This window comes from Ferruginibacter paludis, from assembly GCF_030409685.1.
GTDB classification, from domain to species: domain Bacteria; phylum Bacteroidota; class Bacteroidia; order Chitinophagales; family Chitinophagaceae; genus Ferruginibacter; species Ferruginibacter paludis.
Genome location: NZ_JAUFQJ010000014.1, coordinates 1 through 57,671, shown reverse-complemented (window position 1 = coordinate 57,671; position 57,671 = coordinate 1). Strand labels below are relative to the sequence as shown.

The 57,671-nt window shown below is 42.5% G+C and carries 55 protein-coding genes (1 of these 55 running past the window's edge); 35 read left to right on the top strand and 20 right to left on the bottom strand.

Going from position 1 to position 57,671, the window contains the following annotated elements; all coding sequences use genetic code 11:
- The 4 genes in view from QWZ08_RS19860 to kaiC are tightly spaced (at most 23 nt apart) and all read right to left on the bottom strand, a layout consistent with a single transcriptional unit that may run on beyond the window.
- Positions 1–140: the 5' end (the start) of a PAS domain-containing sensor histidine kinase gene (locus tag QWZ08_RS19860; protein ID WP_290339283.1), read on the bottom strand. 1,546 nt of this gene lie to the left of the window's left edge; only the first 140 of its 1,686 coding nucleotides appear in the window; it begins with the start codon at positions 138–140; the stop codon falls past the left edge of the window.
- Positions 106–432, bottom strand: a complete 327-nt coding sequence (locus tag QWZ08_RS19855) for a circadian clock KaiB family protein (RefSeq protein WP_290339282.1) — start codon at positions 430–432, stop codon at positions 106–108. The genes QWZ08_RS19860 and QWZ08_RS19855 overlap by 35 nt, the downstream gene beginning before the upstream one ends.
- On the bottom strand, positions 432–719 hold the full coding sequence (locus QWZ08_RS19850) for a circadian clock KaiB family protein (protein WP_290339281.1): 288 nt from the start codon (positions 717–719) through the stop codon (positions 432–434). The genes QWZ08_RS19855 and QWZ08_RS19850 overlap by 1 nt, the downstream gene beginning before the upstream one ends.
- A 23-nt stretch (positions 720–742) precedes the next feature.
- Positions 743–2,470, bottom strand: a complete 1,728-nt coding sequence (gene kaiC, locus QWZ08_RS19845; protein ID WP_290339280.1) for a circadian clock protein KaiC — start codon at positions 2,468–2,470, stop codon at positions 743–745.
- Positions 2,471–3,051: 581 nt separating this feature from the next.
- On the opposite strand from kaiC, the gene QWZ08_RS19840 reads away from it, so the two are divergent.
- On the top strand, positions 3,052–3,249 hold the full coding sequence (locus QWZ08_RS19840) for a hypothetical protein (RefSeq protein ID WP_290339279.1): 198 nt from the start codon (positions 3,052–3,054) through the stop codon (positions 3,247–3,249).
- Positions 3,250–3,260: 11 nt separating this feature from the next.
- Here QWZ08_RS19840 and QWZ08_RS19835 read toward each other — a convergent pair whose 3' ends face one another.
- Both QWZ08_RS19835 and xth read right to left on the bottom strand, forming a co-directional pair.
- A complete protein-coding gene (locus QWZ08_RS19835; RefSeq protein WP_290339278.1) occupies positions 3,261–3,746 on the bottom strand; it encodes a DinB family protein in 486 nt (161 codons plus the stop codon).
- 87 nt (positions 3,747–3,833) lie between these two features.
- Positions 3,834–4,601 carry an exodeoxyribonuclease III gene (gene xth / locus QWZ08_RS19830; RefSeq protein WP_290339277.1) on the bottom strand — a complete coding sequence of 256 codons (768 nt, stop codon included), beginning with the start codon at positions 4,599–4,601 and terminating at the stop codon, positions 3,834–3,836.
- A gap of 362 nt (positions 4,602–4,963) precedes the next feature.
- On the opposite strand from xth, the gene pnuC reads away from it, so the two are divergent.
- The 3 genes from pnuC (at position 4,964) to QWZ08_RS19815 (ending at position 8,324) form a co-directional block, all read left to right on the top strand.
- Entirely contained in the window at positions 4,964–5,596 is a 633-nt protein-coding gene (gene pnuC / locus QWZ08_RS19825) for a nicotinamide riboside transporter PnuC (RefSeq protein WP_290339276.1), read from the top strand.
- Between the two features lie 2 nt (positions 5,597–5,598).
- On the top strand, positions 5,599–6,684 hold the full coding sequence (locus QWZ08_RS19820; RefSeq protein WP_290339275.1) for an acyl-CoA dehydrogenase family protein: 1,086 nt from the start codon (positions 5,599–5,601) through the stop codon (positions 6,682–6,684).
- Positions 6,685–6,839: 155 nt separating this feature from the next.
- Positions 6,840–8,324 (top strand): alpha-amylase, encoded by a 1,485-nt coding sequence (locus QWZ08_RS19815; RefSeq protein ID WP_290339274.1) that lies wholly within the window; start codon positions 6,840–6,842, stop codon positions 8,322–8,324.
- A 13-nt stretch (positions 8,325–8,337) separates the two neighbouring features.
- On the opposite strand, the gene QWZ08_RS19810 is transcribed toward QWZ08_RS19815, so the two are convergent.
- The gene (locus tag QWZ08_RS19810; RefSeq protein WP_290339273.1) at positions 8,338–9,120 is read right to left on the bottom strand and encodes a DUF72 domain-containing protein; all 783 of its coding nucleotides are present in this window, start codon (positions 9,118–9,120) and stop codon (positions 8,338–8,340) included.
- A 207-nt stretch (positions 9,121–9,327) separates the two neighbouring features.
- On the opposite strand from QWZ08_RS19810, the gene QWZ08_RS19805 reads away from it, so the two are divergent.
- The gene (locus QWZ08_RS19805; RefSeq protein WP_290339272.1) at positions 9,328–10,257 is read left to right on the top strand and encodes a Nif3-like dinuclear metal center hexameric protein; all 930 of its coding nucleotides are present in this window, start codon (positions 9,328–9,330) and stop codon (positions 10,255–10,257) included.
- Positions 10,258–10,634: 377 nt separating this feature from the next.
- On the opposite strand, the gene QWZ08_RS19800 is transcribed toward QWZ08_RS19805, so the two are convergent.
- The 3 genes from QWZ08_RS19800 to QWZ08_RS19790 all read right to left on the bottom strand — a co-directional run bounded on the left by QWZ08_RS19800 (position 10,635) and on the right by QWZ08_RS19790 (position 14,402).
- A complete protein-coding gene (locus QWZ08_RS19800) occupies positions 10,635–11,534 on the bottom strand; it encodes a helix-turn-helix domain-containing protein (protein WP_290339271.1) in 900 nt (299 codons plus the stop codon).
- Between the two features lie 15 nt (positions 11,535–11,549).
- Positions 11,550–12,566, bottom strand: coding sequence for an aldo/keto reductase (locus QWZ08_RS19795; protein ID WP_290339270.1), 1,017 nt, complete (start codon positions 12,564–12,566; stop codon positions 11,550–11,552).
- A 342-nt stretch (positions 12,567–12,908) separates the two neighbouring features.
- Entirely contained in the window at positions 12,909–14,402 is a 1,494-nt protein-coding gene (locus tag QWZ08_RS19790; protein ID WP_290339269.1) for a T9SS type A sorting domain-containing protein, read from the bottom strand.
- A 691-nt stretch (positions 14,403–15,093) separates the two neighbouring features.
- Between QWZ08_RS19790 and QWZ08_RS19785 the strand changes: the two genes are divergently transcribed.
- The 3 genes from QWZ08_RS19785 to QWZ08_RS19775 are packed head-to-tail and all read left to right on the top strand — an operon-like array spanning position 15,094 to position 16,964.
- Positions 15,094–15,531 (top strand): c-type cytochrome, encoded by a 438-nt coding sequence (locus QWZ08_RS19785; RefSeq protein ID WP_290339268.1) that lies wholly within the window; start codon positions 15,094–15,096, stop codon positions 15,529–15,531.
- An 18-nt stretch (positions 15,532–15,549) separates the two neighbouring features.
- Positions 15,550–16,674 carry a hypothetical protein gene (locus QWZ08_RS19780; protein ID WP_290339267.1) on the top strand — a complete coding sequence of 375 codons (1,125 nt, stop codon included), beginning with the start codon at positions 15,550–15,552 and terminating at the stop codon, positions 16,672–16,674.
- 17 nt (positions 16,675–16,691) lie between these two features.
- Positions 16,692–16,964, top strand: coding sequence for a c-type cytochrome (locus tag QWZ08_RS19775; protein ID WP_290339266.1), 273 nt, complete (start codon positions 16,692–16,694; stop codon positions 16,962–16,964).
- 147 nt (positions 16,965–17,111) lie between these two features.
- Here the strand turns inward: QWZ08_RS19775 and QWZ08_RS19770 are convergent, their stop codons facing one another.
- A complete protein-coding gene (locus QWZ08_RS19770; RefSeq protein ID WP_290339265.1) occupies positions 17,112–17,618 on the bottom strand; it encodes a hypothetical protein in 507 nt (168 codons plus the stop codon).
- Positions 17,619–18,121: 503 nt separating this feature from the next.
- Between QWZ08_RS19770 and QWZ08_RS19765 the strand changes: the two genes are divergently transcribed.
- From QWZ08_RS19765 to QWZ08_RS19725, 9 genes are all read left to right on the top strand, one after another.
- The gene (locus tag QWZ08_RS19765; protein ID WP_290339264.1) at positions 18,122–18,907 is read left to right on the top strand and encodes a nucleotidyltransferase domain-containing protein; all 786 of its coding nucleotides are present in this window, start codon (positions 18,122–18,124) and stop codon (positions 18,905–18,907) included.
- A 225-nt stretch (positions 18,908–19,132) separates the two neighbouring features.
- On the top strand, positions 19,133–19,483 hold the full coding sequence (locus tag QWZ08_RS19760) for a DUF2200 domain-containing protein (protein ID WP_290339263.1): 351 nt from the start codon (positions 19,133–19,135) through the stop codon (positions 19,481–19,483).
- Positions 19,484–19,622: 139 nt separating this feature from the next.
- Positions 19,623–20,243, top strand: a complete 621-nt coding sequence (locus QWZ08_RS19755) for an HAD family hydrolase (protein ID WP_290339262.1) — start codon at positions 19,623–19,625, stop codon at positions 20,241–20,243.
- A gap of 73 nt (positions 20,244–20,316) precedes the next feature.
- On the top strand, positions 20,317–20,919 hold the full coding sequence (locus tag QWZ08_RS19750) for a DUF4240 domain-containing protein (protein ID WP_290339261.1): 603 nt from the start codon (positions 20,317–20,319) through the stop codon (positions 20,917–20,919).
- A gap of 78 nt (positions 20,920–20,997) precedes the next feature.
- On the top strand, positions 20,998–21,558 hold the full coding sequence (locus tag QWZ08_RS19745) for a helix-turn-helix domain-containing protein (protein WP_290339260.1): 561 nt from the start codon (positions 20,998–21,000) through the stop codon (positions 21,556–21,558).
- 77 nt (positions 21,559–21,635) lie between these two features.
- Positions 21,636–22,349 carry a heavy-metal-associated domain-containing protein gene (locus QWZ08_RS19740; protein ID WP_290339259.1) on the top strand — a complete coding sequence of 238 codons (714 nt, stop codon included), beginning with the start codon at positions 21,636–21,638 and terminating at the stop codon, positions 22,347–22,349.
- 27 nt (positions 22,350–22,376) lie between these two features.
- Positions 22,377–23,762: a hypothetical protein gene (locus QWZ08_RS19735; protein ID WP_290339258.1), complete on the top strand. Its 1,386-nt coding sequence runs from the start codon at positions 22,377–22,379 to the stop codon at positions 23,760–23,762.
- A gap of 196 nt (positions 23,763–23,958) precedes the next feature.
- Positions 23,959–24,783: an NAD-dependent epimerase/dehydratase family protein gene (locus QWZ08_RS19730; RefSeq protein WP_290339257.1), complete on the top strand. Its 825-nt coding sequence runs from the start codon at positions 23,959–23,961 to the stop codon at positions 24,781–24,783.
- 299 nt (positions 24,784–25,082) lie between these two features.
- Entirely contained in the window at positions 25,083–25,700 is a 618-nt protein-coding gene (locus QWZ08_RS19725; protein WP_290339256.1) for a class I SAM-dependent methyltransferase, read from the top strand.
- A gap of 163 nt (positions 25,701–25,863) precedes the next feature.
- Here QWZ08_RS19725 and QWZ08_RS19720 read toward each other — a convergent pair whose 3' ends face one another.
- On the bottom strand, positions 25,864–27,261 hold the full coding sequence (locus QWZ08_RS19720; RefSeq protein WP_290339255.1) for a SusD/RagB family nutrient-binding outer membrane lipoprotein: 1,398 nt from the start codon (positions 27,259–27,261) through the stop codon (positions 25,864–25,866).
- Between the two features lie 12 nt (positions 27,262–27,273).
- The gene (locus QWZ08_RS19715; protein ID WP_290339254.1) at positions 27,274–30,312 is read right to left on the bottom strand and encodes a SusC/RagA family TonB-linked outer membrane protein; all 3,039 of its coding nucleotides are present in this window, start codon (positions 30,310–30,312) and stop codon (positions 27,274–27,276) included.
- A gap of 681 nt (positions 30,313–30,993) precedes the next feature.
- Between QWZ08_RS19715 and QWZ08_RS19710 the strand changes: the two genes are divergently transcribed.
- Positions 30,994–32,094 carry a T9SS type A sorting domain-containing protein gene (locus tag QWZ08_RS19710; RefSeq protein WP_290339253.1) on the top strand — a complete coding sequence of 367 codons (1,101 nt, stop codon included), beginning with the start codon at positions 30,994–30,996 and terminating at the stop codon, positions 32,092–32,094.
- A 126-nt stretch (positions 32,095–32,220) separates the two neighbouring features.
- On the opposite strand, the gene QWZ08_RS19705 is transcribed toward QWZ08_RS19710, so the two are convergent.
- Together QWZ08_RS19705 and QWZ08_RS19700 are read right to left on the bottom strand one after the other, a co-directional pair.
- Positions 32,221–32,610, bottom strand: coding sequence for a hypothetical protein (locus tag QWZ08_RS19705; protein WP_290339252.1), 390 nt, complete (start codon positions 32,608–32,610; stop codon positions 32,221–32,223).
- 47 nt (positions 32,611–32,657) lie between these two features.
- Complete coding sequence (locus QWZ08_RS19700; RefSeq protein ID WP_290339251.1) at positions 32,658–33,071, bottom strand: hypothetical protein; 414 nt, start codon at positions 33,069–33,071, stop codon at positions 32,658–32,660.
- Positions 33,072–33,266: 195 nt separating this feature from the next.
- Between QWZ08_RS19700 and QWZ08_RS19695 the strand changes: the two genes are divergently transcribed.
- Positions 33,267–35,084: a DUF885 domain-containing protein gene (locus QWZ08_RS19695; RefSeq protein WP_290339250.1), complete on the top strand. Its 1,818-nt coding sequence runs from the start codon at positions 33,267–33,269 to the stop codon at positions 35,082–35,084.
- Between the two features lie 202 nt (positions 35,085–35,286).
- Here the strand turns inward: QWZ08_RS19695 and katG are convergent, their stop codons facing one another.
- On the bottom strand, positions 35,287–37,530 hold the full coding sequence (katG, locus tag QWZ08_RS19690) for a catalase/peroxidase HPI (protein WP_290339249.1): 2,244 nt from the start codon (positions 37,528–37,530) through the stop codon (positions 35,287–35,289).
- A gap of 229 nt (positions 37,531–37,759) precedes the next feature.
- Here katG and QWZ08_RS19685 point away from each other — a divergent pair, with 229 nt between their 5' ends.
- The 4 genes from QWZ08_RS19685 to QWZ08_RS19670 all read left to right on the top strand — a co-directional run bounded on the left by QWZ08_RS19685 (position 37,760) and on the right by QWZ08_RS19670 (position 41,526).
- Positions 37,760–38,353: a Crp/Fnr family transcriptional regulator gene (locus QWZ08_RS19685; protein ID WP_290339248.1), complete on the top strand. Its 594-nt coding sequence runs from the start codon at positions 37,760–37,762 to the stop codon at positions 38,351–38,353.
- 71 nt (positions 38,354–38,424) lie between these two features.
- The gene (locus QWZ08_RS19680) at positions 38,425–40,344 is read left to right on the top strand and encodes a chloride channel protein (protein WP_290339247.1); all 1,920 of its coding nucleotides are present in this window, start codon (positions 38,425–38,427) and stop codon (positions 40,342–40,344) included.
- Positions 40,345–40,401: 57 nt separating this feature from the next.
- Complete coding sequence (locus tag QWZ08_RS19675) at positions 40,402–40,950, top strand: HPP family protein (protein ID WP_290339246.1); 549 nt, start codon at positions 40,402–40,404, stop codon at positions 40,948–40,950.
- 156 nt (positions 40,951–41,106) lie between these two features.
- On the top strand, positions 41,107–41,526 hold the full coding sequence (locus tag QWZ08_RS19670; protein ID WP_290339245.1) for a hypothetical protein: 420 nt from the start codon (positions 41,107–41,109) through the stop codon (positions 41,524–41,526).
- 156 nt (positions 41,527–41,682) lie between these two features.
- Here QWZ08_RS19670 and QWZ08_RS19665 read toward each other — a convergent pair whose 3' ends face one another.
- Positions 41,683–43,083 (bottom strand): Gfo/Idh/MocA family protein, encoded by a 1,401-nt coding sequence (locus QWZ08_RS19665; RefSeq protein WP_290339244.1) that lies wholly within the window; start codon positions 43,081–43,083, stop codon positions 41,683–41,685.
- Positions 43,084–43,247: 164 nt separating this feature from the next.
- Between QWZ08_RS19665 and QWZ08_RS19660 the strand changes: the two genes are divergently transcribed.
- On the top strand, positions 43,248–43,616 hold the full coding sequence (locus tag QWZ08_RS19660) for a VOC family protein (RefSeq protein ID WP_290339243.1): 369 nt from the start codon (positions 43,248–43,250) through the stop codon (positions 43,614–43,616).
- 84 nt (positions 43,617–43,700) lie between these two features.
- A complete protein-coding gene (locus tag QWZ08_RS19655) occupies positions 43,701–44,414 on the top strand; it encodes an exonuclease/endonuclease/phosphatase family protein (protein ID WP_290339242.1) in 714 nt (237 codons plus the stop codon).
- A gap of 32 nt (positions 44,415–44,446) precedes the next feature.
- Here QWZ08_RS19655 and QWZ08_RS19650 read toward each other — a convergent pair whose 3' ends face one another.
- A complete protein-coding gene (locus QWZ08_RS19650) occupies positions 44,447–47,059 on the bottom strand; it encodes an MGH1-like glycoside hydrolase domain-containing protein (RefSeq protein ID WP_290339241.1) in 2,613 nt (870 codons plus the stop codon).
- Between the two features lie 638 nt (positions 47,060–47,697).
- Here QWZ08_RS19650 and rpiA point away from each other — a divergent pair.
- From rpiA to QWZ08_RS19635, 3 genes are all read left to right on the top strand, one after another.
- The gene (rpiA, locus tag QWZ08_RS19645; RefSeq protein WP_290339240.1) at positions 47,698–48,378 is read left to right on the top strand and encodes a ribose-5-phosphate isomerase RpiA; all 681 of its coding nucleotides are present in this window, start codon (positions 47,698–47,700) and stop codon (positions 48,376–48,378) included.
- A gap of 19 nt (positions 48,379–48,397) precedes the next feature.
- Complete coding sequence (locus tag QWZ08_RS19640; protein ID WP_290339239.1) at positions 48,398–49,444, top strand: NAD(P)-dependent alcohol dehydrogenase; 1,047 nt, start codon at positions 48,398–48,400, stop codon at positions 49,442–49,444.
- Positions 49,445–49,652: 208 nt separating this feature from the next.
- The gene (locus tag QWZ08_RS19635; RefSeq protein WP_290339238.1) at positions 49,653–50,417 is read left to right on the top strand and encodes a L,D-transpeptidase family protein; all 765 of its coding nucleotides are present in this window, start codon (positions 49,653–49,655) and stop codon (positions 50,415–50,417) included.
- A 106-nt stretch (positions 50,418–50,523) separates the two neighbouring features.
- Here QWZ08_RS19635 and QWZ08_RS19630 read toward each other — a convergent pair whose 3' ends face one another.
- Complete coding sequence (locus tag QWZ08_RS19630; RefSeq protein WP_290339237.1) at positions 50,524–51,780, bottom strand: aspartate kinase; 1,257 nt, start codon at positions 51,778–51,780, stop codon at positions 50,524–50,526.
- Positions 51,781–51,983: 203 nt separating this feature from the next.
- Here QWZ08_RS19630 and QWZ08_RS19625 point away from each other — a divergent pair, with 203 nt between their 5' ends.
- The 4 genes from QWZ08_RS19625 (at position 51,984) to QWZ08_RS19610 (ending at position 54,762) form a co-directional block, all read left to right on the top strand.
- Entirely contained in the window at positions 51,984–52,745 is a 762-nt protein-coding gene (locus tag QWZ08_RS19625) for an ABC transporter ATP-binding protein (protein ID WP_290339236.1), read from the top strand.
- A 60-nt stretch (positions 52,746–52,805) separates the two neighbouring features.
- Positions 52,806–53,603, top strand: a complete 798-nt coding sequence (bamJ, locus tag QWZ08_RS19620; RefSeq protein WP_290339235.1) for a BamJ family beta-barrel-assembly machinery protein — start codon at positions 52,806–52,808, stop codon at positions 53,601–53,603.
- A gap of 1 nt (position 53,604) precedes the next feature.
- Complete coding sequence (locus QWZ08_RS19615) at positions 53,605–54,129, top strand: YfiT family bacillithiol transferase (RefSeq protein WP_290339234.1); 525 nt, start codon at positions 53,605–53,607, stop codon at positions 54,127–54,129.
- Between the two features lie 87 nt (positions 54,130–54,216).
- Positions 54,217–54,762 carry an NUDIX hydrolase gene (locus QWZ08_RS19610; RefSeq protein WP_290339233.1) on the top strand — a complete coding sequence of 182 codons (546 nt, stop codon included), beginning with the start codon at positions 54,217–54,219 and terminating at the stop codon, positions 54,760–54,762.
- Positions 54,763–54,933: 171 nt separating this feature from the next.
- Here QWZ08_RS19610 and QWZ08_RS19605 read toward each other — a convergent pair whose 3' ends face one another.
- Positions 54,934–55,485, bottom strand: coding sequence for a YceI family protein (locus QWZ08_RS19605; RefSeq protein WP_290339232.1), 552 nt, complete (start codon positions 55,483–55,485; stop codon positions 54,934–54,936).
- 151 nt (positions 55,486–55,636) lie between these two features.
- Here QWZ08_RS19605 and QWZ08_RS19600 point away from each other — a divergent pair, with 151 nt between their 5' ends.
- The 3 genes from QWZ08_RS19600 (at position 55,637) to QWZ08_RS19590 (ending at position 57,495) form a co-directional block, all read left to right on the top strand.
- Positions 55,637–56,389, top strand: coding sequence for an XRE family transcriptional regulator (locus QWZ08_RS19600; protein WP_290339231.1), 753 nt, complete (start codon positions 55,637–55,639; stop codon positions 56,387–56,389).
- A gap of 54 nt (positions 56,390–56,443) precedes the next feature.
- Complete coding sequence (locus tag QWZ08_RS19595) at positions 56,444–56,899, top strand: SRPBCC domain-containing protein (protein ID WP_290339230.1); 456 nt, start codon at positions 56,444–56,446, stop codon at positions 56,897–56,899.
- Positions 56,900–57,024: 125 nt separating this feature from the next.
- Entirely contained in the window at positions 57,025–57,495 is a 471-nt protein-coding gene (locus tag QWZ08_RS19590; protein WP_290339229.1) for a single-stranded DNA-binding protein, read from the top strand.
- Positions 57,496–57,671: the final 176 nt, after the last annotated feature.

The window sequence follows — 57,671 nt, the reverse complement described above, 5'->3', positions numbered from 1 at the left end:
CCCTTCACTATCAGCGCATCTATTTGCCCGCTGCGGATGGCTTCAATGCTGTCCGTAGCTTCCTCAAGTTGTAAAGAAATTTTCGCTAGTTCCTCTTCAAGTTCTTTATAAGTTTTCTTCAATTCCATCTGTTGTTTCATTGTTCTTGCCAAGGCCTTTCAGCACTTTTTGTGTGTCGCTCATGTCTCCGATTAAACGCATTTGTGGCAGCGGAGACGATTTTAACAGCATCGGTAACGCAATTAATTGTTGCTCCTCTGCCAGTAATGGTTGCTGGTATACATCTATAATTTCCAAATTGTAATTACCAGCCAGGTATAGCTCGCAAATGCGTTTGATGTTAGCAATAGCCCTAACGGAATTGGGTGATGCACCGGTAACAAATAGTCTTAACTCATACTCATCCGCTGCAACTGATTCCTGCTTTTTCATTATGATTTGTTTACAGGAATAATGTTTAGTCCCACTAAAACTTTTTCCTTGTTTGAAAGATCGCCAATGATCTTCCTGATTGGTTCAGGTACTTTTTTTACCAGTGTAGGCACCGCAAATATCTGATCACCTTCAGCCAGTTGTGGTTTTACCAAAAGGTCTATTACTTCAATTTTGTATTTGCCCTTTAAATATTCTTCACAGTACTTTTTAAGATTGCTTAAAGCTGCAGCTGATTTTATTGTTTTGCCTGCTACATATAATTTTAATTGCCAGGTCTCTTCCATGGTATTTTCTATTAGTGATAAAACTATTTTTTTGTGCTTTGCTGCACTTTTTCTTTTCGCAGGTTGATCATGGCTTCCCTGTTTTGATTCAACACTTCCTGCTTCAGTTCCTCCTCCTGGTATATACGGTTCAGCTCGTCTTTTACCGATTCAAATTCGTTGCGCAGGCCACTTATTTTTGCTTCCAGCATACTGCTTTTTCTTTCAATCTCCCGGTCCTTCCTGTTCAGCGAAAATGCTTTCAACGCATCTTCTGTTTTTTCCATCAGTTGATGCGCTACTCTTGCACTGCCTGTAAGTACGCCTTCCGGACCAAGAAACACATCTACCAGTTCCAGTCCATGGTCATTGATCACAAATTCACGTACCTGGTTGCTGTGTTTCATTCCACGACTTTTCATGATATACATCCCTCGGTTTCTTTCCCCGTTAAATTCTATATCCCTTACCAATAACCAGGCATCTACCAGCGACGATACACCTTCATCCGTATTTTCATTGATAATGGTATTTAAAGTAAGCGCCGTAAACAAAACGGTGATTTGCTCTTTTTGTAAATAATCTATCAGCCTCATCAGCATACTCTTTATTTCGCTTACCGTACCAACAGTAACCAGGTTCGTAATGGGGTCAAGTATCACTGTGGTTGGCTTAAACTCCTGTATCGTTTTGTAAATCACCAGCAGGTGCATTTCAAGACCATACAAGGTGGGCCTGCTGGCATGAAATTTCAGCAAGCCTGATTTTACATGTTTTTCCAGATTTACATTAATAGATTTCATATTCCGGATGATCTGTTCCGGGGATTCTTCAAATGCAAAATAAATGCAGCGCTCACTGCGCATACATGCAGCGTTGGCAAAATGTGCAGCGATACTAGTTTTACCCGTACCTGCTGTTCCTGATACCAGTATGCTGCTGCCTTTAAAGAATCCTTGTCCGCCCAGCATGTTATCCAGTGACGGGATGCCTGTAGAAACACGTTGGGAGGACACTTTATTTTCCAGGGTAAGTGATGTTACGGGTAAAACTGAAATACCATTGCTATCGATTAAAAACGGATATTCATTGGTACCATGCATACTGCCCCGGTATTTTATAACCCTTAACCGGCGGGTAGAAATTTGATTTTGTACCCTGTGATCCAGCAGGATTACACAGTCGGAAACATATTCTTCCAGCCCCTGTCTTGTCAATTGGTTGTTGCCTTTTTCACCTGTAACAATAGCAGTAACACCTTTTGTTTTCAGCCACTCAAACAGTCTGCGTAATTCAGCTCTTAAAATAGCTTCATTGCTCAGGCTGCTGAATAAATTTTCCAGTGTGTCCAGTACAACCCTCTTTGCTTTTATCGCATCGATCGCATAACCAAGGCGAATAAAAAGTCCATCCAGATCGTACTCGCCCGTTTCTTCAATTTCACTTCTTTCTATGTGTACATAATCCAGCCGCACCTTTTTTTCCTGCACCAGTTTTTTTAAGTCAAAGCCCAGCGAGGCTACGTTGGCCGCAAGTTCATCCGACTTTTCTTCAAAGGCAACAAAAACACCAGGTTCATTAAACTGCGTGGCGCCTTTCACTATAAATTCAATACCAAAAAGCGTCTTTCCTGCGCCTGCTTCCCCACAAATTAATGTAGGTCTGCCTTTGGGTAAACCTCCTTCAGTTATTTCATCCAAACCTGCAATGCCCGTGGGGCTTTTTTGCAGGCGAATGTTTGTATCTTTTTTGGTTGACAATGCTGTAGCCATAATCAAAATAATTTAAAGTGCCGTATTCAAAAAACCTGCCCGTTCATTCAATACCTCCACCAGGTTAAATGCAGCAGTATTAACGCAGCAAGAAATTTGTTTAAGTGCTGTCCGGAAACATTACGTGATTACATAAACCTTTAATTAAGGCAGAAGAATCTCATGTAAAAAAATAATGAAGTAGTAAACTGCGATAGGATTTTTTCAAAATAAATGCCAATTATTTATTGTTGCTTGCGATGTAATAACGATAACACATCAGTGTTTAAGTACAGTGATTTTGTGGCAAAAATTACACACATTACATCATTAATTCAAGAAAATGACTTTATAATCGTCTTAATTTACAGGGAATAAAGTTTTGCTAAAATTCATATTTGTACAGAACAGTTGCAGCCTGAAATCTAGATAAGTACCGGTCATCTTTATTTCGAAAGACCCTTCGCAGAACGCTTCCTATCACTTTTATACTCAATTCATCAGGTGCTTTCAGCAATTCATTTCACTTGTTATTTGAACCCAAAAAAAACAATAGAAAATTTGTGCTGCAAATTAAAAATTAACGCAAAATAATAATCATTATGAAAAAGCTACTACCCGGTTTATTTGTGCCGGTAAACAAAAAAGACATGAATGTACTTACGGAAGAAGTGCATGAAGCCATTGCAAACACTGATAGTGGAGCAAAGGGAAGAACCTTTACTACAGTGGACTTGTGGAGCATTCAGCGAAGAAAGAAAAGAATTGCCGTTAGAAGATTTGCAGAGGCAGGCATTTAAAACGCACCCTGTTATTTTTTTAGAAAAGCGAGTTGCCCGTAATGGTACGACAAATGATTTGTTCTGTTCAGAATCACATTCAGCCGGTTCCTGTGCGGCTCTTTTGCAAACGCTTCTTCAGAAACGGCATTGTGTTTTAACAGCCAGCCTTCAGGCCGCATACTTTCAAAATGTATGGCGAGTGCTGCATGCACTGTTTTCCATTGAGCCCGTAATGTTGCAACGGTCGGAATCGTGGCCACTGCCCTGTCTGGTTTGTCGAGAAAGGGGCCATTTAATTCCGGGTACAATTGTTCTGATAAATTTAGCAATGGCAGCATCCGGTCGTGCACAGCTATCAAATGCCCGAAGAGGTAAATACCACGGTTGCGGCCAGGGGCAACTCCCTGCATCAGCTGCTCATCTGTAAGACTATTTATTAGGTTGGCGGTTTTGCTGATTTGCTGGTTCCAGCTGTCGAGTATCATTTGGATGATAAGTACTTGTTGATCGGACATCAGGATGTTTATTTACTATTTTATGATAGAAGAAATTTCTTAGCACTCAGCATTGCCGAAACAACAGGAAGTTCTGCTAAACAGCTTTTATAATTCAATCCACACCGGTGCATGGTCACTTGATTTTTCCCAGCCACGTACGTCGCGGTCCACACCAGCAGCGGTAAGGCGTTTGGCAATTTTCGGACTCAGCAAAAAATGATCTATGCGCAGCCCTGCATTGCGGCCGTAGGCATTGCGGAAATAATCCCAGAAAGTATAGATGGTTTCGTCCGGATATAATTTTCGGATGGCGTCTGTCCAGCCCTGTGCTACCAGCTTTTTAAAAGCAGCACGTGTTTCTGGTCTGAACAGGGCATCATCCACCCATCGTTCCGGCTTGTATACATCCTGTTCGGTTGGCATCACATTGTAATCGCCGGTGAGTACTACCGGCTTATCCGAAGCCAGTAGTTCAGCTGCATGTTTGGTGAATCGTTCAAACCAACGTAATTTATAATCAAACTTAGGACCCGGAGCCGGGTTGCCATTGGGCAGGTATAGACAGCCAATGATCACATCATTTACAATCGCTTCAAGGTAACGGCTATGGGTGTCATCCGGATCGCCGGGCAGTCCCCGGCGAATTTCTTTAATTTTCCCCATGCGGGAGAGTATGGCTACGCCGTTCCAGCTTTTTTGCCCATGCCAGATGGCTTCATAGCCGGCATCATTAATAGCCTGCAGCGGAAATTTTTCATCCGGAGCTTTCAGTTCCTGCAGGCAGGCTACGTCCGGAGAAGTCTCCTTCAGCCAGCGTAGTAAAACGGGTAGCCGGCCGTTAACACCATTTACATTATAGGTTGCTATTTTCATAATTTATTCTTCGGATGAAAGTATGTTTACTCATTGATTAAGGTAGTAAAAATTATATCAGCAATCAAAAATGAAACCGTTTTAAAAAGCGGGAACTCCGCAAAGGAACAAACCAGGGCTATTACTTTTCAGCCTATCTTTGCATCCACACTCAAGGGGTGCCTTACAATTGTTGACAGCAGTATAATAATTGATGAAATAAAGGCTGAGATTATACCCATTGAAAGAAACTGTTTTTAAACAAACCAGTTTCTTTTCATGCACCTGATCCGGATAATGCCGGCGTAGGAAAGAGGTTAATACTTTGTATTTATTGCCGTTGTTTTTGTTTCACCCTGCAAAGTGTTTTTAATTAATTACTGATGGATTTACAACACTGGTGGCAATTGCTGCTGCTTCAAATGAAAGAAACAACCTTGATGGAATGGCTGGCAGTAGCCTTTGGCGTAGCAGAAGTTTTGTATGCCAAAGCCAATAAAATATGGTTGTATCCCACAGGTATTGCCAGTACTGTTATTTCAATTTATGTATTGGTTGCGGCAGGATTATATGCTGAAGGATTGTTAAACGGGTATTACCTGGCGATGAGCATCTACGGCTGGTGGTACTGGATAAAAAAGAAAGATGCGCCGGCCGTAGAAGTGAGCCGGTGCAGCCGTAGCGAATGGAGAACAGTTGTGTTGATTGTGGTAGCGGCATTTACAACTCTATATTCCAGCTTAAAAAACTTCACCCCGTCAGCTGTGCCGGCGTGGGATGCCTGGGTAAGTGCCACCGCCTGGGCAGGCATGTGGCTGCTGGCCAAACGTAAAATTGAAAACTGGATATTGCTCAACATCTCCAATCTGTTCGCCATTCCATTATTGCTGTATAAACATTTACTGTTGTACAGCGGTCTCACCATTTTTCTTTTTATAGTTGCCATACAGGGATTTATTGAATGGAGAAAAATTGCCAGAAAAGAAAATCAGTTTACAAGTACCGTTACAGTATGACGATGATACAAACACTGCCCATACCTCATCCTGCATCTTTTATTGATGCTGCCGTTGCAGGCACTATCATTGAATATGCTGCGGCGGCGGAACAATTACAATACCTGCATCCGGAGCAGGTATCCGTTATTCACCAACAAAAATGGCTGAAGCTTTTTGTACCGGTAACATTTGGTGGCCTGCAGTTATCATTGCCTGAAGCACTGCAAAAAGAAGAAGGTCTGGCATGGGCAGACGGCAGCACAGCCTGGACAGTTACACTCTGCAGCGGTGCCAATTGGTTTGTAGGATTCCTTGATCCCACGCTGGCGAAAGAACTTTTTTCAAATCCGCAAGTTTGCCTAGCCGGTAGTGGAAGAGCTACGGGCAAGGCAACAGATTTGGGAGATGCCTATGAAGTAACCGGTCATTGGAACTACGCCACGGGCGCTTTTATGGCCACTGCCTTTACCGCTAACTGCGTGATAGAAAAAGATGACCAGCTGTTGCAAAATAATGATGGTAGCCCGGTGATAAAAAGCTTTGTGTTTTTAAGAAAGGAGGTAAGTCTGCATCCCACCTGGAAGACGATAGGTATGATTGCTACGGCCAGCAATAGTTTTGGGGTACAGCGACTGCGGGTTCCGAAAAACCGGAGCTTTATTATTGCAGGTGCATCGGCCACATTGCAGCTGCCCGTTTACATGTATCCGTTTCAGCAACTGGCAGAAGCAACGCTGGCAGTTAACAGTTCGGGTATGGCCATGCGTTTTTTTGATCTATGCCAGCCGGCTAACCATGGAACAAATGCAATAACACTTTCTTTGGACAGATGGATGACGGGCCACACAGTACTACAAACAGCAAGAAATGATTTTTATACAGCCATTGATCAATCATGGCGGGCGCATTTGTTGAAACAGCGGGACCAGGAACAACTATTAAATGCTGTAGCCAATGCAAGCAGGAACCTCGCTGCCATTGCCCGGCAATCAGTAGATAAAATATATCCTTATTGTGGTCTGCAGGCTGCCAACCCTGCAACAGAAATTAACCGTGTATGGCGCAACCTGCATACCGCAAGTCAGCATAGCCTGTTGCTGATGTAAAACTTTAATTCAGCAAATATTGTGGAAAAAATGCTACGGTTATTGCTTGCTTGTTCAGGTATTACTATTGATGAAAGGCTTACACCTGAAACAAATTGACTGTTTTACCGCATGGCTTATTCTTTGCTTTAAGGCATAGCAAAACCCCGGCAACAATGCAAAACAGCACCATGATCCAGTATTTTCACTGGTATACTTCCGATAATAGTTTATGGAAAGAGATAAAAGAAAAAGCCCCGGAAATGGCAAAGCTTGGCATAACCAGTGCATGGCTGCCACCCGCTTATAAAGCCGCTGGTGGAGGTTACAGTACAGGTTATGATGTGTATGATTTATACGACCTCGGGGAGTTTGATCAAAAGAGTACTGTGCGTACCAAATACGGGAACAAGGAAGAATACCTGGCTGCAGTGAATGCGTTACAAAGTGCCGGCATACAAGTGATAGCAGACGTTGTGCTCAATCATAAGGCAGGTGGTGATGAAACTGAAAAAGTGATGGCGGTAAAAGTGAATGAAGAAGACCGGAATCAGCCGCTTGCAGAGCCGGAAGAAATTGAAGCTTATACCAAATTTTTATTTCCCGGCCGCAAAGAACAATATTCTTCTTTTAAATGGGACTACCGCTGTTTTACCGGGGTAGATTACAATCATGCGACGGGCGAAACCGCTATTTACTCGTTGCTGAATGAACATGGCAGTGATTGGGAAGCCATGGTGGATGATGAAAAAGGAAATTATGATTACCTGATGTATTGCGACATTGAATTCAGGAATGCTGCGGTAAGGGAGGAACTGGCAAGTTGGGGAAAATGGTACCATGATATGGTGGCATTTGACGGTGTAAGGCTGGATGCTGTAAAACACATTTCGCCCAAATTTTTTAACGAATGGCTGGTAAGGCTAAGGAAAGAAACAGGCAAGGAAATATTCGCCGTAGGCGAATACTGGGCACCAGGCAAATTGCCTCTGTTGCTGAAGTATATTGAAATGACAGAAGGCAATATGAGTTTGTTTGATGCAGCCCTGCACCATAACTTACACAATGCATCCAACAGTGGCAGCGACTTTGATATGCGGACTATTTTTGATGACAGCCTGGTAAAGGCCAACCCGTTGCTGGCCGTAACAGTGGTGGATAATCATGATACACAACCGCTGCAGGCACTGGAAGCCCCGGTAGAACCCTGGTTTAAACCGATCGCATATGCACTTATTTTATTAAGGGTGGATGGGTATCCCTGTATATTTTATCCCGACCTGGTTGGATGCAGTTACACCGATAAAGGAAAAGATGGACAGGACTATGAAATATTTCTGGATAAGGTAGAGGGAATCGAGTTACTGATGCAGGCAAGGGTAAACAATGCCTATGGTATGCAGCGTGATTATTTTGATCATGCTAATTGTATCGGCTGGACGAGAGAGGGTGACGATGAACACCATGGTTGCGCCGTGGTATGCAGCAATGGCGAAGAAGGAACTAAAATGATGGAAATAGGCCAGCGCTATGCAGGTAAAATATTTAAAGATATTTTGGGAAAACATGCGGCGGAAATAACAATCAATGAAACAGGCTGGGCCGAGTTTTATTGCCCGGCGGGATCTGTATCAGTTTGGACCTTAACAGGTGATAAGTAGCGGCATGGTTTAACTATGCTTCAACCATGCGATGTAAGGTAAGGGCATTTGTAAAGGCGTTGCCCATGGTATTATTAAAGTAGGCAAACACATCCTTTCCTTCTTTAAGCCAGCCCTTTATTTTGATGGATTGTTCGAGTAAAAACGCATCGCTGTAACTTCCCCGGTAATCGCCTGTTGGTCCATGAAACCGGCAGTAAATATAACCGGGTGAGGCCACTGGGTTGCTGTTTTTTCCTTTTGATATGTCGTGCAATACGAGTGCCATTCCATATTCATTCAGCAGTTCATAAGTTTCTGCAATATACCAGCCGGCGCTCCTGAATTCAACCGCTTTGCGCCATTGATTTAGTTGATCTGCTGCTGCAAGCTGTTCAAAAATATTTTCTACTTTGGCAAAATAATCCAGCGTAATCTTACCAGGAAATTGAATCAGCAGGCAACCGGCTTTGTTGCCCATGCCTGCCGCGGCGGTCATAAATTCAGTAATCTTTTCAGGGTCAAACCGCAGCTCCTTTCCATGTGTTATTTCTTTGGAAAGTTTAATGGTAAAACTAAAATTGCCATTTACTTCCTGTGCCCATTTTTCAAACGTACTCAAACGTGGAAGTTTATAAAAAGTACTGTTTAGTTCTACGGTGTTAAATAGGGAACCGTAATATTGCAGCCTGCTACTGTGCTGAAAGCCGGTTGGAAAAGATTGCTTGTTGCCGGGCAAAACAACATTGCTTGTTCCCACACGAAAAATGCCGGGACGCTTTGTTTTAACCTTTAAAGTGATTACCTTTTTTACCATGGCTGTTCTATTTTTCTTCTCCTTCGACTCGTCACCTGGTGTATTTTAACAGCACAGGTAAATTATATCGTTACTAAGCTGGATGAAATACCACCTCCAGGTTTATAACTTTTTAGTAGGTTTACGTCATTCTTTTAAACAAATCATATGCCTTTAATGCCAGGTATTTATTAAATCAATTTCCATTTTGTAAACAATAGCGCAAATATGAAACAGCTTTCCGACCAGTACAAAAAAACTAATTACAGCAGAAAATCTTTTTTATCCGATACAGTTAAACTTGCCGGCGGTATCTCATTGTTGTCAGTCAACAACTTTGCGATGGCAGCAACAGCTGGTGCTTCGCTGAAAGAATATACTGTGCAGGAAATAATGGACCTGATTTTAAAAGAAGTACCGGGTGCACCTTTTAAGGAAACCGTGGACACACTTAAAAGCGGTAGTGGTGATCAAAAAGTAGCCGGCATTATTACCACCATGTTTGCCACCATTGATGTGATCCATGCGGCAGTGAAAAGAAATGCCAATTTTATCATCGCCCACGAGCCCACTTTTTATAATCACACCGATAATAAAACGCAGGTAAAAGACAATACGATAGTGGAGCAAAAGGCGACCCTGCTGACAAAGCATAATATTACGGTTTGGCGCTTTCACGATTATTGCCATGCATTACAACCGGATGCCATCAGTTATGGCGTGGCAAAAAATTCGGGATGGCTGCCCTATTATAAACAAGGTGAAAAGCTGCTGGAGCTTCCGGCAATAAAATTTGCCGCACTCATTCAGCACCTCAAAAAATCATTGGGCATTGCGCATGTACGGGTAATAGGCGATCCGCAGCAAAACTGCCAGCGCATCGCCTTGCTGCCGGGGGCCTGGGGTGGCGACAGGCAAATGGCAGCGGTATTGCAAGACAAGCCTGATGTACTGATTATCGGCGAAGCATCTGAATGGGAAACAGTTGAATTTATCCGCGATGGCAGACTGCTGGGGTCAAAGACTGCACTTGTTGTACTGGGCCACAGCGTAAGCGAGGAGCCAGGCATGGAGTGGGTAGCGCAATGGTTGCAACCCATGTTACCTGGGATACCCATTACGCACATTGCATCCGGCGATCCTTTTACGTGGATGTAAGCGCTGCTCCTGTTATTTTAATTTCAAACAGTTTCACTAAATTATTTTTTCAGTGAAAAAATTCACGCTTACGGGATACAACGTTACGGGTTGCTGCCAGATTAAAGTGTAGGGATTTTAAAGATAAGCCGTTATGTAATTATCCGCCACGGCGTATTGATTCTTTTGTTTCTTTTTATAGCAGGATAAAAGGAAAGTAAGCTTTGCCAAAACAATTAATGTTGCCGATTCTGTGGCAATTCCGAAAGAATTTTTACATGCCGATTAGCCACCATAACTGGTGGCCTGTGTTACTGCAAGGATGCTGCTTTTGCTTATCGTTATAAAAATGTACACTGCTACAATAAGGCGCCATCTCACGATATCATAAAATTCATCTAACTCCTGAACGCCGTAGGCGTAGTACTGGTTTGCTTTTTAAAGAAATGATTAAAATGCGCCGGTTCTTCAAAGCCCAAACAATAGCTGATTTCAGATACGTTCCAGTCGGTATGTTTCAGCAAAGCCTTGGCCTCGCTGATAAGCCGCTCAAAAATATGTGCGGTGGTTGTTTTACCGGTGGTGTTGCGGATGGCCCGGTTTAAATGGTTTACATGTACATTCAGCTGCCGTGCAAAATCTTTCGCACTGCGCAAACTAAACTGCTGCGCCGGTGATTCAATGGGGAACTGTCTTTCCAGCAACTCAGTAAACACTGCTGTGATTCTCGCATTGGCATCAGTATGCTCATATAAATTTTCCGCCGGTTCCATCTTCAATGCATAATGCACAATCTCCATGATGTAGTTGCGTATCAGGTCGTACTTAAAACGGTAACCGCTGTTGATCTCATCCAGCATCTTGTCAAACACCGCATTGATGTATTGGTCCTGGTGGCTGTCCAGCATGTACGCAGGTTTTCCACCGGGGGCAAACATGGGCAGGTCTTTTAGGCTGCCACGTATATGCTCGGTAAAAAAAGCATCTTTAAAAATACAAAAGCGCCCTGTTGGTGCGGCACCTACCTGCTCCATTTTATACGGTACAGTAGGATTAAAAAACAGCAGCGTGGTACCTTCCGCCTCAACGCTTTTATCAGCATAATGATAACGCTGATGACCTCTTACCAGGGAGATTTTATAAAACTCCCGGCGGCTGTACTGCATGGGCGGCTTGCCATTGCCCACACTGTCTTCTATGCGGAACACATTGAAATGCCCGGGGTCCTGCTGCAGCCCCGGCGGCAGCTGATTGAATTTTTTCCTGTAAAAATCTTCCAGTGTTTCTGTTGTTGGCATCTTTATTTTTTAGATTTATGCTTTTCGGTCGGCACCCTGTCTTTCCAGCATCCAGCCGGGATATTCCGGGTTTAATTTACTTGCAGCATCCAGTTTTATCAGCTCATCTGCGTCAAGGGATACCGTTGTTGCTTTGATATTTTCATCCAGCTGCTCAAGCCTTTTAGCACCAATGATGATAGAACTTACCACCGGCTGGTGCAGTAACCACGCCAGTGCAATCTGCGCTACTGATACATTTTTAATGGTGGCAATTGCCTGCATCACATCAATGATATCATAGGCCTTTTCCTTGTTGATCGGGGGAAAGTCAAAGGCAGTGCGGCGGCCGTCTTCAGCGCCCTGTTGCCGGGTGTATTTACCACTTAAAAATCCACCCGCCAGCGGGCTCCACACCATCAGGCCCAGCTGCTGATCTTTTAACAGTGGTGCAAGTTCTCTTTCCAAATCGCGGCCGGCAATGGTGTAGTACGCCTGCAATGACACAAATTTAGCATATCCCTTCCGCTCGCTTATACCCAGCGACTTCATCAGTTGCCAGGCGGCCAGGTTGCTGCAGCCGATGTATCGTACTTTTCCACTATTCACGAGTGTATCCAGCGCATGCAGGGTTTCTTCAAATGGCGTAATCGCATCAGAGCCATGTATCTGGTACAGGTCAATGTAATCCAGTTGTAATCTTTTCAGGCTTTCATCTGCCTGTTGCAAAATATGTTTACGGGTAAGGCCTGATTGGTTAGGCCCTTCGCCCATTTTACCCCTTACTTTGGTGGCGATTACCAGCTCGTCGCGGTGCAGCCCAAGGTTGCGGATGGCCTGGCCGGTGAGTTGTTCGCTGAGGCCTTCGCTGTACACGTTGGCTGTATCTATAAAATTAATGCCAGCATCTACCGATTTTTTTACAATGGTGTCAACTTCGGTTTGAGGCAGCGTGCCAATAGCGGTCCACATGCCTTTACCACCAAAGGTCATGGTGCCCAGGCAAAGCTCAGATACTTTCAGCCCGGTAGTGCCAAGCAGGTTATACTTCATGTTGCGTTAATTTTTAAATGATGAATGTTGCTGCCCCGGTGGGCAAATGATTGTGCTGCAAAACTACGACAGGCATTGCAGGCAGCGATTGCTGTTTTCAAACCAATGATTGTATAATTCAAACAATGCATGGAGTATGGGGCAGCAAATTGCCTGCCTGTTATTGTACAATGCAAACAACAGGTCAAAAAAAGCCGCCTTGCATCCCAACAAAGCGGCTCTGTAAACCCACAAAAAATTGTTCAATAAATTTTTAAACAAGGCATTTAGTTTCCAAACGCTCAACCATTTGTTGCCGGGGTGAGGAGCATTGGATTGTCAGGACAAGAAAGCCCGGTTCCGTTATCTTTTAATTATTTTTTGAGAAGTGCCATTGGCCAGTTTTAAGATATAAATGCCGGCAGGAAAACTGCTTAAATTCAATACATACGAAGCAGATTGAATAGCAAAGCCAAGCATTATTTTACCATCGCAGTTGGTAAGTATGGCTTTTGTGTTTAACAGGCTCGCACCTGTGCTCAGTCTTACGACGCCATCTGTAGGGTTAGGGAAAACCGCCACACTATTTAACACACGTGGAAGTATTTTGCTAACGGGTGAGTTGGAAGAACTTCCATTTTTATTTACCTGCTGTATCCTGAACAAAAGGCCGCCGTTGCCTTCCACAGCCTCTGTAAAGGCATATCTTTTTGTACCATCCCCTTTGCTGGCAACAGTACCAACATTGATAAACTGTTTACCGTCGGCGCTTTTTTGTATAATGTAGTGGTCGGTATTGGTTTCCTGTATGGTCCAATTTAATGCGGCCTGGTGCTGATCGTTTATATCGCCAGACACCTGCAGCCATTTAACAGTCATGGTGGTTAAATGACAAATGTTTACATCGTTTACTATGGGTAAAGCATAGCCGTTAGGGGCAGTTAAGTACGCTTTGTATTGAATATACTGCACATTGGTAAACTGTAAAAGTGAGGCGTTGCTGTTGGTAAAATAGCTGGAGGGGGTGCCATCCGGACCAACAAATGTAAAAGGTCCTGCACTGTGGTTGCTGGCCGCTACCTGGAATTTAATATCTGTTCCGGCAGGTTTGGCAGCGGTAAATCCCAGGCCGCTGAATGTTAATAACGTTCCGGCATCCTGCAACTGTGATGTAAAATTGCCGGAAATGGGGTTGGGGTTTATCATGTAAGTTTTAAAACGTACATCAGTAGAGCCGGGCGTGAGGGGTATTGACCACACCGTGCCGGAAGAGGATCCACAGATATTTGTTCCCCCTGCATATACATCACCGGTGCTGCGTTGAATGGCATAACTGCCTGCAGATGGTTTTGCCAACGGATGAACTACAATGGCATACATAGTGCCCGCAGTTAAGGTAGCCGCACTTGTAAAATTAGCAACCGCATCTATAGCGGTCCCTGAATTAAAGCCTGCAATGGTTCCGGTTGCCAGGGCTGTGCCAGTTGGCTTTGCCGCCGCAGTAGCTTTTATTTCAACAATAAGATCGGGGGTAGTGCCCGTGCAACTGCTACAGAAAAGGCTAACTGCAATTTTGGCAAGGCTGCCGCTTACAGCAGGTGTAAATGTTTGTCCGCCATAACTGGTGGGCGTAAGCGCTGTACCGGTATTGCTTAGTAAGGCGTTTTGCTGGTCTATAACCAATGCTGGTAAAGTAATATCTCCGGGGCTGCTCAACAGATCAACATTGTAAGCAGTGCCTGCTAAAAAATCGGTTTGACTACTTTCCTTCTGGCAAATTTGGGCTGTAGTTCTTTGTATAGAGAAGCTTTGTAAAAGCAGGACGAAACAAAATGGTATGTAATGATGCTGTTTCATAAATGGTAGTTTTATGTGTCGGATTAAATGCTGCGAGGTACAATTGCAACGGCTGATGTAACGGAACGAACGCAGTTGCAAATTAGAATTCGGCAACCTGCTTTACTGTAGAATAACTAAGTAAAAACGCCTGTAAATACTGCTGGTGGGGTAGTAAAGTTCCGCCGCATGACGACCATTTATTGGCAGCTTTTCTTTAAAGTGAACAGTTCCGTAAAAGGGAAAGTTGTCTAAAATACGGACGCCTTCTGCGCACTTTCTGTTTCCAGGACACAGATGGCCGGAACGTATTCGTATTGGTATGGTATATTTTTTTTGGCGGCTTGGTTTTAGCTTTAGCTGATTCTTTCAAATCCTAGTGCGTGTCAACAATGCAAATTCCATTATGCCTGAATGGCATAATGGAACCATCAGCCCGTTGGGCAGCTTCCATTTTAGCAGAAGGTTTTTACAAATTTCCAACTGATAAATTTACCCTACTGCCTTACAACGCTATGGCACTGCGAAAATTATTTACACTTTGATGGTTGATTTTTTTCCTTAAATGTCAAGGGTGTTGTGTTAACCAATTGTTATTGCATCAATTGATCCCGCTGAAGGCATCTTAAACATGATACCAATCATTTGTATGCTGTAAAAAAGTCATAGGCAAAGGCCGGTATTGGGAGTAGATTTATAAAAAAATAAACTTATGCTGCCTTACAAATTTAACAAAAGCCGTTTTGCTTTATTACAGCTCCGGTTAACCATCAGTATTTTATTTTTATTATTTGCCGTTATTTCAAAGGCCCAGGTAAAGGGTGGCAAATGGATCGCTCCAAAATCTGCAGATGCGGTAAAAAATCCGGTTGTGCCAGATGCGGCAACTTTAAAGGAGGCTAAAACAATATACACTACGTATTGTATGCCCTGCCATGGAAGCAAGGGCAAAGGCGATGGTGTTGCCGCTGCAGGTTTAGCGATAAAGCCTGCAGATCATACTTCTACCTTTATACAAAACCAAACGGATGGTGCACTTTTTTGGGAAATGAGTGAGGGGCATAATCCGATGCCATCCTACAAAACTACGCTAACCGAAAAACAGCGCTGGGAATTGATCAGCTACATCAGAACGTTTGCAAAAAAATAAACAACTAAAACAAAATATATGAGACAGATAATTCCGGCTATTGTGCTCCTGCTGTTATCGTGCGTATCGGTGCAGGCTCAGGATTCCGTCAATGTTGCCGTTGCAAAGGCATCTCCCGGTTCAAACAAATTTGCTGTTTATGGCAATGCGGAAGCAAGCTATATTTCCAACAGCGTTGCTAAAGGTTTTGGTGAAATCAACTTTAAACCCATTTTTTTATGGCGTATTTCGCCCAAGCTTTTTATAGAAGCGGAAATGGAAATTGAAACCGGCGGCGGCAGTGCAGACCTTGGCCTTGAATACGCCAATATGTGCTATACCGTGAACCCTTACCTCACTCTGCATGCAGGAAGATTTTTACCAAAATTCGGCGCTTACCGCGGGAGGCTTGCCGAAGGTTTTATAAACCGCTTTTCATCTAATCCCACAGGCTTTGGTGATGGCGGTATTGGTGCCTCTGTTGAAACCGGTGTTGGTGCCCTGGGTGCTTTGCCTTTTGGCGACATTAAAATTTTGTACGATTGCTATGTTGTGAACGGGCCTCATTTATTAACGGATACATTAAATGCCGGGCAGTTTGATTACGAAGCTTATACAGCCAATAATAACAGCCTGGCGGTGGGCGGAAGGATTGCTATTGTTCCATTGGCAGCATCTAATCTTGAGTTGGGGTTTTCTTTTCAGCATAAAGCAAAAACCGGCGACGCGGGTACTGAAAATGAGAACGTAAGCCTGGATATGCAGGCGGTGGATCTTAACTGGTACCAAAATATCAGTGCCCTGCAAAGTACGCTGCGTATTACGGGTGAATTAAGGCACCAGAAAACAGGCGACAACGCAGCTTACCTGGCCGCCGATGGCGTAACAAAATACTTGTTTGCCAATTCACCCAGGGCCTGGTATTTATCAGGGAGTTTAAGGCCTGCGCTGGTTGACAATACTTTTTTCAGAAACCTGGAATTTGCCTACAGGTACTCCAATTATAAACGACCTGTAAACGCCCCATGGGGCGGAGCCGCCGTAACTTCCAATGAGTTTGCGGTTGATTACTGGCTGCACTGGAACAGTCTTATAAAGCTGGCATATCAGTCTAAAAGCGATGAGCCTAAAACATTCTATGCTTCTGTTGTATTTGGTTTTTAATTCCTAAAAAAAATTGTATGAAAAAAATATTGATAATATTCGCTGTATTCAGCATTGTTATTTTAGCAACCAGTTTATTAACCGGTTGTTATGTATCAGCTAAAGTAGCCAACAAATCGGGCGCACAGTTGTGGGGAGAAAACTGTAACCGTTGCCACAATGCACCGGCCCCGGGTGAATTAAATAACGATAACTGGGATATCGTTGGTACACACATGCAAATAAGGGCTAACCTTACCAAAACTGATGTTGAAAAAATTACTGATTTTCTAAAAAGTGCCAACAACTGAGAAAAGCGTTTTAGTCTTACAGGGCCAACAAACTCTCTGCATATTGCAGCTTATTTATTTCAATCCCTCGATTGCAGCCAATAAAAAAGGTCAATTTTTCGCAAGTGGAAAAATTGACCTTTATATAATGAAAGGTAATCCATGTTGTTAATCCCTGCGATGACCATTGTGCCGCCCGCGCTCGTGCCAATCCCGGCCGTAGCCACGGTTGTAGCCATCGTTGTTAACCCACCTGCGTTCGTATGGACGCTCCCGCTCCTCACGGTATCTTTCGTTGCGGCCATAACTTACAAAACGTTCATTTTCGTAGCCACAATAGCCGCCATACCTCCGGCGGTAATAATCGTTCCGCAGGTAAGGCCTTGGCTGGTTGATCATTATTTTGTTACAGCGGTACAAATCATAATTGCTGTAACGATCAGGTAAGGAGGCGCCGAAAATCCAGTCACCACCCTGAAGGTAAATGAACTGTCTTTGCGGTGCATCATAGTAAGCGTCAATATCTGGCATATAATAGTATGCTGCCTGCACATACCCAACGGGGCACCATGCCGGACGAACGCCAATATTTACATTAATATGAACCTGGGCTGCAGCTTTAAATGCGATACTGCCTGTAATCAGCGCCAGTACCAATAGTAGTTTTTTAGTCATGAGGTTGGTTGTATGCTGCTAAAATCAAAACCAATGCCAACTGCGGCAAACGCTGTGTGTGGGTGCGGTGCTTTTAATGATGTGGTAGCTGCATCATTCGTCCAATGCAGACTGGATGCTGGTGCAGACGTAAACGCTGCTGCAAATTTTTATTTGTTAAATAAATTGACGGCTTATCAAAGTAGCCATCCTTCCGGCATATACCCCGGGAGACGACAGCCTTGTGCGAATAGCTTGCTATTTTTTTGACAGCAGAACGACCTGGCATTATTTGCATATCAGTAACAACAACCGGCTACTGTATACAGCAATTATACGATTGCTGCAATGAAGAAAATACAGCATGATGGTGGTGCATTGTCCGGTTAACAAACAGGATTGCCAATGGTAAAGAAATGCTTTTCAATTTCAGTTTTTTTTATTTTACTTGCGTGCAATACCATCCATTGAGGTGTTAGCGCCAACATAAAGTGACATAGCCTTAAATTCAAAGCAGGACGAAGATGCTACAAGTAGATTTTGCAAACAGGGTAAAAAAAATCTTAAAAACAGACAATTCAGTTATTGGTTTAGCCGTTGCAGGTTCGTGGCTTACCGATGAACTTGATGAGTTTTCAGACCTTGACCTCATAGTGGTAGCCAAGGAAAAAATTTCAGCCGACAAGAATAAAATGCTTGGATATGCCAGCCAGTTTGGAGATCTTTTAACCGGATTCACAGGGGAACATGTTGGCGAGCCAAGGGTTTTGATTTGCTTATACGATAACCCATTGTTGCACGTTGATATCAAGTTTTTGACACTTGAAGAATTTAAACATAGAATTGAGCAACCAGTAATTTTGCTGGATACAAACAATCAATTACAACAAATTATTGAACAGACAGAATTTCAATTTCCTTACCCGGACGACCAATGGATTGAAGACCGTTTTTGGATTTGGATACACTACGCACTTTTGAAAATCGGACGTGGTGAACTATTAGAAGCATTTGACTTTTTGGGTTTTTTAAGGATGGTGGTATTAGGCCCTTTGCTACACATTAAAAACAACAATTTACCAAGAGGTGTCAGGAAAATAGAAACTCAAATTTCAAATGAAGACCTGGAAGATTTAAAAGCGACAATACCCGGCTATACGAGAGCATCACTTTTGAATAGTTTAGAAAATGCAGTTTCAGTTTACAGGCAACTTAGAACTGAACTTTTTAAAGTACACACTATTTTACAGGTTAAAACTGAAAAAAAAGTAATGGCGTATTTTGAAAAAATAAAACAATTTGAAGAATAGCCTGCTACCATCATTTGGTATTATGGAATTGAGGCCTTGATCTTATTAGCTTTAACCAAAGCAAGCCAGTATTTAGTTCCGGATTAACGGATACCTTTGAATTGCAATTAGAATATTGAACTTTTAGTTATAAATTCAGCGCAGGGTTTTGTGCGGCCGAAAGTAATATCCCGGCTGTGTTAAGACCTGAACATTAACCCAGTTTGATTTTTAAACAATGCTACAATGGACAAGAATAGAATATATAAACTTGTTTTTGCCAGTGTCTATCCTTTATACATAAAAAAAGCGGAGGCAAAAGGGCGTACGAAGGATGAGGTTGATGCGGTTATTTTTTGGTTAACAGGTTACAACGAAGAAACATTACAAAAACAAATTGACAGTAAAAGTGATTTCGAAACATTTTTTGCCGGGGCTCCTGAGATGAACGAAAATGTTTCAAAAATCACTGGTGTTATTTGCGGATACCGGGTAGAAGACATCGGGGACAAAGTAATTCAAAAGATACGATATCTTGACAAGCTCATCGATGAATTAGCCAAAGGAAAAGCAATGGAAAAGATATTGAGGAGGTAACCAAATTTCTTCTCAGGCATTTATATACACGATCATTGCTCTTCCTGGAATCCATGCCTGATAGCACACTGCTTCATGTTTATGCCACCTGTCCATATTGTTCATTATCGGTTAATGACAGCAGGTAAATAATTTAGCCATGACAAAAAAAGCAATCATATTTGATCTTGACAATACCATCTACCCGGTTGCGGCTATAGGTGATCAACTATTCAAATCACTTTTTAGAACCATTGAGAAAGATGGGAATTATCAAGGCACAATGGGCGAAATAAAAGCGGAGATTATGCGAAAGCCATTCCAGGTAGTAGCAAAGATGTATGCCTTCAGCGATGCACTGACAACTACCTGTTTGAAATTGCTAACCGAACTTACTTATGATGACACAATAGCTCCTTTTGATGATTATGCGTTGACTACAAAATTAACCTGTTTGAAATTTTTAGTAACAACCGGATTTAAAAAGTTGCAGCTGAGTAAAATTGATCAGCTGAATATTAAAGATCATTTTGAAGAAATAATCATTGTTGATCCGATTGCTTCTTCCCTGACAAAAAAGAATTTTTTTAAGGATATTATGTTGAGGTATAATCTTACCCCCAATGAGGTTTTGGTTATTGGTGATGACCTGCATTCAGAAATAAAAGCAGCAAAAGAATTGGGTATTGCTACCGTTTTGTATGACTATCTTGGGGAAAATGAAAGCCTGCCAGGCGAAAATGTAATTACTAATTATCAGCAGCTGGGAAAATATGTATGAAAGAAGATGACGTGGCGGAATGTGGAACCCTTCATCCTAAACAAGTGGTACATTACAATAAATAAAATTAGTTATGGGACTATTTGACAAACTTTTTGGCGGAACAAAGAAAGGCTCAAACGTTGAGCTGCCCGAAGACACCAGCTTGATTTCCTCAGATCATTTAATGGATGAAGATCCATTCTGGAAAATTATCCAAACAACAAAAGATAAGTCAGGTGGCGACTATGAACAACAACAGAAAGCGCTGGCAGATGAATTGGGTAAGCTAACCGCCGGAGACATCATATTGTTTGACAACCGGTTTCGTTATCTAAGGGGCCGGGCAAATACCTGGGAGCTTTGGGGTGCCATTTATATTATCCATGGCGGATGTAGTGACGACAGTTTTAACGATTTCAGGGAATGGGTAATAGGACAAGGCAAAGCCTTTTATTATAAAACGATTCAAGATCCGGAAAGCCTTGTAGAAGTTAACACAGATAAAATAGAGGAGGTTGACTGGGAAGGTTTGGGCTATGTTGCCTCCACTGTTTTCCAGGAGATGACGGGGCAGGATATACCCTCTGCATTTGAAGAACACCAGGGCACAACCGGAAAAGAATGGACAGAAGAGAGTGATGATTTGAAGCTTATGTTTCCTGAACTGTACGCAAAATATCCGGACAATATCTGATGAAATAATGCAGCTATATCACTTAGATATAAAGTATTGCCCTGTTAACTTTCGCGGGTACAACAAGATGAATAAAATATGAAACTCTACATAAAAAACATGGTTTGCAGCCGTTGCAAAATGATGGTGAAGGCGCAATTGGAAAGTATGGGACATCGTCCACTATCAGTTGATTTGGGCGAAGTTGAAATTGAAAACGAATTATCAAAAGATCAGTTACTCCAGCTTGATACGGCTTTAAAAGCGGTTGGGTTTAAACTGATAGACAACAAAAAAAGTAAGACTATCGAAAAAATTAAAAATGCCATCGTTGAACTGGTACATCATTCAGGCAACGACCTGCACACCAACCTGTCGGCATTTATCACCTCTAAAATTCACCAGGATTATCATTATTTAAGCAACTTGTTTTCAGAAGTTGAAGGCACTACCATTGAAAAGTATTTCATTCATCAACGCATTGAAAAGGCTAAGGAATTACTGGTGTATGATGAAATGACAATTTCTGAAATCGCTGATCAATTGGGCTACAGCAGCGTTGCGTATTTATCTAACCAGTTTAAAAAAATAACCGGCTTTACACCCAGCTATTTTAAGTCGCTTAAAGAAAATAAAAGGCGGAATATAGAAGACCTGTAAATGTTACAAATCAAATACAAAATTCCGTAACAGGCAGCCCTGCAGCGCAGACTAACTTTGTGTCAAAATAATCAATTATGACACATACATATGAAGTTACAGGCATGACCTGCGGTCATTGCGAAGCCAATGTAAAAAGCAGTCTGCTGAAGCTGCCCAATATTACGGCCGTTGAAGTTTCAAAAGAAAAGCAAACAGCAGTTATCAGTATGGACCAGCATATTCCACTTGCTGTTCTTCAACAGGCACTTGACAAAAAATATGCAATAGCTGCAACGGAACACAACGAAACTGCGGAACAGACAAAAAGCTGGCTGGCTGCATACAAACCTCTCTTGCTAATTTTTGGCTATATCACAACCGTAGCATTAATTGTCGCTACTGCACAGGGCGGGTTTAATCAAATGCAGGGAATGAATGTTTTTATGGCAGGCTTCTTTCTCACATTTTCATTCTTCAAAATGCTGGACCTGAACGGCTTTGCCGATAGTTATGCGATGTATGATATTGTAGCAAAAAGAATGAGACTATGGGGTTTTATTTACCCCTTTATTGAGCTGTTGCTGGGTATCGCATATGCCCTGAACTTTCAGCCATTCATCACCAATTCAGGAACACTAATTGTTATGGGAGTAAGTATTATAGGGGTATTGCAAAGCGTATTCAATAAAAGAAAAATACAATGTGCGTGCCTGGGAGCGGTTTTCAATTTACCAATGAGTAGCGTTACCATTATTGAAGACGCACTGATGATAGCAATGAGTGCCGGCTTGCTTGTTTCACTTTTATAAACTGTAATGAAAAACAAACTACGATACATGAAAAAATTAATTGGGTTCACAGTACTATTTTGTTTGATGATCCTGGCGTCAACTGCGCAGCAACATCCGATGCCCATGAAGGATACTCCGAAGCATATAGCTAAAGATACAATGCCAATGGAAATGGATACAATGATGAAGCAAGACCATACGATGATGGACGATGACATGGATATGGGCAACATGAGCCATGCTTTTTCGCTACACCTCCCCATGAGTCGAAATGGCTCCGGTACAGGGTGGCTGCCGGATGCCTCACCGATGTATGGCAATATGTATCATAAAAAAAACTGGATGTACATGCTGCATTACAACCTTTTTCTCAGGTACAACAACCAGGATTTTTCAAACAAAGGGGTAAGGGGTGGCGATAAAGTGGATGCCCCGAACTGGCTGATGTGGATGGGCCAAAGAAAAGCAGGCAACAACGGGTTGTTGCATTTCAATACTATGCTTTCGCTGGATGCCGTCACGATGGGCGGCGGTGGTTATCCGTTGTTGTTTCAAAGCGGCGAAGCTTATAAAGGCAAGCCGATTGTCGACAGGCAACATCCGCACGACTTATTTTCTGAGCTGTCTTTAAGCTATGCACAGGCGCTTTCAAAAAAAGCCGACGTGTTTATTTACCTGGCTTATCCTGGCGAACCTGCGCTGGGTCCGGTGGCCTTTATGCACCGCCCGTCTGCGTTATACAATCCCGATGCGCCACTTTCTCACCACTGGGCTGATGCCACCCACGTTACGTTCGGCGTAGCAACGCTGGGGGTTCGTTTGGGTAATGTTAAACTGGAAGGTTCTTCATTTACCGGGAGGGAGCCGAATGATAAGCGTTTTGATTTTGATAAGCCAACTTTTGACAGCTGGAGCGGCAGATTATCGTACAACCCTTCCAAAAACTGGGCTTTGCAGGTGTCGCATGGTTTTATAAAAAGTCCGGAAGAGTTGCATGCAAGCGAAGACGTCAACCGTACTACAGCTTCTGCCATTTACAGTTTGCCTTTGCCGGGCAGCGCCTGGTTAAATGCCGTTGCACTTTGGGGGCAAAATAAAATAAAAGGCCACGATGGTGAAAATGCTTTATTGCTGGAAGCTTCATGGCTCCGCAACAAACTTGCCATTCATGGCAGGTATGAATATGTTCAAAAATCAGTGGAAGAATTAAACCTGGATGAAACAATTTATGGCCCCGGGGCCGTTTTTCCGGTGAATGCTTTTACGCTTGGGTTTAATTATGATTTGCTACACCTTGGTAAAACAAAATTAGCCGGCGGAAGTCAGTTTACATTGTATCATGCAGATAGTAGGTTGAACAGTTTGTACGGTAAAAACCCGATGGCATTTGAAGTGCATTTAAGATTTTATCCCGCTTTAATGAAAATGTAATTCTATTGTTTAAACATCTGCATGCGTCGTGCTTCATAAGCAATTACATGTAAATATTAAAGTGGATATTTGTTGCACAGTATGGTTCTTTTGCATCCATTGGTCAACTGATCAAATAATCAACCGGATAAATTTAAAAGTTGATGATTACGTGCTTTGGATTTTTGTGCTGGTATCAAACAAAACTTTGAATAAGATGAAGGTTGTAATCATCGGCGGTACAGGTCATATCGGTACATATTTAATTCCCAGGTTGGTAATGGCTGGGCACGAGGTTATCTGCGTAAGCCGTAATAAAAGTAAGCCTTATAGTTTGCACCCATTGTGGAAATCGGTACAGCATGTCACCATCGACCGGTTGTCTGCTGAAGCCAATGGTACTTTTGGGACAGACATTAAAGCACTGCAGGGTGAGATTGTAATTGACCTGATTTGTTTTACTCCTCAAAGTGCTGCGATGCTAACAACAGCGTTAACTGGCGAAGTTGAACACTTTATACATTGCGGCACGATGTGGGTGCATGGGCACAGTGAACAGGTACCAACCCGCGAAAGCCAGCAGCGAAAGCCTTTTGGAGAATACGGTATCAACAAAGCTGCCATTGAATCTTATCTTCTTTCAATTGGACGACAACAGGGTTTTCCGGTTACCATATTGCACCCGGGGCATATCACCGGACCAGGGTGGTTACCCATTAATCCCGCAGGAAATTTGGACCCGGAAATATTCAGGTTGTTGGCGAAGGGCGAAACAATTACTTTGCCTAACCTGGGGATGGAAACCCTGCATCATGTGCATGCGGGTGATGTTGCGCAGGCCTTTATGCTTGCAATCGGCAACAGGCAACGTTGTATCGGCGAATCTTTTCATATTGTTTCTGAACAGGCACTTACATTAAGAGGCTATGCCATGGCAATGGCAACATGGTACGGGCTGCATGCCCATCTTAGTTTTAAGCCATGGGAAGAATGGAAGAAGACGGTTAGTGAACGGGACGCCGAATTAACCTGGATCACATAGCCCATAGCCCTAACGGAAGTATTGAAAAGGCAAAGCAATTATTAAACTATCAGCCACGGTACAGTTCACTGCAGGCAGTTCAGGAAGCCGTAAGCCATTATTTTGCATAAAGCAGCAATGCTATTGAAACAGCAATCCGCTGACGTTAAATTGTACCAGCGGTAGTAAATCTTCACCTGCTTTTTATAACTCCAATCATTGTTATTCATTTTAACAGTTGTGGTCTCTTTAAAAAAATAGTCAACCCAAATGCAACTTTTGTAACACAGTAAAAATGTTTTTCTTTAGAACTTTATACTATGGATACAACAACACAACAACATTGGGATAATGTTTATAAAACAAAGGAGCCTGGCCAGGTTAGCTGGACGCAGGCCGTTCCGCTAACTTCACTGGAATTTATCCATTCTTTTGGGCTGCCAAAAACTGCCAGGATTATAGACGTTGGAGGCGGCGATAGTAAGCTTGCCGGTTATTTGCTTGATGAAGGGTTTGAAAATATTACGGTGCTCGACATTTCGGCCCAGGCACTTGACAATGCAAAGAAGCGGCTGGGAGATAAGGCAAAAAAAATAAACTGGGTAGTAAGTGATGTTACGGAATTTAAGCCCGATACTACTTTTGACGTTTGGCACGACAGGGCTACATTTCACTTTTTAACTACCGGCGAGCAAATTGCAAAATATATAGACATCGCTAAAAATTCAGTTGCTGGGTTTTTGACCATCGGCACATTTTCAGAAAGTGGACCGGAAAAATGCAGCGGGCTACAAACCAGGCAATACAGCGACGAAAAATTAACAGCCGAACTTCAAAACGGGTTTGATAAAATACGTTGTATTACAGAAGACCACGTAACCCCATTTGATACCAAACAAAATTTTTTGTTCTGCAGTTTTAAGCGGCATAAAAACTAACGTTCCAGCCCATACACAGATTAAAATTATAAGCACGTTAGATAAACGAGTACAACGACAGGAAGGCGACGGAAATAAAGAGCAGTTTTTTATTGCAGCGTTGCTTAAAAAGTAAAGAGGCTCTTTGTTTACGCAAAGAGCCTCTTTCAGTTTTTAAAAAATATTAATTATCCCACCAAACAGGCGTGGTAACAGTAGCAGACTGCTGAGGTTGAGGATTGCTGGTAATGGATGTTAAAGGATACGGAAAACGTACTGGTATGGCAGGGTAATAACTGTGTTGCACCGGGGTTAACAAAGGGAAGCCAGTGCGCCTCCAGTCATTGTAATTTTCTACGGATAAAAAGTCAGCCAGCGATTTTTCTTCCATTATTCTTTGCAATGCATTGCCGGCTGTCAACGTACCTCTTTTAACCAGGTAAGCTGCTACAGCGGGAGAGCTGGCATTGAGTCCCAGCTTGGTCATGTGTGCCTTAATACCCGCCTGGTAAATAGGTTGTGCATCGCTGAATCCGGTTTTGATTAAAGTTGCTTCGGCTTTAAGAAACAGCGCTTCAGTGTAAGTTAATATATACACACTGGCTGCCGCACCGGCATAAAAATCATTGATGCGTGAATATGCGTCAGGGTCGGGATTGGCACCAGTACCGATTATCCTTCCATGATACCCGCCACCTGTGGCAGCTTCAGCAGCTATTACCGGCAATCGTGGATCATTGCGTGCAACCAGGGAGTCTATCAAGGTGGAAGATAGCACTACACCACCGGCGCCGGATAAGGTGTTCTGGAACCAAGGACTTTCATTTCCGGAAGTTCCCGGGTAGGCAAATGATGCTTCATCAGCATTGCTGCCAAACCCGTTTTGCAAAGCGGCCAGCGCAAGGTCTGCCTGCGCAGCAGCGGTATAGCCTGGTGCCTTTGTAAGGTGCATGTAATATCTTGCTTTAAGGGTATAGGCAAACTTTTTCCATTTATCCATATCTCCGGCATAAATATAATCATCTGAACCTGGTGCTAATCCTGCTGGTTTACCAAAGTATTCAATTGCCTTATCTAATTGTGCCTGCAGGCCTTTATAGATGTCTTCCTGCTTGTCATAAGTCGGGCGGATATTGTCGGAGGCTAACGCCTGCGAATAAGGCACATCACCCCACAGGTCGGTAATAATGCCCATGGTATAAGCCGACAACACTTCAGCAATGCCAGCGTATGCGTAATTGCTATTGGTTACTGCTTTGGTACTTAACAATTGCAGGTTCTTAATAGTAGGGTATAGAAAATACCAGTCCACTCCGTCTGTTGTAATCTTGTACCCGTCAATCTGCGGCTGCTCCTGGTTCAATGCCAGCTGTTGTGTCCAGTACGAAGTGGTAGTGGAGACGCCGAAAGTTACATTGCCTCCCACAATTTCGGTAGCAATTACTGTTTCCACTGCAGGCAGTGAAATAGATTCCGGAACCTCCGTGGGGTTGTTCGGGTTTTTATTTACATCCAGGAATTTTTTACAACCATTCGCGGAAATAAAAAATACAAATAGTATGAGGAAATTAATTTTTTTCATGTTGCTTGTTTTTTAAAATGTAGCTTTTAAACCAAAACTGATTGAACGGGTTGTAGGTACCATATAATTCACCAGGCCCTGGCCGTTACCACCGCCCTGCAGGTTGGCCTCAGGATCAGATCCGTAAAAATGTGGTTTGTATATCCAGAGGTTTCTGCCGGCTACGGTAAATGTTAAAGCACTGAAAGGAAACCTGCTCATTTTGGCGCGGCTGAGCGTATAGGAAATACCCGCATTTCTCAGCTTCACATACGTTCCATCTTCAATTACGGCCTCGTCGATAGCACTTAAATCCCTGAAATAAGTTTGGGCTGAGATCTGTGTTGTATTTTCTTTTCCATCACTTTCACGAACACCATTGATAAGTCTTGGACTGCGGTCTTCGGTAGCTTTGGGCGTGCCGTAAAACCAGTTGTAATGTTCGTCAAAGTTGAAGAGATCGCCACCTTTCTTTACATCAAAAACAAAGTTGAAAGAAAATCCTTTATAAGTAATGGTGTTGGAAAAACCTGCTGTCCAGTTCGGATTGGTGTTGCCTACCGGCCCGTTATTGTCATCCAGTATTGCTCTTCCGTCATCATCCACTAAAATTCTTCCGGCAGCATTCCGCTTATATCTTGAACCAAAAATAACGCCATACGGCTGGTCTTTAAAGGCATAGATACCGCCGCCTCCTGAAAAGCCACCAAACTGGTAAGAGTTTAAACCCGGACCAAGGTCAATCACCTTATTGCGGATGCGGCTGAAATTGAGGTTTATTTCCCAGGTTACATCTTTTGTTTTAATGGGTATACCGCTAAGTAACAATTCGAATCCTTTGTTTTCAATGGTAGCCACATTTAAATTGGCATTGGTAAACCCTGTGGCAGGGTCAATCTGGATAGGCGCCAGCAGGTCTGAGCTGGTACGTTTAAAATAAGATCCCTCAAAAGACAACCTGTTTTTAAGGAATTTCAAATCAAGGCCAATTTCCATTTCTTTTAATGATTCATTTTTCAGCTTATTGCTTCCCAGGGTTGTATTTAATAAAAACCCTGTCTGGCCATTGTAGGGGAATGTGATATTGGAAACAACGGCTGAAGAGTAAGGCGTTGTTAAGGCATAAGGCCCGATATTATCACTGCCTACCAGTGAATAAGAAGCCCTTATTTTACCAAAACTTAAGAAGGATTTATCATGCATTAATTCACTGAAAATGAAGCCCAGCGCTGCTGAACCGTAAGGGTAGTAAGCTTTATCCTGTGCCAGTGTGGAAGTACCATCATACCGGCCGGTTAAGGCGAGGGTTAGCAGCTTCTCGTACTCCAGGTTGGCCTGCGCATAAAATCCCACTTTACGATACCTGTAAAGGTTACTGCTGGATGTTTGTTTGGAAGTATTGCTGATGTTATAGAAGCCATCTATGCCTAATCCCAAACCTGTGGCCTGGTCAAACCGGTCAGTTTTGGAGAACAGGTTGCTTCCCAGCAGAAAAGAGCCATATATTTTTGAAGTCAGTTGCTTATGTATATCGGCAATGAAATCATTGTTAAACTGCTTGAAGTTTTCGTTGCGGTTAATCACGCCGCCATCCGGACTTAAACCGCCTACAATGCCTTTTGCTTCATGATAGTCAGATTGGTCGGTGTACATATCCGCACCCAGTCGTTCGGTTAGTGTAAGCCAGGTGTAGGGAGTATAGGTAAGTGCGGCTACTGGTATAAACCTGTTTACGTTGGATTGAAAACCAGTATTATTAACCAGCCATGTAGGGTTATTTCTTGCAGCACGATACAAGCGTTGTGTTCCATCAGGATTGGTGCTGGGAAGAGGATCCCATGAAATAGGAGCTCCATATACTGTCCACAATGGATTTCCCAAACCGTTACCTTCGTTTGTGCGGTGGTTATCGGTATTTACGTAGTTCATTTGAAAAGACAGGTTGAGTTTATCCGCCAACTGGTTGGAAAATTTTCCAAAAATAGCATGCCGGTTTAAACTGGTAGTGGGGATCAGACCATCATCTTTTAAATAAGAATAAGAAAAGAAGTAGCGTGAATTGTTGGCGGCGCCACTTACACTTACCGTATTGTCGTAACTATGGCCGGTTCTGAAAAACTCTTTCGCCTGGTTATGTTTTTTTACCGGTACACCGTTTACTTTTAAGGTATCAATCAACGGTCCCCATGAACCAGAACCAAACTGACCATTGTTGCCATCTACATAAACCCCGTTCAGGCCCTGTGCATATTTATCCTGGAAGCCGGGTAAAATGGGATTGTCAATGCTGTACGAACTGGAAAAATTCAGCTGTGCCTTCTTATTAAGCCCACCATTTTTGGTGGTAATTAAAACAACACCCCTGGCGCCGGAAGAACCGTAAATGGCGCTGGCAGCAGAACCTTTCAGAACAGTAACTGATTCAATAATGTTTGGATCAATGTCTATCGCCCTGTTGGCAGATGAACCCGCTGTGAGCGAGCCCGCAGCCGGTGAACCTGTTTCTGAGTTATCCATGGGCACACCATCAATAACAAATAAGGCCTGGTTTTCGCCAGTTAAAGAAGTGGCGCCGCGGATTACAATACGTGAGGCACTTCCTGGCATACCGGTCGAGTTGGTGATTTGAACTCCTGGAATCTTGCCCGCCAAAGAATTTACCACGTTATCCTGCTTTGCGGCAACGATGGCATCTCCTCTTACTTCCTGCACACTGTAGGTTAAATTTCTTTTTTCTCTTTTGATACCGAGGGCGGTTACTACTAACTCAGACAGGGCCTTGGTGTCCTGTGTCATCTTTATATCCAGATCGCCGGAGCCATCATACTGAACTGTTTGAGGGCTGTGCCCTACTTCGCTGATTTCTATTGCGCTTCCCGGCTTTACATTAATTTCAAACGAGCCGTCCGCACCTGAGGTAATGGACTTCTTTTCTCCTTTCACTTTAATTGTGGCACCTGCAATAGGAGTACCGTCTTTCATATCCGTTACTCTGCCCTTGACTGTGTTTTGGGCGAACACGGCAGAAATACTGCACAGAAGTACAGTAAAGACCACTGCAATTTTTCTCATGAGAGTTTGTTTATTTTTTAATAATAATGGTGAATTATAATACCTACTTTGACATCATTTTTTACAATTCGCTGCATGCAAATTTTTTAAAACACCTGAGCTATATTATTTCCAGGGTAGCTACAATGCGGCCAGTTGCGATACCATTCTAAAGCAGGGTAAACATACACAGTATTTACGGCAAAGTTGTAGAATAAAGCAAATCTTACCGTAATCATTTTTTTAACCGGTTGTGATAGCGTATGTAAGGTTGGTACGGATAACTTATCAAACTATGTTGCAGTTAACAGCCGGCTGAATGGCATTGACCGCGATAAGAATGTTCACCCACGGGCCGAATATTTATAACTGCAAATGATGCGAAGCAGGTGATATTTGACTTATAACTCCGTGCAGTGATTTTTAAAACCTTGTTCAACCTGGGCATACGGGAACGGTCCTTCAACATTATTTTGTACACGGGCTTGCGAAAATACAGCTGAACAACCTGCAATAATTACCATACTACAACAGAAGCCAGTGTTATTAAACCGGCATAGGGTAGCATGATTACAGCCGGCGTATCAGAGCAGAGGTTTTTGACTGACGGGATTTACAAATCTGTGTGATGACAGTCATTGTTTTGATTTCTCATCGTTGCTACTTTCAAACAAGAATTATAAACCTTCATAATTATTGAAAATGAAACCAGGAATTTGCAACTATTTAATTGCAATGGGTGCGTATTGCATATATGCCGGGTTCTTTACCATTGTGTTTGGCCAGTCGGTACTTTTTGATTTTGATAATGCCCCGCTTCATTCAGGTTTTCCAATCAGCCAAACCGCTAACGGCATCACGGCCCGGTTAGCCGGTACAGGTCAGGGATATTCTATACAAGATGCCAACGTCCTCGGTTTTACGCCACAGGGGTTTTCGGGCCGGGTTATTTATCCTAACAGCGTTTTTCTTTCAGACCTGCTGGTGCGATTCGACACAAAACTTACCGATTTTTCTATCATGTACTCGTGCCAGGAACTTGGCTGTGATGATGCAGCTACCATGCGGGTAACAGCTTATATGAATGGCAGTCTTGTTGGCACCAATACTAAAACAGCGGGCAATCCCGGAACCTGGCCGGTAGATACCCTGCGCTGTAGTTTTCAGCAAGGTTTTGATAGCGTAGTAGTACATTATGACAGCCGCCCACCCACCTGCCAGGATTATGGTGTAATTTTTATGGCAGATAATATGCGGGTAACTCCGTTGGGAGTTGTTCCTGTTAATTTGGTATATTTCACTTGTACAACTGATGGAAATGTCGCTGTCTTACAATGGAAATCTGCAGACGAAATTAATTTGAACAGCTATCTTGTTCAATACGCCGGGGATGCTGCGCACTTCAGGGATTTGGGGAATGTATCTTCCGAAGGGGCTAACCACACCTATCGTTTTATGCATCCGGGGGTGAACGGAACAGCTTATTATCGTTTGAAAATGATATATAAGGATGGCACAAACAACTATTCGGACACCAGAAAATTGTCATTCAAAACCAAAACAGGTTTAACAATTCTCCCTAATCCTTCAGGTGACTTTGTCCAGATTTATTGTGACCGTCCAACAGATGTAAATACAATACAAATTGTTTCAGTTGATGGGGTTATTGTAAAAATTGTAAGTCCTTATATTGACAGACAAAAAATTGACATCAGTAATTTATCAAAAGGAATTTACAATGTAAAGTTGTTGTCCTTAAACGGAAAAGCAATGTTTGAAAAACTATTTTTAAAAATGGAATGATGGTATAAACAAATACGTTGTGCAGACCGGCCTTACTGTATCCGGTAATTAAAAGCAGTACTTATGACTAAAATTAAAAAAGGCGGGTATTTTACCAGCCTTTTTTTGAAGTTTAAAATTGTAAAACTAATGCGAAATCAATACACCAAGCAAAACACCCGCAACAGCACCTATTGTTACACCGGTTCCAAAAGATGCTCCTCTTTGTTGCGGTCTGTCTCTTTCCCAGCGGCCCATTCGCCTGCTTTTTCCGTAACCTGGTGTTGAACGGTCGTTCCTATAATCATTGTCTCTTCGATCGTATTGCCTGGTTATGCGATCGCGGTCATGGTTATCATTGCGACGGCTATTTTCATTGTATGCATAGTCAGTGGAATTTTCCTGGCTGCCGTAATGATCGTTGTTTCTTGGGTTGTTCATTTCGTACGGATCATTGTAGTTGCTGTTATTACGCTGTTGCGCAGTCGCTACGTTGAAAGCGACTATTGCTGTAAGTATTATCACTAATTTTTTCATTGTATTTGTTTTAATTGTTACTGAGTTAAATAAATGATGAACATCGCCTACCATTTATGGTCATGTTTTTTTTCAAACCCAACATTGTGGTGATTGCTTGTCTCGTACCGGTATTGCACCTGTGCAATGGCTTCTTTCCGTTGATTTTGCAGCATACGGATTTGTTTGTTTTTTTCAAAGCCTCTTAAATGCCTGTTCATTTTAACGGCGTCAATTTTCCAGTCAAATGTGCGGTTGATCTTTTCAATCTGTTGCTCTTTTTCTTTAAAGTAAAAAGAAGGAACATTGTAAGCATCGGATTTATTTTTATCAAAACCCCGCTGGTGATTGTAATCCGTAACCACAGCTTTTGTTTCATATTTACTGCTGCTATATGGATTGTTTCTTTGATCTCTTGATTGTGCTGCTGCAATACTGATTGTACCGGCGGCTGATAAAACAAGTGTAAAAATCTTTTTCATAATTGTAAATTTTAAAAAGTAATTCAATGTATATAAGATGTGTAATGCAGCGCTTCGTTTAAAAGTAACAAGTGCTCTACGTCGCAGGATAAGGGGTATTCGTCGCACTATTGGGTGAAAGGCATTTTTGGATGACCATGCCTGCGGTTTACGTCGTTGTTTTTTAGTGGTATATTCATATTTCAAAACAACCAAATGAAAAGAATAATTTACCTGTTGACCATGCTACTAGTAATAGCTGGTTGTAATTCAAATTCTACAAACAGCGCAACCCCGGCGGCAGCCAATGCCGCATTGGGCGGCATGTTAAATACATACTTTAATGAAAGGATGGAATTGTTTCCTGTAGAAGCTACTGTAAACGGAGACCAGCGCTTTAATAATTTGTTGCCTGCAGATTTTACAGACAGCTATCGTTCAAAGCTGAACCATTTTTTTAGCCGATATAAAGATTCGATCAGCAGGTTTGACCCAGCAACGCTGAATGACAATGATAAAAAAAGCTACGCCATTTTCAAGTATGAAATGGATATGGCGCTGGAAGGTCTTGCGCTGAATTTTATGGGGAGCTCAGCCATAGCAGATAACCGTTACATGCCCTTTGACCAGTTTAACGGCGTTCCCATCTCTTTCGGGCAAATGGGTTCGGGTAGCGGTAACCAGCCTTTTAAAACAGTAAATGATTATGACAATTGGTTGCAAAGAGCGGCCGCGTTTTCGGCCTGGGCTGATAGTGCTATTGTGTATTTTAAAAAAGGAATGGCAATTAATTATGTGCTGCCTAAAGCAGTGGTGATAAAAATGATTCCTCAAATGAAAGACATGGTGACTGCCGATGCCACCAAAAGTTTATTCTATGCGCCCGTGCAATTGATACCTGCTACGTTTCCTGAAGGTGATAAAAAAAGATTGACTGCGGCATACATCGCAATGATCAACAACATCATTGTACCGGCGTATAAAAAGCTGGGCGATTTTTTACAAATGGAATATTTGCCCAAGGCAAGAACAAGTACCGGCATCAACGCATTGCCGGGAGGTGATACCTTGTACAGGTACCTGGTTAAATACTGGACCACCACCAGCAAAACGCCGGATGCCATTTATCAAACAGGACTTTCAGAAGTGAAACGCATCAGGACGGAAATGGAAACGATTAAGAATGAAGTGGGTTTTAAAGGAAGCCTTGATTCATTTTTTACTTTTATGAAAACGGATAAACAATTCATGCCTTATAAAACGGCGGATGAAGTATTGAATGCATTTAGAAAGATACAAGCCACTATAGATCCGAATCTTAAAAAAATGTTTACGCTAACGCCCAAAACAAAATTTGAAATCAGGCAAACCGAAGCCTTCAGGGCGGCAAGTGCCAGTGCGGAATATTACCCGGGTTTGCCGGATGGCAGCAGGCCTGGTATTTTTTATGTGCCTATTGTTGACGCTACCAAATTCAATACTACCAGTGGTATGGAAAGTTTATTTCTGCATGAAGCCATTCCCGGGCACCATTATCAAACAAGCATTCAATCAGAAAACCAATCACTACTGGCTTTTCGCCGGTTCATCTGGTATGGGGCCTATGGTGAGGGCTATGCCTTGTATTGTGAAAGTTTGGGAAAAGAGCTGGGCCTTTACACCGATCCCTACCAGCATATGGGTGCCTTGGGTGATGAGATACATCGTGCCATCAGGCTGGTGGTAGATGTTGCCATGCACACTGGTAAAATGACAAGAGAAGAAGCCATTCAATACATGATGCAGAATGAAGCCATTAGTGAAGATGGCGCCGTGGCGGAGATAGAACGTTATATGGTATATCCTGCACAGGCATTGAGTTATAAAACCGGGGCATTAAAAATCAGGGAACTGAGAAATAAATACAGCCAGCAACTCGGTGATAAATTCAGCCTCGCCGCCTTTCATGATGAGTTTTTAAAAGATGGTTGTATGCCGTTGGATATTATTGAAAGATCAATGGATGAATGGGCGAAAAAGCAGGCTGCTAAATAATTGAACAAAATGCAAAGTTAAATCTCCGCTTCGATAAAGTTGCCCAATGGTATGCCGCAAAAGTGTGCGACGCAACGATGTTTAATTGATAATAAATGCCGGGTACAAAAAATAAATAATTTTTTTTGTAATAAGATTAAAGACAGCAATTAAAAAAGGTGGTCCAATAACGGACCACCTTTCTAATAATATTGCTTCGAAATTATGCCAGGTCAAAACGGTCCAAGTTCATCACCTTGGTCCATGCGGCAACAAAGTCATTTACAAATTTATCCCGTCCGTCTTCACAACCATATACTTCAGCAACGGCACGTAATTCGGAGTTGGAGCCAATGATCAGATCCACACGTGTACCAGTCCATTGACGTTCGCCGTTTGAACGGTTAATTCCCTCAAACACATCCTGTGTATCGGAAGTTGCATGCCACCTTGTTCCAAGATCAAGCAGGTTTAAAAAGAAATCATTGGTGAGTGCATCTTTGCGGTTGGTAAATACACCACGTTGCGACTGATCGTAATTAATGTTCAGCACACGCAATCCACCAACCAACACAACCATCTCCGGTGTGGTGAGCGTTAACAGTTGCGCTTTGTCTACCAGCATTTCTTCAGGCGATACGGTGTGTATTTTTTTTATGTAATTGCGAAAACCGTCTGCATTTGGTTCCAGTACTTCAAACGATTCAACATCGGTCTGTTCCTGCGAAGCATCGGCTCTGCCAGGTGTGAAAGGAACCTTAATATCATGACCGGCATTTTTTGCAGCCTGCTCTACGCCTGCACATCCTGCCAGCACGATCAGGTCTGCCATTGAAACCATTTTGCCGCCTGACTGTGCACTGTTGAATTCCTGCTGAATGCTACCAAGCGTATCCAATACTTTTGACAATTGCGCCGGGTTATTTACTTCCCAGTCTTTTTGCGGTGCAAGGCGAATGCGTGCACCATTGGCACCACCACGTTTGTCGGAACCGCGGAAAGTGGATGCGGAAGCCCAGGCAGTTGATACCAGCTGACCTACAGAAAGTCCGGATGCCAATATTTTACTCTTCAATGAAGTGATGTCATCATCGTTGATCAGTTCATGTGTAACAGCTGGAATCGGATCCTGCCAGATCAATACTTCGGCAGGTACTTCCGGGCCATGATAGCGGGTGATGGGACCCATATCGCGGTGCGTTAGTTTGTACCAGGCGCGGGCAAATGCATCTGCGAACTGATCAGGATTTTCGAAGAAATGCCTGGAAATTTTTTCATACACCGGATCTGCTCTTAATGCGATATCAGTGGTAAGCATAAATGGTGCATGCTTCTTTGACGGATCATGTGCATCCGGTACGGTACCGGCGCCTGCATTATCCTTTGGTTTCCATTGCTGTGCGCCAGCCGGGCTTTTGGTGAGTTCCCATTCAAAGCCAAAAAGGTTTTCGAAATAATTGTTGCTCCATTTTGTTGGTGTGGTAGTCCAGGCACCTTCAAGGCCGCTTGTAATGGTATCGCCTGCGTTGCCCTTACCGTAAGTATTTTTCCAGCCCAGGCTTTGTTCTTCAATACCGGCACCCGCAGGTTCATGAGAAACATATTTGCCGGGATCTGCCGCACCATGGGTTTTACCAAATGTATGTCCACCGGCTATCAATGCCACTGTTTCTTCATCATTCATCGCCATGCGGCCGAAGGTTTCACGTATGTCGCGGGCTGAAGCCACTGGGTCAGGCTTTCCGTCCGGGCCTTCGGGATTTACATAAATCAATCCCATCTGTACAGCTGCCAGCGGGTTTTCCAGTTCCCGGTTCCCGGTGTACCGTTTGTCGCCACCGAGCCAAACATTTTCAGCACCCCAGTAAACATCTTCCGCAGGTTCCCAAACATCTGCACGGCCGCCACCAAAACCAAAAGTTTTTAATCCCATTGACTCAAGCGCACAGTTACCGGCAAGAATCATCAGATCTGCCCAGGAAATTTTTTTGCCATATTTCTTTTTAATTGGCCAAAGTAACAAACGTGCTTTATCCAGGTTCGCATTATCCGGCCAGCTGTTCAGCGGCGCAAAACGTTGCGTTCCAAACCCGCCACCACCACGGCCATCGGAGATGCGGTAAGTGCCTGCACTATGCCAGGCCATGCGGATAAAGAAAGGACCATAGTGACCGTAGTCTGCGGGCCACCAGTCTTGCGACGTTGTCATTAATTCGAAAATATCTTTTTTAACAGCAGCCAGGTCAAGGCTTTTAAACTCCTCAACATAATTGAAATTTTCACCCATGGGGTTAGAGAGTGAAGAGTACTGGCGAAGGATGTTCAGTTTTAACTGGTTCGGCCACCAGTCGCGGTTTCTTGTACCGCTGCCGGCACTTTGCTTAAGGGCACCACTATGAAAGGGACATTTCGGTCCGTCATCATTTACGTTGAGGGCCTTGGTGCCCTGTGGGGTTACATTTTCCATTTTACTAGGTTTGTTTTTTAAAAGTCAAATGTAGCCTGTTCTTTTGATAATTGATATTTATATATCCTATACACTTATAGATAGTGTCTATGAGGGTATAACCACTGTATAGCTTCTATTTTAGCAATATTTACCCATGCATTTGCTATTGCGGTATTATTATAAACCCGAATGGTAAAAATGACTGTTGGTGGTTATATTTGAGGAAGTTTATTAATAAACGTTTTAAATGATGATGATCCGGGATAAAACAAATTTGCTTCAGTATATACATGCCACTATTCCGGTATCGCAGCGAAAGGCAGTGGAAATTGCAGACAGGTTCCGGGAAAAGACCATTGCAAAAAATGAATTTTTGTTGCAGGAGGGTAGAATATGCCAGGAGTTTCATTTTTTAGATGAAGGCTTTGTATGGTCGTATACGCATGATGTAAACGGAGATGACGTTACCACCAATTTTTATTCCAATAAACAGGTAGTGTGCGAAATGTTTTCGTTCTTTAAGCAACGGCCAACCAAAGAAAATTTTCAGGCCCTTGCTGATTGCCGTACCTGGTATATCAGCTTTGCCGATCTGCAAATCGCTTTTCATTCCATGCCTGAGTTCAGGGAATTTGGCCGGTCGATGCTGGTGACCGCTTATGCAGATTTAAAACAACGCATGCTATCCATGGTGCAGGATACGGCCGAAGAAAGGTATAACCTGTTGATACATTCCAGTCCGGATGTTTTTCAAAATGCGCCCCTTAAATACATTGCCTCTTACCTGGGCGTTACCAATACTTCCCTTAGCAGGATCAGGAAAGAAATTTCAAAACGATAATTCATTACTTGCCAAATGGCAATTCATTGCTGGCCGATGTAGCAGACCTTTGCAAAAATTACAGGTTAGTAATGGGTACACACGCTTTTGGTAATAAAACAATTCCTTTATCAACGTCTTTAATCTCCACACTGGAGTCGGAAAATATTCATCCCCGTGAAACACAGAACAGGAAACGGGTGGTGTTGATTTCGGTGCTGGCTATTGGAATTGCCGTTTGCATCAGTTTTATCGCCAAAGCATTGGTGGGCCTTATCAATCTTGTCACCAATATTTCTTTTCACGGAATTTTTTCCACCGCTCATGCAAGCCCGTTGGGAAATGCCCTTGGTTTGTGGGTTATACTGGTGCCCGCTATCGGGGGTATCATTGTGGGGTTGATGGCCATGTACGGATCTAAAGCCATCCGCGGCCATGGGATACCTGAAGCAATGGAACAGGTGCTGACCAACAATAGTAAAATTAAACCCGCCATCACTTACCTAAAGCCTGTCTCTGCGGCCATTGCCATTGGTACCGGCGGACCTTTCGGTGCGGAGGGGCCTATCATCGCAACTGGTGGTGCAATGGGTTCAACCCTTGGCCAGTTGCTGCATATTACCCATCACGAAAGAAAAATATTATTGGCTGCCGGCGCCACAGCGGGGATGTCTGCCATATTTGGCAGCCCTCTCGCTGCAATTTTTTTAGCGATAGAATTGTTGTTGTTTGAGTTTTCGCCCCGTTCCATTATCCCGGTGGCACTGGGCTGCATAACAGGCGCAGCGGGCCACCATTTTTTATTTGACGCGGCGCCGGTATTTATGGTTGCAAAAACAATGTTGCCATCATCCAACACCGCCCTGTTCAGTTACAGCCTGATTGGAATTATCATTGGCTTACTTGCCGTAATCACAACAAAAGTTGTTTATCTCATTGAAGATATTTTTGAAAAGATACCGGTGCACTGGATGTGGTGGCCTGCAATTGGCGGGTTAGTGGTAGGAGCGGTAGGGTACATCAATCCCCGTACGTTGGGGGTAGGGTACGAAAACATTACTGATATCCTTTCAGGCAATTTATCTGTCGCCATTATTTTATCGTTATGTGCTTTTAAATTTTTATCGTGGTCTGTGGCATTGGGCAGTGGTACTTCGGGCGGAACATTAGCGCCGCTGTTAACGATCGGTGGTGCTACCGGCGCCTTGCTCGGTGCCGCCTGGCTCAGCCTGTTTCCTTCGACGGGCATTTCCATACCGATGGCGGCTTTAATTGGTATGTCAGCCATGTTTGCTGGTGCTTCAAGAGCCTTTATTACTTCCATCATCTTTGCGCTGGAAACTACGGGCCAGTACAATGCGTTGCTGCCTTTGATTGCTGCCTGCACGGGTGCTTATTTTGTTTCTTTTCTGTTGATGGAAACTACCATCATGACAGAAAAAATTGTAAGAAGAGGGGTGCAAACACCGGATCATTTTGAGCCTGATATTTTAAATAAAAAGATGGTAGCAGATGTGATGAAAGGTGATGCGGTGCTGTTAAGTGATGACAATACAGTAGGAGAAGTTAGAAACTGGATTGAGAATGAGGATGAAAACAAGGCGAATTATTTTATCGTAACAGATGGCCAAAGCAACTTTAAAGGCATCATCAGTTCATCCAGTTTATTCAACAGCCAGCATGATATTGCAAGCCCGGTAGGATTGCTCATCAAGCGAAAAAATATTTGTCTATCCGTTAACAGCAGCCTGAAGGCGGCAGTTGAAAAAATGGCGGCAGAAAATGTAGATGTGCTGCCCATTGTATCAAAAGAGAATAAAATTGTCGGCGTACTTGGGTATTCAGATATTATAGGCGCTTACAGCCGGGAGGCGCAACAGCATGAACGAAAACAACCTTCCATATCGCTAAAAAAGCAAGGCCTTAAAATGCTGGTCCGTGGCCAGCGACTCATGAACATTAGTAAAGACAAGCAATCAAAACAGTTGAATAAAACGGACGTGGAGATATAAATGCGCCGCTGTTTTTTACAAGCCAAACCTGGCCCTTCTATCCAAAATAAATAATCAGTGAAGCAAAAAATAAAGCGGAGTTACCGTTTGGCTAAATACGTTGTGTACCGGCAAACTATTATAGAACCCATTGATCACCTGTGGACATTTATTGGCGCATTTGCAGGGATTGGATTAATTGGATTGCTTCAGACAACTAAATTAAGTGATAGTGATAATGTTTTCCTGATCGGATCATTTGGTGCCTCGGCCGTGCTGGTGTTTGGCGCCACCAACAGCCCGCTGGCACAACCCCGCAACCTGGTAGGCGGGCATTTGGTTTGTGCGATAATTGGTGTAACGGTACAATGTATACTGCCCAATCAAATATGGTTGTGTTCTGCCTTTGCAGTATCGCTTTCTATTGTGGCCATGCAGATAACTAAAACAATGCATCCGCCCGGCGGTGCAACGGCATTGATAGCTAATATCGGTTCTCAAAAAATAAAAAGCCTGGGCTTTTATTATGTACTCTCCCCTGTAATGAGTGGCGTTTTAGTTCTGTTACTCGTGGCAATTATTGTAAACAATATTCCCGACGATAGAAATTATCCTTACCGGAAATGAGCAACAGGTAACTAGAAGACCTTGCTCCTGCATAACTTTGTTTTTCAATCCTGCAATTTTTACTTGCTTATTTTTTAACAGAAACATTGTTTGCTGAAAGTATTGTTAGTGAGACTGAAGTCCTATTTTTGACACTTAACACAATGTCATCAATCAATGAAATTACCAATCAATAACTGGACTAAAATATTGTTGGTGACTGCTTTTCTTGCAGCATCTGTTATTGGTTTCATGGTAAAGCTTCCATCCGGCTTCCGGCATATTGACAAGGAACTGCACGCTGCATTTTATTTTTTAGCGGCTGCCTTTTTGAATGTGTTATTTGCCGGCAGAAAAATAAGCCTTCATGTATTGATATTTATTTTCCTTTTTTTATTTGGAATAGGCGTTGAGTATGCGCAGGAATATTCCAACAAATTATTGCATGTAAAAATACACGGTCGTTTTGATCCGGAAGATGTGCAATCCAATCTCAAAGGTCTCATTGCATTCTCCATTGTGTGGTTGGTGTATATTGTTTTATTGTTTATGTATAACAAGGCAATAGTTAAGCAAGCAGTAAGCAAGAGCGAATAGCAATGGTAATATCACCAGCGTAAACAAATCAATTTTTTATCTGCAAAGTTATTTACCGGCATTATATTTTGTTGTTTAAGACATTCGCACCTGTAAATAAAAAACAGCACAGCGTTTTAAAAAAGTACTGTGCTGTAATATTGGAATGTGTGAATGTTAAACCAGTTTCATATTAACCGGATCCCACTGAATGATCTTCTTTTGAAAATAACTTTCGTTGCACGATAACGCGGGTGCCGCTGCCCGGAAACCAAAAATGGCATCTTCTACTACCGGTTTACCTTTTCGTATGGAATCAAAAAAATTAGTGAAGTGATCTAAATGTTCATTATAATCTTTCGGTGCTTTAAATGTTACATCGTCTTTTACAGGTCGCTTTTTTTGTGCAGCTGTCCACTTTGCATCGTAGTCTTTCTGCATTTCTTCCTGCATGCTTTTGGAAAAAGTAAAAAGGGAATCATAGCCGCCAAAGCCGGGCGCTTCGGGCATCAGGCTATGCTTTATGGTGATGTCATTTCCTTTTACTTCCATCACACCTTCTGACCCTGTAAACCGTATCACTTCCTGCCCGCCTGTGCCACTGATAAAATTTACCTGCAGTGTTAACTGAAATGCCGGGTGCTCAGGTGTATCACCATATTGCATCACGCCGGCCATTACATCCGGCATATTGCGGCCATCTTTCCAATAACTGAACTGGCCCGAACCGTAAATAGATTGCGGGCCTTTTGAATTGGTTATAAAATGCGTGCCGCTCAGCAAATGAATAAACAAATCTCCCGCTACGCCCGTACCTACTTCTTTAAATGCACGCCACCAGAAAAACTTTTTAGCATCATATTCCATTTTTGCTGTTACCTCAATAAACTTATTCCAGTCGGTGGTTTCTGCATTGGCATCTTTTGGTATAGTATACTCCCACGCACCGATGGAACTTTGCCGGTCGTACACCGCATTCACCATATTTAGTTTTCCTATTTCACCTGCGGCTAATAATTCTTTTGCTTTTGCAAGGCCAATACTGCTTACCCGCTGACTGCCTACCTGCAATACTTTACCCGATTTTTTTTGAGCTTCAATTACACCAGCACCTTCACTTATTTTGTACACCATTGGTTTTTCACAATACACAGCTTTGCCTTTTGCCAGTGCATCTTTTGCAATGCGGGCATGCCAGCAATCCGTAGTGGCGATAATCACCGCATCTATATCAGATTTGTCAAGCAGCTCTTTATAATTCCTTGTTGTAAAAAGACTGTCGCCAAACTTTTCTTTTGCATTTACCAGCCGGCCAGTATACAAATCACATATACCTGCCAGCTCTACACCGGGTACTTTTAACGCTGTGTCCAGGTCAAAATGTCCCTGTATACCATATCCAATTACGCCAAGGCGGATGGTATCGCCTGTTGAAATTTTCTTTTCATAAAACAGTGTTCTTTCTTCTGCCTTTTCCCGTGCAGCCAGGGTACTTAACGGGGCAGCTACAGCTAGCATACCGGTGGCACCGATCTGCTGCAAAAAACGCCTGCGGGATGATTGGGTTTGTTTTGACATGTAATGAATTTTATTGTTTACCAAATTTACTGAACAGCCTTTTGCCGTGAACACCTGCTGCAAAATATATTATCTTGCTTTAAAATACGGCCTTATTGCAGTATGGAGTTTTAAGATAATACTAAAGAAAGAGCCAAATGATATTCACCACAAAAAGTAAAACAATGAACCATAATGCCATTTCAATCCGGCCATTCATTGGCGCCAAAGACTATGAACTTTCAAGAGCCTTTTACCGGGATCTTGGTTTTGAAGAAATAGTACTGTCACCTGATATGTGTTTGTTTAAAACCGGCGTACTGGGGTTTTACTTGCAGAATGCCTGGGTGAAGGATTGGGTAGATAATTCGATGATTTTTTTGGAAGTGGATGATGTTAACCGTTACTGGAGAGAATTACTCGCTTTGAACCTCGAGGGTAAATATGCTGGTGTGAGACTAACGCCTGTTAAAAACGAGCCGTGGGGCAGCGAGTGTTTTTTGCATGATCCTTCCGGCATTCTCTGGCACTTCGGGCAATTTAACAACGGCTAAAAAGCAGCAATTGTTTATACGCGAATATGAAAGGGGGTTTTGTAAAGCTTCTTGCGGTTTAATAATTAAAAAGTAATCCGGGTTATGACAATTATTACATGGAACTGCAATATGGCCTTTAGAAAAAAGGCGTCTTTCATCCTGAAGTATAAGCCAGATATTTTAATTGTTCCCGAATGTGAATGCATTGAAAATTTGGCATTTGGTGAAGGTATACAGCAGCCAACTGACATGCTTTGGTACGGCACCAATCAACATAAGGGTCTTGGTATTTTTTCGTATGGCAGCTTCAAATTAAAACTGCTTAAAAATCATAACCCGGAATTGAAAATGATTATACCGGTTGCGGTTACCGGTGGCCATTGCGACTTTACATTATATGCGGTTTGGGCAAACAATCCTGCAGATCCCGACGGACAGTACGTTGAGCAGGTTTGGAAAGCCCTTCATTATTACGATAAAAAAATAAAGACAAAACAAACCATCCTCATTGGCGATTTTAACAGCAACACCATCTGGGACAGAAAATACAGGGAAGGCAATCATTCAAATGTAGTAAAGCGCCTGGAGCAAAAAGGTATTGTTAGCTGCTATCATTCGCATCATCAACAGGTACAGGGGCAGGAGCTACATCCCACATTTTATCTTTACCGGCATAAAGACAAACCCTATCACCTTGATTATTGTTTTGCTTCTTCAGATATGATGGACAAAATTGAACAAGTCGAAATTGGGGACTATGATTTCTGGAAACAATACAGTGATCATGTTCCGGTAATTGTAACATTCAAATTTTGACAGCATCTGCAACGCCCCGTTTGCCAGGTTTATTATTCATCCATCTCCAGCAATAAATTAGCAATCAAAGCCGTCCATCCGGTTTGATGAGAGGCCCCCAAACCCTGGCCGGTATCTCCATGAAAGAATTCATAAAACAGGTGATGCTCTTTAAAATTTTCCTTGCTCCATAAAGGCTGATCGCTGGCATGGTATTGAAATTGTCCGCCTTCATTGCGTTCAAATATTTTTAGAATTCTTTTAGTCAGGGCATTGGCAATGTGTTTCAGGCTTAACATATTTCCCGAACCAGCCGGAAATTCAAAGTGGTAACTGTCGCCATAATAAGTATGGTATTTACGAATAGAATTAATGATGAGGTAATTCAGTGGCAGCCAGATGGGGCCACGCCAGTTGGAGTTACCACCAAACATGGAACTGGAGCTTTCACCGGGTTCATATTGAATACTGTAATTATTGCCCTGGTAGCCAAATTCATAGGGCTTATCCTTGTGGCAGCGGGAGAGCGAACGAATGCCATAATCGGATAAAAACTCCGCTTCGTCCAGCAGCCTTTTCAGTAAGCTTTCCAGGCGGTCATCAATCATAATGGCAAATAAATAATTGCCATCCTTGTTCTTGTTATCAATGCCGGAAATGATCCGGGTCAGGTCAGGCCGCGTAAGCCTGATCACTTCCAAACGGGTGTTAAATTGAGGCAAATTTTTAAACACGCTGCCATGGATAATTTCAACAGCCAATAATGGAATAATGCCCACTAAAGAACGGATTTTTAATCGCTGGCTGGCGCCGTTTTCAAATTGTATGGCATCATAATAAAAAGCATCATCTTCGTCCCACAAGGAAATATCTTTCTTCCCCATGTGGTGCATCGCCCAGCCAATATTTAAAAAATGCCGGAAAAATTTGGCGGCCGATTCTTCATATGCCTGGTTATGCTGTGCCAGTTCCAGCGACATGTGCAACATATTGATAGCGTACATGGCCATCCAGCTCGTAGCATCTGCCTGCTGTAATTTTTTAATACCGGGCGGCATATGATTTCTGTCAAACACACCAATATTATCCAGGCCAAGAAACCCACCTTCAAAAATATCGGTTCCGTTGGCATCCTTTTGGTTTACCCACCAGGTAAAATTCATGAGCAATTTCTGAAAAGCCCTTTCCAGGAAATCCCAGTCAGGCTTGCCCGTTTTTTTCTTATCCGCTTCATACACGTACCAAACACTCCAGGCATGTACCGGCGGATTGACGTCACTGAAATTCCACTCGTATGCCGGAATTTGTCCGTTGGGATGCATGTAATATTCCCGCAACACAACCAGCAACTGCTGCTTGGCAAAATCAGGATCTACATGTATAAAAGTGGCGGCATGAAACGCAAGATCCCAGGCAGCAAACCAGGGATACTCCCATTTATCCGGCATGGAAATAATGTTGCGGCAGGTAAGATGTTGCCAGTCATAATTGCGTTGATGACTTCGCTGGGGTGGTGTTTCGCCAGGTTCGCCAAACAACCATTTAAATACATCGAGGTAATAAAACTGTTTGGTCCATAGCAAACCGCTCACGGTGCTACGAAGCAAACTTTGATGTTCGGTTGATAATTTTTTTGGTGATAGCTCCTCATAATATTGATCCGTATCGGCCAGGCGCTTGTCAAAAATTTCATCAAATTTAGTCCAGGGATTTTCCAGCTGGTATTTGCTTAATCTTACTTTAAAGGTGGCGGATGCGCCGGGCTGAATGGTTTCTTTTAACCAAACGGCGGCTTTGGTACCTTGTTTTTTTGTATTGACTGTTTGCTCTTTGTGGATGACATAGTTGTTGATGCCATCCTTTACAAAGGGCATGTCATTCGGCCTGTTGTACATCCGCTGGTTATTGGTTTCATTATCACAAAACAATTGCTCACCGCCTTCGTGATAAAAATAGAAACTGCCATTGCGGGCCGAGTTTGTTTGCAGGCAATTGGGTGAAAGTGAAACAATTTCGGGCCTGGTAAAACGGGGATTGTGTTTCCAGAAATTGCGGAACCACAGGTGCGGTAATACATGGATGGTGGCTGCTTCAGGCCCGCGGTTGTGCACCGTAACCTTCATCAAAATATCATTTATTTCATCTTTGGCATATTCAATATAACAATCAAAATAACGGTTGTCTTTAAAGATGCCCGTATCCATCAATTCATATTCAGGGCTTAACCGGTCTTTTTTATTTTTATCTACCAGGTCAAGATAAGGGAATGCCTGCTGGGGATATTTGTAAAGGAATTTGCAGTACGAGTGGGTAGGCGAGGAGTCTAAATGAAAGTATAGTTCCTTTACATCTTCACCATGATTGCCTTCCCCGTTGGTTAAACCAAAAAGCCGCTCTTTTAAAATAGAATCTTTACCGTTCCAGAATGCCGGCGCCAGGCATAAAATCTGGTCACTGTCGCAAAAGCCGGCTATGCCTTCCTCGCCCCAACGATAAGCATAACTTCGGGCCAGGTCGTGGTTGATATAGTTCCACGTATTTCCATTCGGACTATAATCTTCTCTTACGGTACCCCATTGCCTGTCAGACAAATATGGCCCCCACTTTTTCCAGTTTTTATTATTGTTTGAACGGTATAACCGTTCCTTTTCTACCTTCTCCAACATTATGCGTTTAAAATTACTAATCTCATAGAAAATGGAATTATCATAACTAAAAATAACTTTTTGCTCAGGATAAAAAACATATTTAATAACCTAATGTAAAATTTTACCGGTGGTTTTAATATTGAGGTAAGCAAAGAAATTCCGGGAAATCAGATCCAGCAATTCCATTCCGGTGTTGAAGTGACTGTGTTAATGCATGAATGTTTGCAAAGAGAGGATGGAGGAAAAAAAATATCTTTTCCCTCAGGCAACCTTTTTTAATTCCAATACGTAGATAAATTGCTTAAGAACGAATGGGGCGTACTCAAACAGCATTGTAGTGTAAAAGCGCAGCAGAAAACTGCTGATTAAAATAAAAATAGCCCGGGGATTTTTAAGAGGAATAAGCTGTCTGATTAATTTCAGGCAGCTTTTTTTATAGCTGCTTTTGTCTCCGTAAAAATTTCCTTCTGCAAGGACTTAAACATTTTAGTTACCCCGCGAATGACTTACATCCCGTTGCAAAGGTTAAATCTATACCAGTGAATGAAACTACTAACGGTGCACTTATATTTGTACTGACATTGCAATATTGAGTTAAGAATCATTCGTGTGTATAACGGCCAACATTAAATTATAATAATAAATTAAAGAGAAGCATGGATTTTAAAAAAGCTGCCGCAGTAAAAGCTGCAGGGTTGATACAGTCCGGGCAGGTAATTGGTTTGGGAGCCGGGTCCACCATTGCATATATGGTAACCTGGTTGGCGGAGCAGGTTCAAAATGGGTTACAAATACAATTGCTCACTTCTTCTTTTACAACACGCCAGTTGTTACTGCAGAATGGCTTTACAGTATTGCCGGCAGCAGATGTTGAAAAAATCGATTTGTATTTTGATGGTTGCGACCAGGTAGATCATAATTTGCAGGCGCTGAAAAGTGGTGGCGGCATCCACACCCGGGAAAAACTACTGGCGGCAATGGCAACCCGGTTTATTATTGCTGGCGATGATTCAAAATATGTAGACCGGTTTACGACCCAATGTCCGTTGGTAATTGAATTGTTGCCCGAAGCACTGCGCTACGTTACCGCACGCATTCAGCAATTATTTCCCGGCACAAAAACCGATCTGCGCATGGGAAATAAGAAGGATGGCGCCACCATTACAGACAATGGTAATTATCTGATGGATGTGTGGTTTGACAAATGGCCTGATTTGGAATCACTGAATTTGACCATGAAAAACATCACCGGAGTTGTGGAAACATCGTTGTTTTATAACCTGGTTACTAAAGTAATTATTGCAGGGAATGAAGGCATACAGATTATAGAAAAATAACAATATAAAAATTAAAAAGGTGATACCAGTAAAAGCATATGCAGCACAAAGCGCAACCTCTCCATTAACGCCGATTGATTTTGAAAGAAGAGATTTAAGAGAACAGGATGTGCTGATTGAAATTTTGTTTTCAGGCGTTTGCCACAGCGACCTGCACCAGGCAAGGAATGAATGGGGCGGCTCCATGTATCCAATGGTTCCGGGACATGAAATTGTGGGCAAAGTAATTGGGGTGGGTAGTGGTGTAACCAAATTTACTGCAGGTCAAACAGCGGGGATAGGCGTAATGATAGATAGTTGCCGCGAATGTAAACCCTGTAAAAAGTACATGGAACAATATTGCGCAGAAGGAATGACAGGTACTTACAACGGTTATGAAAGAGATAAGAAAACCATTGCACAAGGTGGCTACAGTACACAAATTGTTTGTGATGAAAGATGGGTGTATCATGTTTCGGATTCGCTTGATCTGGCTGGAGTTGCTCCTTTGTTGTGCGCAGGCATTACCACCTATTCTCCTTTAAAATATGCCCATGTACAGCCGGGTGATAAAGTGGCCGTAGCCGGCCTTGGCGGACTCGGACACATGGCGGTAAAGTTTGCAGTAGCGATGGGGGCAGAAGTAACCATGTTAAGCACGTCACCTTCTAAAGAACAGGATGCCCGTAAGCTGGGGGCGCATCATTTTGTGCTGAGTTCTGATACAGAAGCAATGAAAAAACTGGAGAGCCATTTTGATGTGGTACTGGATGCAGTAAGCGGCAACCACGATTATGAAATTTATCTGAAGCTGCTGGATTTAAATGGTAAGTTACTGGTAGTAGGTTTGCCCAGCGACCAACCCAAAGTAAACACTTTTGAACTAATCAAAAATCGTCGTTGTATCATCGGCTCTATGATTGGCGGTACAGACGAGACACAGGAAATGCTCGACTTTTGCGCCGAAAAAAATATTGTGGCGGATGTAGAAGTTATACCAATGCAATACATCAACGAAGCATATGAAAGAATGTTGAAAAATGATGTGAAATATCGGTTTGTAATTGACATGGCAAGTTTAAAGTAATAATCACTATTCTATTTTTAAGGACTTTGTAGCCGGTGGACTGTCAGGAACGTTTTAAAATGCGCAACTAAAGTGTATTCTTCAATGGAGATAAAAGCGACTTAACGTCTTACCGGCAAAATCCAAATGTTTTATTGGATGTTTAACGATGAACTTTCAATAAAATTCTTATTTTTATGTACCTGTTATATCTGATAATTATTATATAATGAAAACCCGGCTGTTAAAAATTAGTTTATCGTTTTTGCTGTTAATAGCAGCAGGTAGATTGTCGGCTCAAAACAGTTTTATCAGCATATCAAAATCAACCGGCAGATTATTTGACGGTTTCAGTAAAACAGAAGACAGTTTAAAAAAACAGTTTGAACAAAAAAAACTGCAATGGCCCCCTGAGGAAGTTTATATCCGCAGTTTTAAATACGATAAGCAACTGGAAGTGTGGGTAAAAAACGCTGATAAGGAAACCTTTAAACTATTTAAAACCTACAAGGTTTGCATGCAAAGCGGATCGATGGGCCCCAAACGTTTTGAAGGAGATTACCAGGTACCGGAAGGCTTTTACTACATCAATGAATTTAATCCCAACAGCAATTATCATTTGGCACTTGGACTGAATTATCCCAACGCAAGCGACCGGATTTTAAGTGATTCCCTTAGGCCTGGCAACAATATTTATATACATGGCAATTGTGTGTCTACCGGATGTATTGCAATCAGTGATGAACCCATAGAAGAATTGTATGTGATGACCAGCCTGGCTAAAGAAAACGGGCAGGACTTTATTCCCGTGCATGTTTTTCCGGTAAAATACAGTAATAAAAAATCATTCGAATACCTTGCATTGGCCACCAAAGAAAACCAGGGACTTCAAAAATTCGCTATTAGTTTAAAAGAAGCATTTGACTATTTTGAAGAAAAAAAGAAACTGCCGGTAATCATTGTCAATAAGGCCGGGCATTATATCATTGATTGATTTTACTTCTGCACTTTGTATTCAAATTATCAGATGGTATCGTTTAAAGAATAAAAAGGCGGATGAGTTATTGCCTATTCACTATTGCTTATTCACTTCTGCGATACTACTTATCTTTCAAAAGTACCTGCAAAGTTTCTCTTGTCCGCTGGCTGAGCAATTCTGTTTTATTGGCGGTAAGTTCAGCAACAACAGCATCGGTGTAATGACGTACAGTAAGCAATACAATATCTTTTTCCACCTGTACATCAAATAATTCACTTGCTGCAAGTGCCAGCTTCTCTATTTTTTCCGGCCAGTTATCAAAACTACAGTATAAGCTGATAGCGCCGTTTTGCGACAGGTTGGGTCTTATCTTTATCTCCACAAATAAACCATGCAACTTGCTTACCAGCATATCTTCCACAAACGAAAAATCTTTTGAGTTAAACTGCATCAGCACCTGGTTGCTTTTTAAAACAATTATGGGCGGAAGATTCCGCACCGGCTCGTTGCCGATGATGGTGCCGGGTAACGCGGGTTTTAAAAAACAACGTACATGCAAGGGAATACTTTTGTTTTGTAGCGGCTTGATGGTTTTTGGATGAATGACCTGGGCCCCGTAATAAGCCATTTCAATGACTTCCGTATAACTTAAGGCGGCGATGAATTGTGCATCCGGAAACAGCTTTGGGTCTGCATTCATCACTCCTTCCACATCTTTCCAGATTGTTTGACTTTCGGCGTTCAGCATGTTGGCGAAAATGGCGGCGGTATAATCGCTTCCTTCCCTGCCGAGCGTAGTACTTTCATTTTCATCGGTAGCTCCAACAAACCCCTGCGTGATGACGATGTCAGTATTCTCAAAAAGCGGTACAATGTCCTGCTGTACTTTTTGCTCAGTAAACTGCCAGTCGATGCCGGCTTCCCTGAAGTTGTCATCGGTTCTAAAAATATCCCTCACATCGACCCAGCTATTTGTTACAGCAATACTGTTTAAATAATTGCTTACAATGGCAGTGCTCAGCAACTCGCCGCAACAAACAATCTGATCGTAGTAATAATCATATTCTCTCAGTGGTTTATCGTGCAGCAACCATTCTACTTCGGTAAATAAATCGCTTAAAATATTGGTGGCTGCCGGGTTTAATTGAGCCAGCACTTTCACATGCTCTTCTTTAATTTGGTGAAACAGCTGCAGAGCCATTTCTTTATCACCGGCAAAAAAAGCTTCTGCTACTTTTTCAAGTCCATTGGTTGTTTTGCCCATGGCCGAGATAATGATCAGTAATTTTTCTCCTGAAAAAGATTGAATAATACGTGCTACGTTTTGTATCCTTTCGATGCTGTTGATGCTGGCGCCGCCAAATTTAAAAACCTTCATTTGTACTACGGGTATTGGTGAGTGAGTAATTGTTAAAATAAATTGAGTTGCAAAAGTCGCACTTCTTGCTTTGTAAACCATTATTCGGGCGCTTAAAAGTTAAAGTAAACGCCAATTCTGAGGAGCATCAGGCAATAATTGGTTTACAACAGGCCAAATTCGCTTAATTTGCAAATAATTTTTTTCAGCAAACGGAGTTTTACATGCAACGCACCATTATTTCAGTTAAAAACCTGCGAAAGAGTTACGGAACTTTCGAAGCGGTAAAAGGCATTTCTTTTGACGTTTTTGAAGGAGAGATATTTGGATTGCTGGGCCCTAATGGTGCAGGTAAATCAACCACGTTGGAAATTATTGAAACCCTGCGGGATAAAACGAGCGGGGAAGTGATAGTAGACGGGCTGAACCTGGATACGGCTGCGGATGACATCAAAAAAATAATCGGGGTACAGTTGCAAACATCGGGCTTTTACCCGGGGTTGACTTTACTGGAACTGATACAGTTATTTGCGGGATTATACAACCGCCCTGTGCAGCCCATGGAACTACTGCACCTGGTAAATTTAGAAGATAAGGCAAAGAATAAATACAAGGAGTTAAGCGGTGGGCAAAAGCAACGTTTTTCGATCGCTACCACGTTGATCAACCAGCCAAAAATTGTTTTTTTAGATGAGCCAACAACCGGGCTTGATCCGCAGGCAAGAAGAAGTTTATGGGAGCTGATTAAAAGCATCCGCTCAAAAGGCACCACAGTAATTATTACTACTCATTATATGGATGAAGCCGAGCAATTGTGCGACCGCATCGCCATCCTGGATGAAGGTAAAATCATAGCGCTGGCTTCGCCTGATCAGCTGATTGACGACCTGGTGGCTACCGGATTTGAAAGACCCAGGCAAGTAAAATCCGCCAACCTGGAGGATGTATTTATTCACCTGACAGGAAAAGAAATAAGGGAAGAATAATTTTGTACCGGTTTAAAAATCAATATTCAATAAATATCAATCAACAATTAAAACAACACAATGAAGCAATTTTTTTTAGTGGCCTGCGTGGTTACAATTACAGGTATGCAGGTAAGTGCGCAATCAAAACCCAAAACAACTACGGCAGCAAAACCTGCAGCAGGTGCGGTTAAACCAGCGGTAAGTGCATTAAAAAGTTCAACCGATTCTTTCAGCTACGCACTGGGTATGAACGTAGCCAATAATTTAAAACAACAGGGTATTGACCAAATTACATACGCAGCCATGGAAAAAGCCATGGAAGATGTTTTTAAAAAGAGAACTGCTGCGCTGAATGATCAGCAGGCCAATATGTGTATCCAGCAAAAATTGCAGACCAATGCAGCTAAAAAAAGTGGCGCTGAAAAAGCAAAAGCAACTGCCTTTCTGGAAGCCAATAAAAAGCGCACTGGTGTAATTACTTTGCCAAGTGGATTACAATATGAAGTATTGAAGAAAGGGGATGCCACTTCAGCAACTCCTAAAGCAGTTGATACCGTAGTGGCAAATTATGCAGGTACATTAATTGACGGAAAAGAATTTGATAACTCTTACAAAAGAGGCGAACCGTTGACTATACCTGTTGGCGGTGTTATCAGGGGCTGGACAGAAATTTTACAGTTAATGCACATCGGCGATAAGTTCAAAGTATTTATTCCAAGTGAATTGGGTTATGGTGAAAGAGGTGCTGGCGCTGATATTCCCGGCGGTGCTGCCTTGATTTTTGAAATGGAATTACTGGGTATTAAACCAAATGCACCTGCTACTACCGGCGAACTAAAGCCAATAGGAGCCGATACAACAAAGCCACAAAACTAATATGGAAGAGTTAAAATATCCCATTGGTAAATATCAGCCACAACCCTTTTCTGCAAAGCAGCTGGAGCAGTGGATTATTGATATTAAATACCTGCCGAACCAGTTGGAAAATGCGGTCATCAACCTGGATGAACATCAGCTGGAAACACCTTACCGCCCTGACGGCTGGACGGTGAAACAACTGGTACATCACGTGGCCGACAGTCATATGAATGCCTACATCCGTTTTAAACTGGGGCTTACAGAAAATAACCCCACAATAAAGCCATACGATGAAGGCGCATGGGCATTGTTAAACGACAGCAAAGCCATTCCAATTAATGTATCGCTCACATTATTGTTTGCGCTGCACACAAGATGGGTGGCGGTGCTGGAAAATATTAAAGAAGACGAGTGGAACAAAACCGTGTTTCATCCCGAACAAAAAAAAGAAATTACCTTATGGCACTTGCTGGGTATGTATGCATGGCACAGCCTGCATCATACAGCACATATCACAGCCTTAAGGCAAAGAATGAATTGGTAATTGTATCCGTTTAAAAGCAGCGAAAATGCAACGCCATGGGTTGCTGCCATGCCTGTTTTTAAACGGATTTATTTTTAAAGCAACAATATGCACTGGAAAATACTTTCTTCCGAATACCTTTCAAATCATCCCTATTTTACGGCACGCAAAGATGTGTGCGAAATGCCCAATGGCACAATGGTGCCATCTTATTTTGTGGTTGAACTGCCGCCCACTGTTTGTGCGATGGCCATTACGGACGAGGGGGAAGTAATTCTCGTAAAGCAGTACCGCCACCCGGTTGGCGAAGTACTTACCGAAATACCCGGCGGCTTTGCTGATGAAGGTGAAGATGCAGCAACAGCCATTGCAAGGGAACTGCTGGAAGAAACAGGCTACGAGTTTACCCAGATAGATGAGGTAGGAAAAGTAGCAGGCAACCCAGGCGTGTTAAGCGGCTATACCCATTTGTTTTTAGCCAGGGGCGGAAAACAAGTCAATGTACAAAGTCTGGATGCGCACGAACAAATTGACATCCATCTTGTACCGGTGGAAGAGGTGAGAAGCATGTTGCAACGCAATGAATTTGCACAGGCATTGCACGTAAGCTGCATGTTATATGCATTTCAAAAGTTAGATAGCATAGAGAAATAAATCCGGGTACAAAATAATTGGTCCGGGCTGGGAAGCTTTGTGGATCATCGTTGCGTCGGCCTCGTGTACAATATCTTCTTAAGCAACTCCCGTCTTCGGTGCAACTAATTTTTATTGGTTGAACAGCTGTTCTATTTCCGGTTGTATGAATTCGGGGCTATCTACAAATCGTCAATCCTTTTTGGCAAAAACATCGAGTGATACCTGCAGATTATCTGCCAGCACCATACTGTTGCCACCAACCCCAAAGTTACGCCGGTTAATAATAAATGACCCCGAAAAGCGATACCCGTTGTTTTGCACCTCGGCAGTAAACGGAAACGAAATTTGTTTTGTTACACCTTTGATGGAGAGGTTACCAGTCACTAAAAACTTACCTGCCGCATCCTTGTTTACACTCGTTGAAGTAAAATTGATCAAAGGATATTTTGCAACATCAAAATAGTCTTCCTTCAGCAGGTGTTTGTCTCTTGTATTATTGTCTGTATTAACAGAGGCGGCGTCAACACTTACCACAAAACTGGCGGATGTTGTATTACCCGCATCAAATTGTATTTTTCCTTTCAGCCCTGCGAAATGACCAGCAGTAGTCAGTCCAAAGTTTTTAATGGAAAATTTTACGGATGATTCTGCATCAACAGGCAAAAAAATCTGTGCACTGCTTTGAATACAAAAGAAGAACGCAATTAAAACAACAGCTATTTTTTGCATGGCTGATTTCATAAACGCATGGCTTTAGCAATGATAACAATAACCAAGAGATTAAGTTGCCTGAAAGATGGCTTAATATAATTGCATACCCGCTTCACCTTAAAAATAAATTTTGTAAAGCTAAATATATTAGTATATTTGTGCTAATCAAATTAGTTGCATTATGTCACAAGCAGGACAAAATCTGAAGTATCTCCGCAAATTGCGTGGCTGGACACAGGAAGAATTTGCAGTAAAATTAGGTATCAAGCGGTCTTTAATCGGTGCTTACGAAGAAGAGCGGGCCGACCCCCGTTTGGAAGTACTGGAAATTGTATGCGATATTTTTAAGCTTACGTTGGACGAATTATTGCTTAAAGATTTGAGCAACACTGCCAGTACTTACCTTGCCAAACGAAGGCAGCAAAAAATGCTGACAGCCGAAAGAAACATCATTCATTTTGTGCCTGTAAAAGCTGCTGCCGGTTACCTGGCCGGATATGCCGACAGTGAATTTATTGATGAGTTGAACACGTTTACATTACCCATGCTTGCCGGCGGTAACTACAGAGCCTTTGAAATTATTGGAGACAGTATGTTACCCACCCCAAGTGGCAGTATTATTGTAGGTGAAAAGGTAGATTTTAATGAAGACGTGAAAAGTGACCAGGCCTACATTGTTATAAGCCGGCACGAAGGAATTGTATATAAAAGAGTGGTAAAAAATAATAAGCTCAAAAATAAATTCACACTGGTAAGTGACAATCCGCAATACCAGCCCTACCAGGTAAATGTAGAAGATGTGGTAGAACTGTGGCAGGCGCAAATGGTCATCAGCAAAGTAAGTGCGCAACAGCGCTGGGACATGAACTCTTTGGCAAGTATGGTAAATAATTTGCAGAGCCAGGTAAGCACGCTAAAGAAAAAGCTGAACTAAAAAATACTTTTCGACCTTTTTGTTCATTTCCTGGTCATGCATATAAAAAGTTCAATGGAAAACCTAGTTGTAAAAAATAATATTATCATTAATGCACCTGCGGTGGCGGTTTGGGGTGCATTAATAAACCCGGAGCAAACAAAAAAATATATGTTTGGTTGCAAAACAGTGTCCGACTGGAAAGTAGGCAGTCCATTATTATGGAGCGCCATGTATGAAGGAAAGGAAACAGTTTTTGTAAAAGGTACCATCGTTGATATTGTACCACAAAAATTGCTGAAGTATACCGTCATAGATCCAAATGCAACAATGGCCGATATTCCTGAAAATTATTTGAACGTGACATATGAATTGTCCGGCCCGGATGGTGAAGTAAATTTAACGGTAACACAGGATGGTTTTGAAGGTGCGGCGGACGGAGAAAAACGATACCAGGACGTTTATAACAACGGCGACGGCTGGAACCCGATACTGGTACAAATAAAAGGTGTTGCGGAATCAGCACTCTAAAAAAATCAATAGTATAACCCGTAAATTTTGTTAGTAAAAAGCAGATAACTAAATAGATTTTTAAAAGTACATTTTCATAATTTTCACATTCAGATACATCGGTTAAACATTTAAAACACACAATTATGATCAAGTTACAAATCGTAGGCAATTTGGGTAAAGATTGCATCGTAAAAGAGGTAAACGGACAAAACGTAATCAATTTCAGCGTAGCCCATACAGAGCGTTACAAGGACAGGCAGGGCAATCAAAAAGAAAGAACTACCTGGGTAGAATGTGCTTACTGGACGGATAAAACTGCCGTGGCACAATACCTTACAAAAGGCAAAACTGTATATGCGGAAGGGGCGCCGGAAGCGGAAGCTTACATGAACAAGGACAACCAGGCTGCCGCAACATTGCGTATGCGGGTACAAAATATTCAATTGTTAGGCGGAAGTGGTGTAGATACTCCTGCTCACCAGCAATCAGGTGGCAGCAGCAATTATAATCAGGGTAATCAAAGCAATTCCTCTTACACGCCTGCCAGTAACAATCCTGTGTCTTCCGCAGCGGCGAGTGTGGCTTCAGACGCAGCAGATGATCTTCCCTTTTAATTTTACAGAAAATTTATAAAAAAGCGCCGCAGGTTTGCGGCGCTTTTTGTTTTACATAAAAAGAAATTATTGCTGCGCGGGTAAGGACCTGGTAACGGGGAATGATTAAAAAAATAAAAAGGCTGTCTCAAAAGTTGAGCAGCCTTTTTTTTCGTTATATAGCGGTGTGTAAATTG

Bases quoted from the DNA above. Each gene is read 5' to 3' on its own strand.
- rpiA (WP_290339240.1), top strand. From the start codon at position 47,698: ATGGATTTTAAAAAAGCTGCCGCAGTAAAAGCTGCAGGGTTGATACAG.
- QWZ08_RS19720 (WP_290339255.1), bottom strand. From the start codon at position 27,261: ATGAAAAAAATTAATTTCCTCATACTATTTGTATTTTTTATTTCCGCG.
- QWZ08_RS19695 (WP_290339250.1), top strand. From the start codon at position 33,267: ATGAAAAGAATAATTTACCTGTTGACCATGCTACTAGTAATAGCTGGT.
- QWZ08_RS19610 (WP_290339233.1), top strand. From the start codon at position 54,217: ATGCACTGGAAAATACTTTCTTCCGAATACCTTTCAAATCATCCCTAT.
- QWZ08_RS19850 (WP_290339281.1), bottom strand. From the start codon at position 719: ATGGAAGAGACCTGGCAATTAAAATTATATGTAGCAGGCAAAACAATA.
- QWZ08_RS19600 (WP_290339231.1), top strand. From the start codon at position 55,637: ATGTCACAAGCAGGACAAAATCTGAAGTATCTCCGCAAATTGCGTGGC.
- QWZ08_RS19745 (WP_290339260.1), top strand. From the start codon at position 20,998: ATGAAACTCTACATAAAAAACATGGTTTGCAGCCGTTGCAAAATGATG.
- QWZ08_RS19680 (WP_290339247.1), top strand. From the start codon at position 38,425: ATGGGTACACACGCTTTTGGTAATAAAACAATTCCTTTATCAACGTCT.
- kaiC (WP_290339280.1), bottom strand. From the start codon at position 2,470: ATGGCTACAGCATTGTCAACCAAAAAAGATACAAACATTCGCCTGCAA.
- pnuC (WP_290339276.1), top strand. From the start codon at position 4,964: ATGGATTTACAACACTGGTGGCAATTGCTGCTGCTTCAAATGAAAGAA.
- QWZ08_RS19730 (WP_290339257.1), top strand. From the start codon at position 23,959: ATGAAGGTTGTAATCATCGGCGGTACAGGTCATATCGGTACATATTTA.
- QWZ08_RS19715 (WP_290339254.1), bottom strand. From the start codon at position 30,312: ATGAGAAAAATTGCAGTGGTCTTTACTGTACTTCTGTGCAGTATTTCT.
- QWZ08_RS19750 (WP_290339261.1), top strand. From the start codon at position 20,317: ATGGGACTATTTGACAAACTTTTTGGCGGAACAAAGAAAGGCTCAAAC.
- QWZ08_RS19655 (WP_290339242.1), top strand. From the start codon at position 43,701: ATGACAATTATTACATGGAACTGCAATATGGCCTTTAGAAAAAAGGCG.
- QWZ08_RS19805 (WP_290339272.1), top strand. From the start codon at position 9,328: ATGAAACAGCTTTCCGACCAGTACAAAAAAACTAATTACAGCAGAAAA.
- QWZ08_RS19710 (WP_290339253.1), top strand. From the start codon at position 30,994: ATGAAACCAGGAATTTGCAACTATTTAATTGCAATGGGTGCGTATTGC.
- QWZ08_RS19700 (WP_290339251.1), bottom strand. From the start codon at position 33,071: ATGAAAAAGATTTTTACACTTGTTTTATCAGCCGCCGGTACAATCAGT.
- QWZ08_RS19810 (WP_290339273.1), bottom strand. From the start codon at position 9,120: ATGGTAAAAAAGGTAATCACTTTAAAGGTTAAAACAAAGCGTCCCGGC.
- QWZ08_RS19760 (WP_290339263.1), top strand. From the start codon at position 19,133: ATGGACAAGAATAGAATATATAAACTTGTTTTTGCCAGTGTCTATCCT.
- QWZ08_RS19775 (WP_290339266.1), top strand. From the start codon at position 16,692: ATGAAAAAAATATTGATAATATTCGCTGTATTCAGCATTGTTATTTTA.
- QWZ08_RS19705 (WP_290339252.1), bottom strand. From the start codon at position 32,610: ATGAAAAAATTAGTGATAATACTTACAGCAATAGTCGCTTTCAACGTA.
- QWZ08_RS19735 (WP_290339258.1), top strand. From the start codon at position 22,377: ATGAAAAAATTAATTGGGTTCACAGTACTATTTTGTTTGATGATCCTG.
- QWZ08_RS19625 (WP_290339236.1), top strand. From the start codon at position 51,984: ATGCAACGCACCATTATTTCAGTTAAAAACCTGCGAAAGAGTTACGGA.
- QWZ08_RS19800 (WP_290339271.1), bottom strand. From the start codon at position 11,534: ATGCCAACAACAGAAACACTGGAAGATTTTTACAGGAAAAAATTCAAT.
- QWZ08_RS19595 (WP_290339230.1), top strand. From the start codon at position 56,444: ATGGAAAACCTAGTTGTAAAAAATAATATTATCATTAATGCACCTGCG.
- QWZ08_RS19685 (WP_290339248.1), top strand. From the start codon at position 37,760: ATGATGATGATCCGGGATAAAACAAATTTGCTTCAGTATATACATGCC.
- QWZ08_RS19660 (WP_290339243.1), top strand. From the start codon at position 43,248: ATGAACCATAATGCCATTTCAATCCGGCCATTCATTGGCGCCAAAGAC.
- QWZ08_RS19630 (WP_290339237.1), bottom strand. From the start codon at position 51,780: ATGAAGGTTTTTAAATTTGGCGGCGCCAGCATCAACAGCATCGAAAGG.
- QWZ08_RS19835 (WP_290339278.1), bottom strand. From the start codon at position 3,746: ATGTCCGATCAACAAGTACTTATCATCCAAATGATACTCGACAGCTGG.
- QWZ08_RS19755 (WP_290339262.1), top strand. From the start codon at position 19,623: ATGACAAAAAAAGCAATCATATTTGATCTTGACAATACCATCTACCCG.
- QWZ08_RS19650 (WP_290339241.1), bottom strand. From the start codon at position 47,059: ATGTTGGAGAAGGTAGAAAAGGAACGGTTATACCGTTCAAACAATAAT.
- katG (WP_290339249.1), bottom strand. From the start codon at position 37,530: ATGGAAAATGTAACCCCACAGGGCACCAAGGCCCTCAACGTAAATGAT.
- QWZ08_RS19790 (WP_290339269.1), bottom strand. From the start codon at position 14,402: ATGAAACAGCATCATTACATACCATTTTGTTTCGTCCTGCTTTTACAA.
- QWZ08_RS19605 (WP_290339232.1), bottom strand. From the start codon at position 55,485: ATGAAATCAGCCATGCAAAAAATAGCTGTTGTTTTAATTGCGTTCTTC.
- QWZ08_RS19780 (WP_290339267.1), top strand. From the start codon at position 15,550: ATGAGACAGATAATTCCGGCTATTGTGCTCCTGCTGTTATCGTGCGTA.
- xth (WP_290339277.1), bottom strand. From the start codon at position 4,601: ATGAAAATAGCAACCTATAATGTAAATGGTGTTAACGGCCGGCTACCC.
- QWZ08_RS19615 (WP_290339234.1), top strand. From the start codon at position 53,605: ATGGAAGAGTTAAAATATCCCATTGGTAAATATCAGCCACAACCCTTT.
- QWZ08_RS19635 (WP_290339238.1), top strand. From the start codon at position 49,653: ATGAAAACCCGGCTGTTAAAAATTAGTTTATCGTTTTTGCTGTTAATA.
- QWZ08_RS19765 (WP_290339264.1), top strand. From the start codon at position 18,122: ATGCTACAAGTAGATTTTGCAAACAGGGTAAAAAAAATCTTAAAAACA.
- QWZ08_RS19795 (WP_290339270.1), bottom strand. From the start codon at position 12,566: ATGAAGTATAACCTGCTTGGCACTACCGGGCTGAAAGTATCTGAGCTT.
- QWZ08_RS19785 (WP_290339268.1), top strand. From the start codon at position 15,094: ATGCTGCCTTACAAATTTAACAAAAGCCGTTTTGCTTTATTACAGCTC.
- QWZ08_RS19815 (WP_290339274.1), top strand. From the start codon at position 6,840: ATGCAAAACAGCACCATGATCCAGTATTTTCACTGGTATACTTCCGAT.
- QWZ08_RS19820 (WP_290339275.1), top strand. From the start codon at position 5,599: ATGATACAAACACTGCCCATACCTCATCCTGCATCTTTTATTGATGCT.
- QWZ08_RS19670 (WP_290339245.1), top strand. From the start codon at position 41,107: ATGAAATTACCAATCAATAACTGGACTAAAATATTGTTGGTGACTGCT.
- QWZ08_RS19740 (WP_290339259.1), top strand. From the start codon at position 21,636: ATGACACATACATATGAAGTTACAGGCATGACCTGCGGTCATTGCGAA.
- QWZ08_RS19855 (WP_290339282.1), bottom strand. From the start codon at position 432: ATGAAAAAGCAGGAATCAGTTGCAGCGGATGAGTATGAGTTAAGACTA.
- QWZ08_RS19725 (WP_290339256.1), top strand. From the start codon at position 25,083: ATGGATACAACAACACAACAACATTGGGATAATGTTTATAAAACAAAG.
- bamJ (WP_290339235.1), top strand. From the start codon at position 52,806: ATGAAGCAATTTTTTTTAGTGGCCTGCGTGGTTACAATTACAGGTATG.
- QWZ08_RS19665 (WP_290339244.1), bottom strand. From the start codon at position 43,083: ATGTCAAAACAAACCCAATCATCCCGCAGGCGTTTTTTGCAGCAGATC.
- QWZ08_RS19590 (WP_290339229.1), top strand. From the start codon at position 57,025: ATGATCAAGTTACAAATCGTAGGCAATTTGGGTAAAGATTGCATCGTA.
- QWZ08_RS19840 (WP_290339279.1), top strand. From the start codon at position 3,052: ATGAAAAAGCTACTACCCGGTTTATTTGTGCCGGTAAACAAAAAAGAC.
- QWZ08_RS19770 (WP_290339265.1), bottom strand. From the start codon at position 17,618: ATGACTAAAAAACTACTATTGGTACTGGCGCTGATTACAGGCAGTATC.